Source organism: Draconibacterium orientale, assembly GCF_900111425.1.
GTDB classification, from domain to species: Bacteria; Bacteroidota; Bacteroidia; order Bacteroidales; family Prolixibacteraceae; genus Draconibacterium; species Draconibacterium orientale.
Window position 1 is genome coordinate 57,672 of sequence record NZ_FOHT01000015.1, and the last position, 56,623, is coordinate 114,294.

45 protein-coding genes (1 of these 45 running past the window's edge) are annotated in these 56,623 nt (G+C 41.0%); 25 read left to right on the plus strand and 20 right to left on the minus strand.

Annotated elements, in window-relative coordinates; translation table 11 throughout:
* Positions 1 to 149, minus strand: the start of a protein-coding gene (gene corA / locus BMW53_RS09840) for a magnesium/cobalt transporter CorA (RefSeq protein ID WP_074780600.1). Its footprint begins 913 nt before the window's first position; only the first 149 of its 1,062 coding nucleotides appear in the window; the start codon lies at positions 147 to 149; its stop codon lies beyond the left edge, outside the window.
* Between the two features lie 218 nt (positions 150 to 367).
* Complete coding sequence (locus BMW53_RS09845; RefSeq protein WP_038555642.1) at positions 368 to 1,237, minus strand: mechanosensitive ion channel family protein; 870 nt, start codon at positions 1,235 to 1,237, stop codon at positions 368 to 370.
* A 1,225-nt stretch (positions 1,238 to 2,462) separates the two neighbouring features.
* On the opposite strand from BMW53_RS09845, the gene BMW53_RS09860 reads away from it, so the two are divergent.
* The 7 genes from BMW53_RS09860 to BMW53_RS09895 all read left to right on the plus strand — a co-directional run bounded on the left by BMW53_RS09860 (position 2,463) and on the right by BMW53_RS09895 (position 15,369).
* The gene (locus tag BMW53_RS09860; RefSeq protein WP_256999150.1) at positions 2,463 to 3,026 is read left to right on the plus strand and encodes an RNA polymerase sigma-70 factor; all 564 of its coding nucleotides are present in this window, start codon (positions 2,463 to 2,465) and stop codon (positions 3,024 to 3,026) included.
* A gap of 307 nt (positions 3,027 to 3,333) precedes the next feature.
* Positions 3,334 to 4,239 (plus strand): FecR family protein, encoded by a 906-nt coding sequence (locus tag BMW53_RS09865; RefSeq protein WP_168136386.1) that lies wholly within the window; start codon positions 3,334 to 3,336, stop codon positions 4,237 to 4,239.
* Between the two features lie 132 nt (positions 4,240 to 4,371).
* Positions 4,372 to 7,824 (plus strand): TonB-dependent receptor, encoded by a 3,453-nt coding sequence (locus tag BMW53_RS09875; protein WP_051567578.1) that lies wholly within the window; start codon positions 4,372 to 4,374, stop codon positions 7,822 to 7,824.
* Between the two features lie 115 nt (positions 7,825 to 7,939).
* Entirely contained in the window at positions 7,940 to 9,592 is a 1,653-nt protein-coding gene (locus BMW53_RS09880; RefSeq protein ID WP_038555656.1) for a RagB/SusD family nutrient uptake outer membrane protein, read from the plus strand.
* A gap of 83 nt (positions 9,593 to 9,675) precedes the next feature.
* Positions 9,676 to 12,189 carry a glycoside hydrolase family 9 protein gene (locus BMW53_RS09885; protein WP_217642927.1) on the plus strand — a complete coding sequence of 838 codons (2,514 nt, stop codon included), beginning with the start codon at positions 9,676 to 9,678 and terminating at the stop codon, positions 12,187 to 12,189.
* A gap of 9 nt (positions 12,190 to 12,198) precedes the next feature.
* Entirely contained in the window at positions 12,199 to 13,455 is a 1,257-nt protein-coding gene (locus BMW53_RS09890) for an AGE family epimerase/isomerase (RefSeq protein ID WP_051567579.1), read from the plus strand.
* 39 nt (positions 13,456 to 13,494) lie between these two features.
* Positions 13,495 to 15,369, plus strand: a complete 1,875-nt coding sequence (locus tag BMW53_RS09895) for a putative glycosyl hydrolase (RefSeq protein ID WP_051567580.1) — start codon at positions 13,495 to 13,497, stop codon at positions 15,367 to 15,369.
* Positions 15,370 to 15,535: 166 nt separating this feature from the next.
* Here the strand turns inward: BMW53_RS09895 and BMW53_RS09900 are convergent, their stop codons facing one another.
* The 6 genes from BMW53_RS09900 to BMW53_RS09925 form a co-directional block, all read right to left on the minus strand.
* Entirely contained in the window at positions 15,536 to 16,438 is a 903-nt protein-coding gene (locus BMW53_RS09900) for a relaxase/mobilization nuclease domain-containing protein (protein WP_038555661.1), read from the minus strand.
* Positions 16,439 to 16,447: 9 nt separating this feature from the next.
* On the minus strand, positions 16,448 to 16,816 hold the full coding sequence (locus BMW53_RS09905) for a plasmid mobilization protein (RefSeq protein ID WP_038555664.1): 369 nt from the start codon (positions 16,814 to 16,816) through the stop codon (positions 16,448 to 16,450).
* Positions 16,817 to 17,032: 216 nt separating this feature from the next.
* Positions 17,033 to 17,758: an ATP-binding protein gene (locus BMW53_RS09910; RefSeq protein WP_139178083.1), complete on the minus strand. Its 726-nt coding sequence runs from the start codon at positions 17,756 to 17,758 to the stop codon at positions 17,033 to 17,035.
* A complete protein-coding gene (locus tag BMW53_RS09915) occupies positions 17,712 to 18,116 on the minus strand; it encodes a hypothetical protein (RefSeq protein ID WP_051567581.1) in 405 nt (134 codons plus the stop codon). The genes BMW53_RS09910 and BMW53_RS09915 overlap by 47 nt, the downstream gene beginning before the upstream one ends.
* Entirely contained in the window at positions 18,113 to 18,466 is a 354-nt protein-coding gene (locus BMW53_RS09920) for a helix-turn-helix domain-containing protein (protein ID WP_038555669.1), read from the minus strand. The genes BMW53_RS09915 and BMW53_RS09920 overlap by 4 nt, the downstream gene beginning before the upstream one ends.
* Positions 18,467 to 18,577: 111 nt before the next feature.
* Complete coding sequence (locus BMW53_RS09925) at positions 18,578 to 19,255, minus strand: hypothetical protein (RefSeq protein WP_038555672.1); 678 nt, start codon at positions 19,253 to 19,255, stop codon at positions 18,578 to 18,580.
* Positions 19,256 to 20,000: 745 nt separating this feature from the next.
* On the opposite strand from BMW53_RS09925, the gene BMW53_RS09930 reads away from it, so the two are divergent.
* Entirely contained in the window at positions 20,001 to 20,273 is a 273-nt protein-coding gene (locus tag BMW53_RS09930; RefSeq protein ID WP_081804754.1) for a type II toxin-antitoxin system RelB family anti-toxin, read from the plus strand.
* A gap of 11 nt (positions 20,274 to 20,284) precedes the next feature.
* A complete protein-coding gene (locus tag BMW53_RS09935) occupies positions 20,285 to 21,514 on the plus strand; it encodes a type II toxin-antitoxin system HipA family toxin (RefSeq protein WP_038555678.1) in 1,230 nt (409 codons plus the stop codon).
* Between the two features lie 369 nt (positions 21,515 to 21,883).
* On the opposite strand, the gene BMW53_RS09940 is transcribed toward BMW53_RS09935, so the two are convergent.
* From BMW53_RS09940 to dnaK, 3 genes are all read right to left on the minus strand, one after another.
* Positions 21,884 to 23,143 (minus strand): site-specific integrase, encoded by a 1,260-nt coding sequence (locus BMW53_RS09940; protein ID WP_038555681.1) that lies wholly within the window; start codon positions 23,141 to 23,143, stop codon positions 21,884 to 21,886.
* Positions 23,144 to 23,154: 11 nt separating this feature from the next.
* Positions 23,155 to 23,706, minus strand: a complete 552-nt coding sequence (locus tag BMW53_RS09945) for a helix-turn-helix domain-containing protein (protein ID WP_038555684.1) — start codon at positions 23,704 to 23,706, stop codon at positions 23,155 to 23,157.
* A gap of 213 nt (positions 23,707 to 23,919) precedes the next feature.
* Positions 23,920 to 25,833 (minus strand): molecular chaperone DnaK, encoded by a 1,914-nt coding sequence (gene dnaK, locus BMW53_RS09950; RefSeq protein ID WP_038555687.1) that lies wholly within the window; start codon positions 25,831 to 25,833, stop codon positions 23,920 to 23,922.
* Positions 25,834 to 26,152: 319 nt separating this feature from the next.
* Between dnaK and BMW53_RS09955 the strand changes: the two genes are divergently transcribed.
* Both BMW53_RS09955 and mntA read left to right on the plus strand, forming a co-directional pair.
* On the plus strand, positions 26,153 to 27,262 hold the full coding sequence (locus tag BMW53_RS09955) for an acyltransferase family protein (protein WP_168136387.1): 1,110 nt from the start codon (positions 26,153 to 26,155) through the stop codon (positions 27,260 to 27,262).
* 36 nt (positions 27,263 to 27,298) lie between these two features.
* Positions 27,299 to 27,709 carry a type VII toxin-antitoxin system MntA family adenylyltransferase antitoxin gene (gene mntA, locus BMW53_RS09960; protein ID WP_038555692.1) on the plus strand — a complete coding sequence of 137 codons (411 nt, stop codon included), beginning with the start codon at positions 27,299 to 27,301 and terminating at the stop codon, positions 27,707 to 27,709.
* An 81-nt stretch (positions 27,710 to 27,790) separates the two neighbouring features.
* Here mntA and BMW53_RS09965 read toward each other — a convergent pair whose 3' ends face one another.
* On the minus strand, positions 27,791 to 29,137 hold the full coding sequence (locus tag BMW53_RS09965) for a hypothetical protein (RefSeq protein WP_139178085.1): 1,347 nt from the start codon (positions 29,135 to 29,137) through the stop codon (positions 27,791 to 27,793).
* 169 nt (positions 29,138 to 29,306) lie between these two features.
* Between BMW53_RS09965 and panB the strand changes: the two genes are divergently transcribed.
* Both panB and BMW53_RS09975 read left to right on the plus strand, forming a co-directional pair.
* Positions 29,307 to 30,122 carry a 3-methyl-2-oxobutanoate hydroxymethyltransferase gene (gene panB / locus BMW53_RS09970; protein ID WP_038555709.1) on the plus strand — a complete coding sequence of 272 codons (816 nt, stop codon included), beginning with the start codon at positions 29,307 to 29,309 and terminating at the stop codon, positions 30,120 to 30,122.
* A 174-nt stretch (positions 30,123 to 30,296) separates the two neighbouring features.
* Entirely contained in the window at positions 30,297 to 31,004 is a 708-nt protein-coding gene (locus BMW53_RS09975) for an RluA family pseudouridine synthase (protein ID WP_038555712.1), read from the plus strand.
* A gap of 417 nt (positions 31,005 to 31,421) precedes the next feature.
* Here the strand turns inward: BMW53_RS09975 and BMW53_RS09980 are convergent, their stop codons facing one another.
* The gene (locus tag BMW53_RS09980; protein ID WP_038555716.1) at positions 31,422 to 31,904 is read right to left on the minus strand and encodes a cytidine deaminase; all 483 of its coding nucleotides are present in this window, start codon (positions 31,902 to 31,904) and stop codon (positions 31,422 to 31,424) included.
* 449 nt (positions 31,905 to 32,353) lie between these two features.
* Between BMW53_RS09980 and BMW53_RS09985 the strand changes: the two genes are divergently transcribed.
* Positions 32,354 to 33,916: a carboxylesterase/lipase family protein gene (locus BMW53_RS09985; protein ID WP_038563773.1), complete on the plus strand. Its 1,563-nt coding sequence runs from the start codon at positions 32,354 to 32,356 to the stop codon at positions 33,914 to 33,916.
* Between the two features lie 414 nt (positions 33,917 to 34,330).
* Positions 34,331 to 35,269: a glucosaminidase domain-containing protein gene (locus BMW53_RS09990; RefSeq protein WP_038555719.1), complete on the plus strand. Its 939-nt coding sequence runs from the start codon at positions 34,331 to 34,333 to the stop codon at positions 35,267 to 35,269.
* Positions 35,270 to 35,954: 685 nt separating this feature from the next.
* Here the strand turns inward: BMW53_RS09990 and BMW53_RS09995 are convergent.
* Complete coding sequence (locus tag BMW53_RS09995; RefSeq protein WP_038555722.1) at positions 35,955 to 36,320, minus strand: hypothetical protein; 366 nt, start codon at positions 36,318 to 36,320, stop codon at positions 35,955 to 35,957.
* The gene (locus BMW53_RS10000; protein ID WP_074780591.1) at positions 36,313 to 36,894 is read right to left on the minus strand and encodes an RNA polymerase sigma factor; all 582 of its coding nucleotides are present in this window, start codon (positions 36,892 to 36,894) and stop codon (positions 36,313 to 36,315) included. The genes BMW53_RS09995 and BMW53_RS10000 overlap by 8 nt, the downstream gene beginning before the upstream one ends.
* A 236-nt stretch (positions 36,895 to 37,130) precedes the next feature.
* Here BMW53_RS10000 and tyrS point away from each other — a divergent pair, with 236 nt between their 5' ends.
* From tyrS to BMW53_RS10015, 3 genes are all read left to right on the plus strand, one after another.
* Positions 37,131 to 38,423, plus strand: coding sequence for a tyrosine--tRNA ligase (tyrS, locus tag BMW53_RS10005; protein ID WP_038555728.1), 1,293 nt, complete (start codon positions 37,131 to 37,133; stop codon positions 38,421 to 38,423).
* Between the two features lie 69 nt (positions 38,424 to 38,492).
* Entirely contained in the window at positions 38,493 to 39,440 is a 948-nt protein-coding gene (locus tag BMW53_RS10010; RefSeq protein WP_038555731.1) for a Wzz/FepE/Etk N-terminal domain-containing protein, read from the plus strand.
* Between the two features lies 1 nt (position 39,441).
* The gene (locus tag BMW53_RS10015) at positions 39,442 to 40,929 is read left to right on the plus strand and encodes an O-antigen ligase family protein (RefSeq protein ID WP_038555734.1); all 1,488 of its coding nucleotides are present in this window, start codon (positions 39,442 to 39,444) and stop codon (positions 40,927 to 40,929) included.
* 109 nt (positions 40,930 to 41,038) lie between these two features.
* Here BMW53_RS10015 and BMW53_RS10020 read toward each other — a convergent pair whose 3' ends face one another.
* Positions 41,039 to 41,434 carry a hypothetical protein gene (locus tag BMW53_RS10020; protein WP_038555737.1) on the minus strand — a complete coding sequence of 132 codons (396 nt, stop codon included), beginning with the start codon at positions 41,432 to 41,434 and terminating at the stop codon, positions 41,039 to 41,041.
* A 66-nt stretch (positions 41,435 to 41,500) separates the two neighbouring features.
* On the opposite strand from BMW53_RS10020, the gene BMW53_RS10025 reads away from it, so the two are divergent.
* Together BMW53_RS10025 and fmt are read left to right on the plus strand one after the other, a co-directional pair.
* The gene (locus BMW53_RS10025; RefSeq protein ID WP_038555740.1) at positions 41,501 to 41,701 is read left to right on the plus strand and encodes a C1orf53 family protein; all 201 of its coding nucleotides are present in this window, start codon (positions 41,501 to 41,503) and stop codon (positions 41,699 to 41,701) included.
* Between the two features lie 2 nt (positions 41,702 to 41,703).
* Positions 41,704 to 42,678 carry a methionyl-tRNA formyltransferase gene (gene fmt / locus BMW53_RS10030; protein ID WP_038555743.1) on the plus strand — a complete coding sequence of 325 codons (975 nt, stop codon included), beginning with the start codon at positions 41,704 to 41,706 and terminating at the stop codon, positions 42,676 to 42,678.
* 51 nt (positions 42,679 to 42,729) lie between these two features.
* On the opposite strand, the gene BMW53_RS10035 is transcribed toward fmt, so the two are convergent.
* The 3 genes from BMW53_RS10035 to BMW53_RS10045 form a co-directional block, all read right to left on the minus strand.
* Positions 42,730 to 43,092 carry a DUF6249 domain-containing protein gene (locus BMW53_RS10035; RefSeq protein WP_051567584.1) on the minus strand — a complete coding sequence of 121 codons (363 nt, stop codon included), beginning with the start codon at positions 43,090 to 43,092 and terminating at the stop codon, positions 42,730 to 42,732.
* 79 nt (positions 43,093 to 43,171) lie between these two features.
* On the minus strand, positions 43,172 to 44,257 hold the full coding sequence (locus BMW53_RS10040; protein ID WP_038555746.1) for a DUF3667 domain-containing protein: 1,086 nt from the start codon (positions 44,255 to 44,257) through the stop codon (positions 43,172 to 43,174).
* Positions 44,247 to 44,771, minus strand: coding sequence for a CvpA family protein (locus BMW53_RS10045; RefSeq protein WP_038555749.1), 525 nt, complete (start codon positions 44,769 to 44,771; stop codon positions 44,247 to 44,249). The genes BMW53_RS10040 and BMW53_RS10045 overlap by 11 nt, the downstream gene beginning before the upstream one ends.
* 237 nt (positions 44,772 to 45,008) lie before the next feature.
* On the opposite strand from BMW53_RS10045, the gene BMW53_RS10050 reads away from it, so the two are divergent.
* Positions 45,009 to 46,529 carry a GH3 auxin-responsive promoter family protein gene (locus tag BMW53_RS10050; protein WP_038555752.1) on the plus strand — a complete coding sequence of 507 codons (1,521 nt, stop codon included), beginning with the start codon at positions 45,009 to 45,011 and terminating at the stop codon, positions 46,527 to 46,529.
* Between the two features lie 40 nt (positions 46,530 to 46,569).
* Positions 46,570 to 47,184 carry a deoxynucleoside kinase gene (locus BMW53_RS10055; protein ID WP_038555755.1) on the plus strand — a complete coding sequence of 205 codons (615 nt, stop codon included), beginning with the start codon at positions 46,570 to 46,572 and terminating at the stop codon, positions 47,182 to 47,184.
* A 1,725-nt stretch (positions 47,185 to 48,909) separates the two neighbouring features.
* Here BMW53_RS10055 and BMW53_RS10060 read toward each other — a convergent pair.
* Positions 48,910 to 49,905: an adenosine kinase gene (locus BMW53_RS10060; protein ID WP_038555764.1), complete on the minus strand. Its 996-nt coding sequence runs from the start codon at positions 49,903 to 49,905 to the stop codon at positions 48,910 to 48,912.
* A 240-nt stretch (positions 49,906 to 50,145) separates the two neighbouring features.
* Here BMW53_RS10060 and BMW53_RS10065 point away from each other — a divergent pair, with 240 nt between their 5' ends.
* From BMW53_RS10065 to BMW53_RS10075, 3 genes are all read left to right on the plus strand, one after another.
* Positions 50,146 to 52,428 carry a glycoside hydrolase family 3 C-terminal domain-containing protein gene (locus BMW53_RS10065; protein ID WP_038555767.1) on the plus strand — a complete coding sequence of 761 codons (2,283 nt, stop codon included), beginning with the start codon at positions 50,146 to 50,148 and terminating at the stop codon, positions 52,426 to 52,428.
* A gap of 1,008 nt (positions 52,429 to 53,436) precedes the next feature.
* Positions 53,437 to 54,558 carry a tyrosine-type recombinase/integrase gene (locus BMW53_RS10070; RefSeq protein ID WP_217642928.1) on the plus strand — a complete coding sequence of 374 codons (1,122 nt, stop codon included), beginning with the start codon at positions 53,437 to 53,439 and terminating at the stop codon, positions 54,556 to 54,558.
* Positions 54,559 to 54,807: 249 nt separating this feature from the next.
* Positions 54,808 to 56,397: an ABC-F family ATP-binding cassette domain-containing protein gene (locus tag BMW53_RS10075; RefSeq protein WP_038555770.1), complete on the plus strand. Its 1,590-nt coding sequence runs from the start codon at positions 54,808 to 54,810 to the stop codon at positions 56,395 to 56,397.
* Positions 56,398 to 56,623 lie beyond the last annotated feature (226 nt).

The window sequence follows — 56,623 nt, forward strand, 5'->3', positions numbered from 1 at the left end:
ATGGTTTCAAATTCTGTTTCAGTAATTGTTTCTTTTGAATACTGAAACAACCTTATTCGGGTATCGTCCATTTTTTGCTTCCCCATAAATATGAGGCTTCCGGGTGCTGCCCCTTTCGCCTTAACTCTACTTTTTAAAAAACGTGCCATAATCATTTAGTTCTATATGGTTTAAAATTCATTGCCGAAGCGATATTCTTAAGAAATACGCAGGAAAAGGTTAATTGTTATCGCAAAATTTAGGCATCCAAAGTTTAAAATGAATACTCTATTTGTACACTTTAAAACCAAATTGGAATATACCATCTCTGTGTTTGGTATTACCAAAAACAAAGACCAATGAAATTACCATTATTAATATAACAATATCAACTTTTACCAGTAGTTCTTCTTTTACAATTTAAACTACTGGCATTATAATTTTTAATCTCAATAATGTCAGCAGGTAAATATATTTCAGCGTTGTTTAATGCATCAATGATCGCAATACTTATTTTTGATTTTAAAACCAGATGAAATCCCTTATTTTTTGATTTAAATGTATCAATCCAGTAAAAAACATGAAGACTAACGGTACTTACATTTAGTTCATCAATAGTTACCAGTGGCTTTTTCTCTCCTCGCAAAACTTCATCCATCGAAAGCATAACTTCTTCCACAGACTTAATAGCTTTTTCAAAATTTGTATTGTAGTCCAAACCAATTACAATTTCATAACGTAAGTAACCATCAATTGTGTAGTTAGTTAATGGTGACTTAATTATCTGCGAGTTAGGAATAAAAACATCTTTACCATCTAAGGTCTTAACTGATGTAACTCTTAAATCAAGGGCATACACATAACCAATCGTTGTATCCAACTCTATTAAATCACCTATTTTAAATGGACTTTTAAAAGCCATCAAAATTCCGGAAAGGAAATTCTCGCCAATGTCTTTAAAAGCAAATCCTATAATAAATGTTGTTATACCTGCACCTGCTACTATGTGGGTAGCAATACGACCTAGTCCAACAATATGGAGAAAAAATATGAAACCAATCAGAGAAAAAATGAAGGCAATTACTTTTCCAAAAAACTCAGCGAGTAATGGATTTTTAGTTCTAGGTTTTATACGTTTAGTGATAATACTTTTAAATAGCCATGAAATTAAAACAAAAACCAACAGGATTAAAAGCCCCAAACCAACCTGAGGGATGAACATTAAAAATGAATCAAGCAACTCATTTAAATCTTTCATTACAATGTATTTAATTCATAAATTTAAAAGTATTTTTTGTATTAAACTAATTTATGAGTGCAGCTTAATTATAGTCATTTGACAATCCATTTTTTTATATTTGGATTTGTTGATTAGCTTCTAAGTATAGAGAATCCGCTAATAAGGAAACTCCCAACAATAATTAATATTAAAGACTCATTCCCCGATCTCTATTCTTCACCTTATATTTCATAGCTGGTTCCTTTTTACGCCGATTAGTTCGCTCAATTAACCGATTTACATCCCTCGCCCATTGAGCTAACTGAAACTCGTCAATCATGGGTGAGGATATTTGCAGTTCTCTTTCAGCACTTTGAGAATGATGAAATCGTGGCCGCTCTTCAAATTCAGAAAGTCTTATCGGATAACGAACCGGACTTCCATTTTCATCTGTTATTAAGACTACGTGTCCTCTGCCTGATCTCCGTACCTCTGCATTAAAAAGCTCCAGCGATTTATCGTAAAGTTGTTTTGTTGAGATGGATTCTATTTGGTTTAGCTGATAAAATAAACTCTCCAGGTTATGTTTGAGATTTCTGCTACCTGCAGAAAATTTCAGATTAGAAACTAATTGAAGTATACACAATTTGAGGTTTCTTTATCTTCAGTACTGGCTTGAAGCTGGAATCCTGATGATCCAGAATATAATCAACTGCTTTTTGAGCTAAACCGGAAGCCATTACGATGAACTTTTTATCACTCTTTAGCTTCTTTAACCAACCTAGAATGTAAGCAGTACTGTTTTCAGCTGTTATGTTTTTTGACTCCTCAATAACCACATAATAAACTACTTACACATACTACAACAAGGTAACAATCCTATAAAGAAAAGATTATTCCCCTAGATATAAAAAGACTCGAAGTTCGAGCATTTCCATTTTTCACCCCACTTATTGTATATAATACAATTTTTTATAATTTTGACTCCATAACGTGTAAGCATGTAAGGATCAAGAACGAAACTATCTGCGAAGCGTTAATAAACCAATACAAATAAACCTAATACGATGAACAAATTATTTCTACTATTTTGCTCGGTTGTACTATTACTGCCTTTTGCTCTCAACGCACAAGAATATAATCTGTCTTCTTCCGGCAATCTCCAAAAATGCCCTTCTTGATAGTAAAGCCAGGGCAACAATATTTGCCATTATGCTAAAACCAAAACTTAACTAAAATCGAAAATAAACGAGTCATATCCGGGATAAGAAACAGGGATCTGGTCATTTTTGAGGAACTGTTTTTTAATTATCATGGTCGACTGGTATTGTTTGCCAACAAGTTTCTTGGTGATATGCAGGTGTCACGCGATTTGGTACAGGATGCCTTTTTTGCTTTATGGGAAAAAGCTGATCAACTGGAAATTAATCAATCACCCAAAGCTTATTTATATCAAGCGGTTAAAAATAGTTGTTTGAATTACAACCGTCATCTATCAATTAAACAATCTGCTGAAGCTGAAATTCAAAACAAAATTTCGAAACTTGAAAAGCAGGTTTACAAAAATTCAGATAGCCCCTATTATAGTTTAATAGAGCTGGAACTTGAGGAAAAAATCAACGAAGTGATCGAAAGTATGCCCGATAAATGTCGTGAAGTTTTCAAGCTCAGCCGTTTCGAAAACCTGAAAAACAAAGAGATAGCAAAAAAGCTTAATATCTCTGTGAAAACAGTTGAAAAACATATTTCAAAGGCTCTCTTTATCCTTCGCTGCAATTTGGCAGATTATTTAGGAGTACTGTTGATGGTCTTAATTACAAAGCTTTGAAAGCGGGTTCAAAGCATAAAGTTCAAGGCTCTATAAAAAGGTACCATAAGCATCCCGTTTTCAATCTTCTTCTTTTGAACTATGAATAAAGAACCTCGCCCGGAACACTGCGCGAAACAAGGCTTTGAAAGAATCTGCTTTGAAGTTTTTAAAAAATATTGAAGAAAAGGTAGGGTTGTCAACAACTTAAGTGTCACAGTAATATACAATAGAAATAATGCAGGAAAAGCAATCTATAAAATCATTAATAATAGCAAAACTTGACGGTGAAATTAGTCTCCAGGAAAAAGAAAGGCTATACAACTGGATGGCAAAATCGAAAAAAAACACCCGCTATTATACCGAAATAAAAGACTTATGGGAAGCCTCTTTGGCCAATGCATCAGAAATTGCCAAAACTTCCCAAGAATGGGAACGCTTTAAAAACCGGATTGCTGCCCACCCAAACAACATAGAGAAAAGGTTACGCATAGTTACATGGACCAGGGTGGCAGCAATTTTGGCTTTAGGCTTACTAATTACCAATTTAGTTAAGCCTTATTTTAAACCAGCAGTGCCCGTTTATATGACTTCTATTGCACCGGCCGGATCAGTAGCACAAACCATTTTACCCGACGGAACAATGATATATTTAAATGCCGGCTCTGAAATAAAATACGATGTAAATGCAGAAAGTAATTTGCGTGAAGTGTTTATTGATGGCGAAGCTTGGTTTGATGTGGAACGGAACGAAGAAAAGCCTTTTATTGTACACACGCCCTATTACGACGTGAAGGTACTTGGAACCCAGTTTAATGTAAAAACCTATAAAGACGAGGAGACAGTTGTCACTACACTAGAAGAAGGTTCTGTTCAGGTGCTTTCAACCGAACAGTTCAAACTACAGCGAAACGTTGTTTTAAAACCCGGCGAACAATTGGCGTACAATAAAACCAATAAAAAACTCTATATCGAAGAAGTAGATACCCGCCTGTTTACCTCCTGGAAGGACAATAAGCTCATATTCCTGAATATGTCTTTTGCCGATCTGATAAAACTGTTGGAAAGAAAATTTGGGGTAAATATTGAAGTCATTGATAAAACGATCCTTGATGAACATTACACCGGAACAATTAAAAATGAAACCATCCTCGAAATCCTGAACATTATTCAACATACGCACCCAATAAAATACGAAATAAAAGGTCAAAAAATAATCATTCAAAAAAAATAGGAGGAAACATATGACATAAACTAAACCAGAACAAAACAAAAGCCGAAAGATGCGCTAACATCCAACGGCTTTGGAAATAAATTAAATGGTGCGCTAACACCAATAGTAATAATTTAATATCAAAGCAAATTTATGAAAAAAAAAGCTAAACCATGTTATCCGGGCACCGGATGGCATAAACTATTTCGAATTATGAAATTATCTGTGATTCTACTTTTTGTTGGCATGATGCAGGTAACGGCATCGGTTTATTCGCAAACAACAAAGTTATCGGTTGATGCCCATAATCAAAAAATTGTAGATGTACTAACAACTATCGAAGAGCAAAGTGAATTCCGGTTTTTTTATAAAAATGAACAAGTTGATGTTAACCGGAAAGTAAACGTAAACATGGAAGACAAGTTAGTGGAAGAGGTTCTTGATAATATTTTTGCGGGGACCGACGTAACTTACAAGTTTTTTGAGGATAAGTTAATCTTATTATCAAAAGAAGGTGAAATTGAAAAAGATGAAGAAATTCTGTCGCAACAACAAAAGACTGTTTCAGGATCTGTTAAAGATGAAACCGGTGAGCCATTGCCAGGAGTAACTGTTATAATAAAAGGTACTACACAAGGAACGGTTACAGACATGGATGGTAGTTATAACCTCCCAAATATCCCTGAGAATGCTACGCTCATATTCTCGTTTGTAGGGATGACAACCCAGGAAATTTTTGTGGGCAATCAATCTACTGTAAACGTTACGTTAAAAGTTGATGCAATCGGCATCGAAGAAGTTGTAGCAATTGGATATGGAACCGTTAAGAAGAGTGATGTAACCGGATCTGTGATTTCAGTTGATTCGGAAGATATGATGAAACGAAATCCGGTTAACATCGGACAAGGATTACAGGGAGTTGCTGCCGGAGTATCAGTAATCCGCAATTCAGGCGATCCTTCAGGCGATGCTACGATTCGTATTCGTGGTGTTGCTACTGTTAATAACTCTGCCGATCCGCTATTTGTGGTTGACGGCATGCAAGTTGGCTCAAGTATCGAGTTTCTTAATCCAAACGATGTAAAATCAATAGAAGTTTTAAAAGATGCCTCTGCAACTGCCATTTATGGTGCCCGGGGTGCAAATGGGGTAATTCTTATTACCACGAAAAAAGGATCGAACGGACCTACCAATATTAAGCTGACAGCAAATTTTGGCGTACAAACACTCGCCAATAAGTTAGATATGATGAATGCAGAACAGTTTGTTAAAGCAGCACGACAGGCAGCCGCAAACGATGGAAATATATTAACAAACGATGCATGGATTAACTATGATAAAGAGCTGAATAGTATTGACTGGCAGGACGAAATGACTCAGGTAGCCCTGCAACAGAATTACAATGTAAATGTTTCCGGGGGAAGTGAAAGCACTCAGGCACTTATGTCGGTGGGCTATTTAAATAACGATGGAATTATTATTAATTCCAACTTCAAACGTATTACAGCCCGTGCCAATATCGATCATAAAATAAAAGATTTTATTCGTACAGGCATTAACCTTTCTTTCATGCGTAATGAGCGTTATGGTGGCGGCAACCTTCAGAACTATGCGGCTATCATTCCAACAATGGACGACGTTGACGAGAACGGAAACTTACTAAATGTTCCGGTTCAATACCCAGATGGGACCTGGGGCCATTTTAAACGCGAAGGTAACGGCGACACCAATAAAGGACAGGACAATCCGGTTGCGCAGGCAGAAACCCGCGACAGTAAGAACTATAGCAACAGATTGGTTACAAATGCTTATCTGGAATTTGATATTGCAGAAGGTCTTGTATTTAAAACAATTGGAGGTTTAAACTATTCTGGTGGTTCCTATCATGGTTATAATATGAAACATGACCGCACCTATTTGTCAATAGACCGACCTGATGAGTTCAATATATCACAGTATCAAAACATTTCATATTCAGTGGAAAGTTACCTGACTTACGATATTAAAATTGACAACAAACATCGCTTAAACCTTATGGCCGGACACTCTGTATCAAAATATGTACCGCAGGACATCAATGCCAGTGCACTGGATTTCCCTGCCGAAACAATACGGAGAATAGAACTGACAAATAACACAAGCTCAATTAACGCTGGTGGAGGATTGGGAAGAGAATCGCGTGGCCAATCGTTTTTTGGGCGGGTAAATTACTCCTTACTGGACCGTTATTTATTCACAGCCACAGTTCGTAAAGACGGATCATCAAATTTTGGAGCCGGTAACCGTTACGGAACTTTTCCTTCAGCTTCGTTAGCCTGGCGTTTAACCGAAGAAAATTTTATGAAGGATAGTGACTTATTCAGTAACATAAAATTACGTTTAGGTTGGGGACAAACCGGTAACGCAGGTAATTCTACAAACCTTTCGGTTGATCAGCTGTCTTCAAACAGAATCGCTTATTATCATTTTGTGGATGGTAGCGAATCTATTGCTCCGGGTCTTGCTCAGGTTCGAGAGATAGACACCAATTTAAAATGGGAAACCAACGAACAAACCAATATCGGTTTGGATTTAGGTTTTCTGGATAATGGCCTCAATTTTTCATTTGATTATTTTATCAGAGATGCGAAGGATCTGTTATTAAACCGTCCGTTACGTCCTTCAACCGGATATATTGATATATACACAAATGCCGGACACATAAGAAACTCAGGATTTGAGTTTATGGCATCCTATCAAAAACAGATGGGAGACTGGGATATAAATATCCGGCTAAACGGTGCAACACTTAAAAATGAGGCAATTGATGTTGGTAACGATATCTACTTTAACGAAGATGTTGCAGATGGCGATTATTGGGATCGCTACTCGTTAACCAGAAACGGCTATCCTGTGGGATCATTTTATGGCTGGCGTGTTGACGGAATTTTCCAAAACCAAAGCGAAATTGACGCCTTGAATGCAAACGTTGATCCTGAAAACAATAGTGGCTATTATCAATCAGCAAGCACGCAACCAGGCGATTATAAATACAAAGACCTTAACGATGACGGATGGATTGACGATCAGGACAGGGAAATCATTGGTGATGGTTACCCTACACTTAATTTTGGATTGAACCTTATTTTAGCTTATAAAAACTGGGATCTTAATTTATCGGCTTATGGAGTTTTAGGACAGGAAATTTTGTCTTATGCCTATAAAAACCAAACAAGTATGTACATAGCCGCAGGAGGTTATCGAAATGTTCTTGTTGACTATGCACAAAACGCATGGTCCGAAAACAATAAGAATAATGAATATCCGCGACTTACAAAACAGGATGCCAACCACAACGGACAGGTTTCAGATGCTTTTATTAAAAACGGAGACTTTTTAAAAGTTCAAAACCTTCAGGTAGGTTATACATTCCCGAAAAGCAATATTCAAGGCCTGAAAATGGAAAATCTGCGCTTATTTGCCAGTATTGAAAACCTGTTTACCATAACCGGTTATGATGCCGGAGATCCGGAAATTGGTACAAGCAAAGTATTACAAACAGGTTTTGACGGCGGTCGTTATCCATTTCCTCGTACATACGTATTCGGACTTAGTTTAGGTTTCTGATAACATTCTTAAAAAATAAATTATGAAACGAGCATATAAAATAATTACATCTAAGAGCGTAATTAAAACAAGCGAGTTCCATACTATACCTTTTAAAATAAACAATTTTAATAGTATGAAAAAAATATATAAATATATAATTAGCTTATCACTACTGGCTGGGTTATTTTCTTGTAGTAATGATTTTCTGGAAATCGATCATTACGATATTCTCGAACCCTCTGCAATGTTTAGTAGTGAAGAAACGATACTTCAGGGATTAAACGGTGTTTACGATATGTTTTATCCTGAATGGCGCGATGCAACTGATGTTCAAAAAAGCTGGAACATTAAACCACAGCTTGCCTTCTCAAATTATCCGGCACTCGACTGTCAGGCATCCGGTTGGGATAATGAATTTACGCGCCACGAATGGCGGGCCGATAAAGATATGTTCTACGAAGGTTGGAAACAAGCCTACAAAGCTATTGACCGTGCAAACCGTTTTCTTTCAAATTTAGAAACTACAGACCCTTCTGTTTTTGAGGATGGGCAAAACACTAAAAGTATAATAGAGGCTGAATGTAAAGCAATCAGGGCTTTCTTTTACTCGTGGTTGGCGCAAAATTTTGGCCGTATCCCAATGTTAGTGCCGGGCGAAACGTATTCAACTTCTCCGAGCAAACCTCGTGCAGAAAGTACAGAAGGAACCTGGGCATTAATTATTGAAGATTTCGATTTTGCGGCGAAAACATTAGACTGGCAACCTTGGAATGATCAATACGGAAGAATTACCAGAGGAATGGCAAAAGCCTATCTCGCACAAGCGTATATGTATGTTGATCGTTTTGATGACGCCAAAACCGAGTTAAAAGATATTATCGACAGCGACGTATATGCACTAAATCCTAGTTTCGGACAAATTCATATGGAAGATAATTTTTGGGATTCTGAAAGTGTTTGGGAGGTTTCTTATCCTCATTTCGGGAACCTGAACTGGGGGGCAGATGGCCAAACTGACGCCTTATGGTGGCCAACCTATTTAACAGCAAGTCCTGAATATGGTGGCTGGGGATCACTTTATGTTTCTCACGAGTTTTGTAAATCTTTTGAAGACGGAGATAAAAGATTAAAATATTCAGTTGTTCAGAAGGGGGAAATCCACCCATTTACCGGACAAACAATTGGAGCCAGTGCAGGATTTGAAGGTGATTTTGTCTCTTCAGAGCGAATGCCAAATAATTTTAGTATTAAACTTTGGAAAAGGAAACCGGGTAGCGATGGTATTGTTATGAATCCGATTTCAGCAAAATGGATGCGCTATTCGGCTGTGCTGTTAAATTATGCTGAATGTTGTTTTGAAACAGGTGAAGCCTCAACAGGATGGTCTTACATTAACCAGATTCGTAACCGCGCATGGGGAAATCTCGAAGTTGAGCTAAGCCAGGGAGATTACCCGATTGAATATAATACTGATGTAGTTGATGTACCCGAAGCAGAAAGTTATTATCAATCATACAAAACTCAAAAAGGATATACCTCGGATGTTTGGAAAGTAGCAATAACAATCGAGCGCCGACATGAATTCTTAGCTGAATATTCGTTCTGGTACGACTTGTGCCGGACAAACATGGCCGAAGAATTTTTGAATAATGAATATCCGAAAAATGAAGGTTATACTCAACGGAGTTTCGATTTTAATCCAAACCGTATGCTCTACCCTATTCCTACCGATGAAATCATTAAAAATGACGAAATCAGCCAGGAAGATCAAAATCCTGGTTACTAAATGAATAATGCGATGAAATAATAAAACTATCTTAAAGAGAAAATTCTCTTTAAGATAGTTTTAAATAATTATAAAAAATGAATATGAACAAACTATTCTTTATATTATACCTGTTTAGTTTACTATGTGTAAATAATCTTAGAGCACAGGAATTTAAATTAACGTCATCCGGTTATTTTCAAAATAACGGAGTTGATGTAATGGCTTTCGATGACATCTATCCTGAAGGACACCAGGGAGGTGTCTCTTTAATTATGCACGGAAACCGTGTGGCAACAAACGGTGATATTCGATTGGAGCCCACCCCTGGACAGTGGCAACCTGTTCCGAAACAAAGAGACCGGAAGCTTGACCCGACGACGAATACAATTACCGCGTCGTTAAGTTACCCTGATTCTTCACGGCACGTTACGGGCTTCAATCCGATCATCTATCCTGACCTGGTATTTAATTATAAAGTTAATGTAGTTGGAAAAGGTGGTTCGGTTATCGTAACTGTTGACTTAGACCGGCCAATCCCTCAGGAATATATTGGTAAAGTAGGTTTTAACATGGAGCTTTTCCCCGGAACCTTGTTCGGGAAACCCTGGATTATGGACGATATGACAGGGATTTTTCCGCAACAACCTAACGGGCCAACGCGTTACGAACCGTCTAATCATAAACATCAGGGCAATTTTAATCCTGATGGAGAAGCTTCTGTAGAACAGCTCGCCGGAAACGGATACAGCCCGATAATTGCAGATGATATCGTATCTGAACCTTATGCAGTTGGGCATAACTTTGTAGTTCGTCCTGATGATCCTTACAATAAATTCACCATTGAAAGTAAAGGAACGGAGTTGAAACTCTATGACGGAAGAATGAATCACAACAATGGATGGTTCGTTGTCAGAAGTGAAATTTCTGCAGGTAAAACCAAAGAAGTTGTTAAGTGGGTGATTACACCAAATGTAGTAAACGACTGGCACTATAAACCTGTTGTACAAACTTCTCAAATTGGTTACCAAACCAATCAACAGAAAGTTGCTATTATTGAACTCGACAAAAGAGAAATTAAACGTGAAACCCCTACCCTGGTGCAAATTACGGATTCAGGTGAAAAGGAAATATTGAAAGTTGCCGGAGAAGAATGGGGGCAATTTCTTCGCTACAATTACCTGAAATTTGATTTTTCTAAGATTAAAAAAGCCGGACTTTACCAGGTTCGTTATGGGAATTCTGTTTCTTCGGTTTTTCGAATTGCCGACGACATTTATGACCGGGGTGTTTGGCAACCTGTATTAGAATATTTCTTACCGGTTCAAATGTGTCACATGCGTGTAAACGAGAAATACCGGGTTTGGCATGACGAATGTCATTTGGACGATGCCCGCATGGCTCCGGTTAATTTTAACCACATTGACGGCTATGCACAAGGACCTTCAACTCTTACAGATTATAGTCCGGGAGATGTTGTTCCGGGCTTAAACATCGGAGGCTGGCACGATGCGGGCGACTTTGATCTTCGTGTTGAATCTCAAGCCGGAGAGTCTTACATTTTAGCACTGGCATACGAAGCCTTTAATGTGAATTACGATGTTACATCCATTGATCAAAATAAACACCTTACTGAAATTCATCAACCCGATGGTAAAAACGACCTGTTACAACAAGTTGAAAACGGAGTACTTACTGTTGTTGGCGGATACCGTTCTCTGGGACGACTTTACCGCGGAATTATATGTAACGGCCTGCGCCAATATGTAATGTTGGGAGATGCTTCGGCCATGACCGATAATAAAATTGGAAATGTAGATGACCGTTGGGTATTTACGGAAGACAACCCTCGCAGGGAATTAACAACGGCTGCCCAAATGGCTGCTGCTTCTCGTGTATTAAAAGGATTCAACGATACACTAAGCGCACAGGCTCTTGATTGTGCAAGAGCTTTGTTCGACGTTACCGAGATAAACGGACGTTCTAAGTCGGCCAAAGTTCATGCAGCTGCCGAACTTTACCTGACTACCAGTGATGATAAATACAAAAATTATCTGCTTTCTGAAACTGAATTTATTACTCAGGCGATCAGCTCGGTTGGCTGGTATATTGGCCGTGCTGAAAAAAAGATCAACGATGCAGACTTTACAAAAGCAGTGCGTGAGGCAATGATCACATTACGCGATCAGATTGAGGAACAAGGCACAGAAACGCCTTATGGTATTCCTTATCGTCCTCATATTTGGGGAGCCGGATGGAATATTCAAGCATTCGGTTTTAATCAATATTTCCTACATACCTCTTATCCCGACATCTTCAAATCAGAATACATTTACAACGCACTGAATTTTATTTTAGGCTGTCATCCCGGTTCGAATACCTCTTCCTTTGCTTCAGGAGTTGGAGCCTGTTCTGCTACCGTTGGATATGGATTAAACCGTGCTGACTGGTCTTATATTCCGGGCGGAGTGGTTTCCGGAACGGCACTTATCCGACCCGATTTTCCTGAGTTACTGGAATTTCCATATTTATGGCAACAGGTAGAATATGTACTTGGAGGTGGCTCTTCGCATTATATGTTTTTGGTTTTGGCTGCTCAGCAATTACTTGATGAATAAAAAGCAGCAATGAAAAAAGTATTAATCATATTCATAAGTTTTACTGTGCAGATGTTTTCGTTAGCATCTGCACAGGTTGCTACCAATGAAAAGATATCCGTTTTGGTCAATGAATCGGTACAGGATCTAAAAAACAACACACTACCTTTCTGGGAAAAGAATACACCAGACCCCCAGGGAGGTTTTTATGGTAGGGTTTCAAACGATGGCACAGCCTTGCAAAATGCTCCGAAAGGAGGAGTTCTGAATGCCCGTATATTATGGACATTCTCGAAAGCTTATCAGCTGTTTGGGAATGAAAATTACAAGGAATTAGCAGACAGAGCGCAAAGCTATTTTCTGATGTATTTTATTGATCAGGAATACGGGGGGACTTATTGGACGATAAATGCTGATGGTACCCCACTAAACGCAGAAAAACAAACCTATGCAATTGCCTATGCCATCTATGGACTAGCAGAACACTATCGGGCAATTGGTAACAAGGAAAGCTTAAAACAGGCAATCGAACTATACCGTACTCTGGAGAAAAGGGCTTTTGATCCTCTTAACGGCGGCTATATAGAATCTTTTTCTCGTAATTGGGAAACTCCCGAGCGTTTTGGTTATGATGGCTCTGGCATTGCAGCCAAAACCATGAATACACATTTACATGTTCTGGAAGCGTATACACTACTATACAAAGTATGGCCCGATAAGGAATTGAAAAAGCAATTAACCGGACTTATCAATTTGTTTTATGAAAAGATAATAGACCAAAAAACAGGACATCAAAAGCTTTTCCTTACTATGGAATGGGAAAACCTGGAACACATTGATTCGTACGGTCATGATATGGAACTTTCCTGGTTGCTTTTTGAATCTGCCGAAGCAATTAAAGATAAAACACTCATCCGCCGAACAGAAAAAATGGCTCTTAAGTTGGTAGATATTCAAATGAAAGAAGGCTGGAATCCGGATGGTTCATTACTTTATGAGAGAAATAACGGACAAATTCATGGAGGCTTGGAATGGTGGCCACAAGCCGAATCAGTTGTAGCTTTTTATAACGCCTGGCAAATTAGTGGAGATGAAAAATACCTCGATGCAGCGATAAAAACCTGGAGCTGGATAAAAAACAACTTAGTTGACACCAAATATGGAGGTTGGTACGGAGGTGTAGGCCCAGATGGCAAACCGAATTTAGTCCGACCAAAAGTTAGTTTATGGAAGTGTCCGTATCACAACAGCCGGATGGCCTTTGAACTGTTTCAAAGAACTCAATAATTTTCAATAAACTTATTATAAACCAATAAAAACCTAATTATGAAACAAATTTTCACTCTGATCATTTTGATCGGAATTACGCTTCTCTCGCAAGCGGGGAATTACAAAAGTTATAAAGTATCAGTTTATGTTCGGGCCTACGAGGTGGAAAAAATGAAAGACCTAAACTGGCTCGACTCCACCTGGACTATCATTTCTGATCAGGCAAAAATTGACAAGATTTACCTGGAAACACACCGCGACCTGTTAATCGTTCCGGACGAAACACTGGAACAGGCAAAAAAATATTTTTTGGACAAAGGTCTTGAAGTTGGAGGTGGAATTACTTATACAATTGATGAATCAAACAGTTTTGAAACCTTTTGCTATTCAAATCCTGAACATCGGGATATTGTACAACAAATTGCAGAACATACAGCCCGGCATTTTGATGATTTTATTCTTGACGATTTCTTTTTTACCAGCTGCAAATCGGATATTGAAATTGAAGCCAAAGGCGATATGAGCTGGACAGAATACCGCACAAAGCTAATGACCGAAGCAGGAATGGACCTGGTTATTAAACCTGCAAAAAAAATCAATCCAGATGTAAAAATCATTATCAAATACCCTAACTGGTATGATCATTTCCAGGGATTGGGTTTCGACCTGAGTAACGGACCGACAATGTTTGACGGCGTATGGACAGGCACCGAAACACGTGATCCCTCTTCGGCACAACACTTGCAAAATTATTTAAGTTATAACATCATTCGCTATTTCAACAACCTACGCCCAGGTTTTAACTTTGGAGGCTGGGTAGATTCTGGTGGTTCAGGCATGGGGATGGACCGCTATGCCGAGCAACTCTGGCTAACTATGTTTGCCAAAGCACCCGAAGTTATTTTGTTTGCCTACCACCAATTGCTCGGAACAGAATTACATACAGAAATACACCGAACTCCCTGGCAGGGAATGGGAACCAGCTTCAATTATGATGAAATGATGAAACCTGTTCAAACGCCAAATGGAAAAACCATCACCCCATCAACTATTGCGCGGGTTGCCGGTGTAGCTTTGCAACAAGTTGATGATGTTGTAAGCAAATTAGGAAATCCTGTTGGCATCAAATCATATAAACCGTTCCATTCGCTGGGCGACGATTTCTTGCAAAACTATCTTGGTATGATAGGACTTCCGATGGATATGTACTCAGATTTCCCAACCGACCAGCAGGTTGTTTTACTTACCGAACAAGCCAAATACGATCCGGACATTGTAAATAAAATGAAAAAACAACTCCATAAAGGAGGTGATGTAGTTATTACAAGTGCTTTGTTAAAAGCTATTCAGGAAGATATTGCTGACATTGCTGAATTACGTGCTTCGGATTTAAAAGCCCTTGTGAATGATTTTGGATATGCAGGAGAAATTTATAAAGATATTCTTATCACCCAAGTTAAGTATCAGACTAACGATGCCTGGGAAATAGTAAGTGCCGGCAGACCGTTAAAAGGAGGAGTAAGTGGTTACCCAATGTTACTCAGGGCGAAGTATTCCAAAGGTAACCTTTATGTACTAACAATTCCCGACGACTTTGGCAACCTGTATGATCTTCCTGCAGGCGTGCTAAATACCTTCAGACAAGTTTTAAGCAAAGATTTAGGTATGTATATTGAAGGACCATCGAAAGTTGGATTGTTTTTGTACGATAACAGTACTTTTATTGTAGAGTCATTTCGCGATGAACCGGTAACAATACAATTAGTGAGCTATGAAGATCTTTCTGAGATTAAAGATTTGGTCAGCGGGATTAAACTTGAAAAAATACAGGAGGACAATTCCGTACAAAACCGATGGAGAAATCCCCGGGAGACCTATAAATTTCGTATTACACTGATGCCCCATTCGTACAAAGTATTTAGAAAATATTAAATGCTGAGATTTGATGTTTGGCAGAAAAGTTCGCTGTCAAACATCACCTTGGTTTTTATTCCATATGATGAACAGCTTTTATCGTGTATGATGATTACTCATGAACTTGTAGATTTAGCATCCCTCACAGAGAAGGTGCTGATCGCCTTTTTTGGTATCTCAATTATTAACGACTCATTCCCCTACCTCTGTTTTTCACTTTATATTTCATAGTTGGTTCCTTTTTTCGTCTGTTACTTCGCTCAATTAATCGATTTACATCCCTCGCCCATTGCGCCAAATGAAACTCGTTGATCATGGGAGAAGCAACTTGCTGCTCCTGTTCAGCACTTTGAGAATGATGAAATCGAGGTCTTTCTTCAAATTCCGAAAGCCTGATCGGGTAACGAATTGGATTTCCAATTTCATCAGTAACAAATACAACATGCCCCCTTTCCGATCTTCGCACCTCCACATTAAAAAGCTCCAGCGATTTATCGTAAAGCAGTTTTGATGATATGGATTCAATATGATTTAGCTGATAAAATAAACTCTCCAAGTTCTGTGTAAGGTTTCTGCTACTTGCAGAAAATTTCAGATTAGATTCTACCTGGTTCTGTTCTCTAGTTAAATCATACTTTTGTTCCAGGGATTTGATAAAGCGTTGTGTTTTCTCCTTCTCATAATTGTCTTTAATCTTTTTTCCAGTCTGGCAATCAATCCGGGTAGAAACAATGTGAAAGTGCGTCCGGTCAATGTCTGAATGTTTGTAAACAAAATAAGGCTGATTTCCATAACCCATATGTTCCATCAGGTTTACAATTTCGGTGCGGATTCCCTTATCTCCCATTTTTACCAAATCCGTTACGGTTGGATTCACAGAAATATGCAAACCTTTCTTTTTCACCCGAGTGTTTCGCTCCTCAATCTCTTTCAGAATATTCAGCCGGTCGTGTTTTGTTCCGGCAAAAGGATTTATGGTTGTCGTATTGCCGCTTTTATAAAAGTGTGCCTTTTTCTGCTCTACTTTCTTTTCGTTGTAAAACAAAGCATTTTGAGTATTGCCCGATTGATGGATTACGATGACCATGGTAAATCGTTAGCGCAGGTGTTTTTGTAAAAAAGCCAGGCATTGCATCATCATTTGAAAAGCCTGTTTTAGTAGATGCCGGTCATTATCTCCAACATTGTATGTAGAAAATGAATTCATCTTTTTAGAAAGCTGGTTCAGGTTTACACCAATCCTATTCAATTCATAGTCCAGATTGTTCAACCGTTCTTTTGTCTCCGGATCAAAGTGTACTACTTTCATCGCTGATCTCCTAAACATGGCATAGCGTATATAATCACTCCGGCAGCCAAACTTCCCGGTACGCACCAAACTATCCAGTCGCTGCTTTTCCTCTTTGGTGAGAAGCAGCCGGATGATCTCGGTTCGTTTTTCGTTTTCCGGTAATTTTGGTCGCATAGTTTACTCTCGTTTTGCTTTTTTGGGGAGGGGACTGCATGCTAGTTTGGTCAAAACCAGGGGCTCCTGCCAGACAAGATACCGAAGGTTTTTATGGTAATAAAAACACATCTTGCAGTCCCCTCCCCCCGTAGTTATTTCTTAGTGACTTTTCGAGGTCTTCTCTGGTCGGAGTATTCCCAAATAGTATCCCTGAAAAAGTCAATTCTTGCTGAATTATTTTCTTCTGCTTTCGCCTTGCAGAGTGATAAAATTGAACATGGTTTTTAGTCGGTCACCAATCATCCCTCCGTAAAATTCATCGGATGAAAGGGTCTTGAATGTAAAATTTGATGTGGCATGAGTTATGGTTCCGACATCACTTCTGAGACTTAATAATTCAGAAATTGGACGACTGATATTTCCGTAATCCATCACCGTTTTTGATTCCCTTCCGAATTCATCGATGATTAAAGGTCTTTTGACAAACATTTCCATTGACTGCTCTTTGATCTGTTTCTGCAGCTGAACAGATTTAATAAACCGAAGTACCGGATAATTCAGATTCAGTTTTCTGACGATATGATTGTGAAGCATGGAATAGGTTTCGAGCAAAACGGTTTTGCCACATCCGTATTTTCCTTGTAACAATAATCCCTTTGTGAGATCGCCGGTGAAAGAAGAATTGCCGGTAACGTACCAGTAAAGTTGTTTTATCACTGGCTTGTTGTATTTGTCGATAACAAAATTCCGGTCCTGATTTCGTTGAGCCAGGCACATGCTCCCAAATGCTTTTATCATGTTTTGAAATTCAGGATATTCAAAAGGAAAAATTAATCGTCGCCGGCGCATTTTTTCTTTTTCACCGGCAATTATCTTTTGGGCATCGTTGAGCAATACATCACAGAATTTTTGCTTAGTCGAAATCACTTCCTGTGTGGACAAATCCTTTCCCTTTTCCATTCGTTTTTGTATTTATGTTTTTGTCTTTAGTATTTATATTATAGGGTGTGAGTCTAGGGTCAGACCTAAGTGCATACCTAGGTGTCAGAATCTGATACTTAGTTTTAACCCTAAATCCACCCCCGGGAACATAGTTTAACAATCCTGCTTCCTTCAACTGTCCACGGGCCGATTTCAGTACCTGCAACGAAATATTGGCATTGGCCGCCAGTCGTTTGTCGGCATATTCGATCCATTCCGGCCATCGTGATCGGTTGGCCACATGAAGCAGAAAGAAATACAACCGGGTCTCGTTTCCGGTAAAATTCAGCTGTTCATCCAATCGCCAGAAGTTGTTAATCAACTCAAACAGATTCATTGCCTCACACGATTGGGCCGCTTACTGAATGTTGCTTTTGCTTCGTTTTCGATCTCCTGCAGTGTTTTCTTTTTTCCACTGGTGATCCATTCCAGTAATTCGTCTTCGAAAAAGTAGAGTTGTTTTCCGTTTTTGTAACAGGGAATCATACGCTTGCGCACAAGGGTGTAAACGGTTGGTTTGGCTTTTTTGATAATCTTACAGGCTTGGTCGATTCCGATCGGAACACGTTTTTGATTTTCAACCGGTGTTTGGCCCTTTTCAACCAAAACTTTTAATTCTGCAACTTCGGTAACCAGGTGGGCTACGGCCTTGGGTAGGTTTTCAAAAGAAATTTCATTGACATCCATAACTCTATTTTTTAATCGTTATGAAGCAAATAAAGCCAGTGTTTTTTCTGTGTCGTAAAAACACAGAAGAAACACTTCAAAAACACGGGGAATGATGATTTTTATTTGTGCTTATTCTTCGGAAAGATTTTTCCTGATTTGAATAATACCTCTCTGCTCGTCATCTTTTAAATGCCGTTTAATGGTTTCGGTTTCCACATTACCAAGAATTGAGGGAAAGACTCTTTTGAGAAAGGCTGCCATTTGCAGCTGATTACCGGTCCTGAAATGGTTCCAGATATTCCAACCGAAATGATAAAGATCGATGCTGTTTAATTCTGTGACTTCTACCGATTGAATTTCGCTGATCCGCTTCTTCTCGGCATAAGATGTTATGTTCCGGGAAAGCAGGACTAAATCTTTATCGGAGGTATAGGGTGCAAAAACGGTTTGTGTGTATTGAATTGCGATCGCTTTGTTATTATTTTCCTGATCTGCGATCAGCTGTTTTTGCTTGGTCCTGATTTTATCGATCCTGGCCGAATCATTTGATTTTTTGATGGGCTCTGTTACTTGTTTCTCCTTTGGGAAAAACCGTTGCTTAATAAGAGTGAACAGGTCTTTAATGAAAATTGAAAGCAAACCATAAACCAAGACTCCAAACAAAGTAACAGCAACAAAAACAATGTTCGCAGTGAATTCATCTGCTCCAACACTTATGGCAAACATTCTTGCAAGAATGCCCAATATGATACACCCCAGTAAAACGGATAAATAAATTACGATATTTTCAAAATATTTGGAGTGCATCTCTTTTTATCAGTTGATTATAATTGGAACTATTGACTTCTGTAATACCGTGATTTTTATTGAATCTAACTAATGATATGTGTTTCTAACTATTGCAAGGTAACAAATGTAAATTGAATGTAATAAAAAGTGTTTGCTTTTTGAGTGTTGTTACTCAAGCCAGTAATTAATACCTGGGAAGTAAATAATCTGAATTGATTCTATTTGAACAAATAAAACATTCCTCAAAAGAAACGAAAAAAGGAAAAAAAAGAAAAGAAAGCCGGGGTGTTGACGGCCGTGGACAAAATGCAGGATTGCCACGGATACCTGTAAACAAACTAGGCCTACCTGCAATATTGCTAATCCGGGGCATTCATCTTGATCTTGCATTTTCCCAAGCGTGGGCTTTGTGGGGAGGCCGGCTATCTTAGGTTTCTTTTTTGTTTTTCCACCTGTAAAAGTTTTAAAACCTGTAAAATCGTTATTTGTGGGCGGGCTAAGGAAAAGTGCAGGACTGTAGTGAAGCGGAAGGATGGCTCTTTTACGTGCGGTACCTGAAGGCGTTTTTCTCTGTAACGGCGGAAAAAGCGACTGTTCTCCGTGAGTGAGCGAACGGGATCAGGGAGCGTTGGAGCCGGTCAGGGGAAATGGCCGCGGCACGGGAATATGCTGCAAAAACAATAATATCAGAATTCTTTTACAGACAATATATTATCTATTTTCGTTTATTTTTTGTATTTTTAGCTAATATTTTATCCATAATATGTATTCATTAGAACAAACACCTACCGAGGTTAGTAAAAAGTTAGCACAAAGATTTCGTACCCTGCGAAAGCAATCAAAACTATCTCAAAAAGAGATGGCAGAACGATCAGGTGTTTCATTGGGTAGTTTAAAGCGGTTTGAAAGAACCGGGAGAATTTCTCTTGAATCACTATTAAAATTAATGCATCTTCTGGGACGATTAAACGAAATCGATACTATTCTTTCAATAAATGAAAACCGGGAAGATATTGAAAAACTTTTTTCAAAATAATCTGAAAGTCAATGCCAGCAATAAAGAAAATAACAGTATCGCTGTTGCTCGAAGGAGATATAGCAGAAGTGGGAGAACTAGTATTATCTGATAGCAAAATCTATTTTAGATATAATGCAGATTTCCTAAAAAATGGCCTCAACCTCTCGCCTATCAAATTGCCATTTACCAATGATATTTTAAGTGCAGACAAAGAACCTTTTGACGGATTATTTGGATTATTTAACGACTCGTTACCAGATGGATGGGGACGTTTACTTCTTGATCGCTCACTAGCTTCAAAAGGAATCGACATAGCAAGAATTACACCTTTAGACCGGTTGGCATTTGTGGGCTCTACCGGTATGGGGGCTCTTACCTACAAGCCAGAAATGGAACCTGCTGAAGATACCGGTCTCATTCCTGAACTTGACATACTTGCTTACGAAATGAATCAAATCCTACAGGGAACAAGTTCTGATATTATTGAGGAATTATTTATTCTTGGAGGATCATCAGGTGGTGCCCGCCCAAAGGTTTTTGTTGGTTACAATCCTCATTCCAATGAACTGACTCATGGTTTCGACCATCTGCCAGACGGTTTTGAGGACTGGATTATTAAATTTCCATCATCGTCAGACAATCCGGAAATTGCCAAAATCGAATTCGCCTATCACAAAATGGCCTTGCAGGCAGGAATAAGAATGAGCAAATGCAGGCTGTTTGAGGGAAAATCAGGAAAGGTATATTTCGGAACAAAACGTTTTGATCGGGATTCAGGGAAACGTCTGCATACACATACGGCATCCGGAATTATGCATGACAATTTCAGAATGAGTACTATGGATTATGGCCATTTAATGGACTGTGCATTCCGCCTTGAAAAGCATGTAAATGCCTATAAAAAAGTTCTCAGGTTAGCCGCATTCAATGTTTATTCTCACAATCGCGACGATCATAGCAAAAATTTCTCTTTCCTGATGAACGCAAAAGGAGAATGGCAATTTGCCCCGGCTTACGACCTGACATTTTCGAATTCGGCCTACGGATTTCACAGCACCATGATAGCTGGAGAAAGTCGGAATCCAGGACGAAAGGAACTTTTGAAGTTGGCCGATCATTTTGGATTAAAAAAAGGCAATGTAATTATCGAAGAAGTTCAAGATGCAATTAACCATTGGCCGTCCATTGCCAAAGAATGCGGAATTTCAAAAACCAACATCCAAAATATCCAGAATGTACTGAATAAAATAATGGACTAACTTATATATTCAATGGTAAAGCATCTACAAATTAATCACTATAATTCTTCCGGTATCAGTACATGTACCACTAGCAGTACCAGATCTGATACAGGTAACATATCAGACTTTGTTCAAGATGGAGCAGAAGCAACTTTATGAGCTCTAAAGAATGTATTAAACTCTTTAAATTTGTCATTTATTGAGTAGTCTTACTACTCGTTTTTGTATTTAAAAAAAGCAATAGTGTGGTTATTCCTTTTCGCTTTTTTTTAGACTTTTCAAAATACAATCTCAAAAAAAAAACATGAATTAAAAATTGAATATCTGAAAAGCGTTCTAAAACTTTAATTAAATGAATCTGCTGAGCTAAAATGAAATATTGAAAGACTATTTCTTTAAGTTTTTGATGTCATCTAATTTTATGGCTTGTGCTGCTTTGTTTTTCTTCTCGTCCACCACTTTTGCATAAATCTGAGTGGTTTTTACATTCGTATGTCCAAGCATTTTACTAACCGTATAGATATCCGTTCCGCTTGATAATTGCAGGGTTGCAAATGTATGTCTGAAATTATGAAATGTGATCTTCTTTTTGATACCTGCAGCTTCAATCCAATTTTTTAACGGCCGCGAAATCCATGCCGGTCCCGGCAAATCGTCAAAGACTAATTGCTCTGGCGTTCCTACTTCCCCACAAAGCTGCAAGGCTTGTTCTGAGATCGGAGTGTACTCAAATCCTTTGGTTTTCTGTTGTGTAAATTGTAATCGCGCCTGATCTCCATCAACAATTATTTCATTCCATTTTAATTGCTGAATATCGATAAGCCTCAATCCTGTTAGAGCAGAGAAAAGCGCAGCTCTTTTAAGAATATCACGTTCACAGGGCGTGGCTACAAGTTTATTTAGTTCCTCTACGGTTAGGTATTCCCTACGAGATTCCTGCCATTGAATTCCTTTTATCTTAGCAGATAAATCACTAGCCAGATATCCATCAACAAAGGCCTGTTTAAGCGCTGCCTTAAAAACAGAAAAGTAGGTAGATGCGGAATTATGGGATAGCTTACCACCTTTGTTACCTCCCCGCGGTGCTGACAAGAGAAAAAGTCTGAAATTTTCAGCCAGACTTAAATTTAATTCTGAAAATAAAAGTGTATCTCCTGCATATAGTTTTAGGAACTCAATGGAACGTTCCCAATTTATTAAAATAGATTTCGAGCTATTTGAATGACGTTTATAAGTTACTTTGGTAAAGTAATCGATAAAATTCTGCTGCAATCGTTCCTTTTGCTCAGCCTGAGCGCTTTCGGTATCATTGTATAGATCCGCATGATCATATTCGCGTTGTCGGAGCTTACGAACGCCATCAGCATATAACATGCTTTCTCTATCAACTTCACTCTTACAAATAATTATTCCATTATCATCGCGTTTGGGTTTGTAGGTTTTTATTCCCTTGGCGTTGATCCGAGCATTCCCCTTTTTATTCCATACCACTGTAGTTACACTTCTATTAAGGTATTCCCGAATACGCTGAGGCGTTTTCTTACCTGGGACAAACACAGGATAACTCTCTAAATAAATGTACCACTCATTTCTATTTTCAGCCTTGCGAAGCCTAACGGTTACTTTAGTTTTTGATAATTGTTTCATGGGGTATTAGTTTATTTCGATTCGTAGATACTATCAATTTCTGTTTTGGGAGCATATACGTATTTCCCAATCTGCCGAATAGGAATGGAGAATTTACGAATATGTTTATAAACAGAACTAGCCGATATACCGAATTTTTGAGTAATCTCCCCAATCGTGTAACAATCTTCAGGCTCCAAGCGATATAGCTTTACCTTCGAATTCTTTTTAGTTGTAGATCTTTCTTTTTTAATCGGGAACATTTGCTCAACTGCCTTTCTTTCTATTCGTACTAGACGAGTTCCAAGATTGATTGCAGGTATTCGACCTTGACGCACAAGTCTATACAATGTACTTTTCGCCACACCAAAAAGGATTATTGCTTCTGGTACCGATAAATACATTCGGTCCTTTGGAATTCTTTCTGCCAATGCCTTTCGTTGTTCCTCTTTTTTCTTTTCTGCTTTTCTTTTTCGATAGGCAGTATCACTACAAGTTTTGGAACAGTAGACCGAGTTCACTGTTTTCGGAATAAAAGGCTCTTTACAAACCTCACAATTCTTCTGAATTTTGCTTATCACCATCTTTACCTGCAATTAAGTACTCATAAGTAGTCATAAGAACTCATAAGTTCCACTTCAACGCTAATTAAGTTCCGGTACAAATATGGCACTAATATAAGCTAAAAATACATGAAAAACAATTTAACAAAATCAAGCAACCACAAACAAAAAAACGCAGTAAGTCAGAAACTTACTGCGTTTTACTAATTATTGATTATCCTTAATAATCGTACCCTATTTGACTTCTTCAAAGTCAACATCAGTTACTTCGCCGTCGTCTTTCGGTTGGTCTTGAGCACCACCTTGTTGGCCGGCATCAGGACCTGGCTGTGCACCACCCTGCGCTTGCGAAGCATTGTACATTTCCTGCGAAGCGGCCTGGAAAACAGTGTTCAGCTCGTTCATTGCAGCATCAATTGCAGCCAAATCTTTTGAAGCATGAGCTTCTTTCAGCTTTTTCAATGCATCTTCAATCGGACCTTTTTTGTCGGCAGGCAATTTGTCACCGTATTCTTTCAACTGCTTCTCAGTCTGGAAGATCAAACTGTCAGCCTGGTTGATTTTGTCAGCAGTTTCTTTTGCTTTTTTATCGGCTTCAGCATTTGCTTCAGCTTCCGACTTCATGCGGTTGATCTCCTCATCCGAAAGACCTGAAGAAGCCTCGATACGGATTGACTGTGATTTACCTGTTGCTTTATCTTTAGCGTGTACGTGCAAAATACCGTTTGCATCGATATCGAAAGTTACCTCAACTTGTGGTACGCCACGTGGTGCCGGCGGAATTCCGTCTAAGTGGAAACGACCGATAGTTTTGTTACCCGATGCAATTGGACGCTCGCCTTGCAGAACATGAATTTCTACTGATGGCTGGTTGTCGGCAGCGGTAGTAAATGTTTCCGATTTTTTAGTTGGGATTGTTGTATTCGACTCAATCAACTTGGTCATTACACCACCCATGGTTTCAATACCTAATGAAAGTGGAGTTACGTCAAGCAGAAGAACGTCTTTTACTTCGCCGGTTAAAACACCACCCTGAATAGCTGCACCAATTGCCACCACCTCATCAGGGTTCACACCTTTTGAAGCTTCTTTTCCAAAGAATTCTTTTACTTTATTCTGAATAGCAGGAATACGTGTTGATCCACCTACAAGGATTACTTCGTCGATATCGCCTGCTGTCATACCTGCATTTTTCAATGCCTTACGACATGGCTCAATTGTGGCGTTGATCAATGTATCGGCCAACTGCTCGAATTTTGCACGCGACAATGTTTTCACCAGGTGTTTTGGAATACCATTAACCGGCATAATGTATGGCAGGTTGATCTCGGTTTGAGAAGAGCTCGACAATTCAATTTTTGCCTTCTCAGCAGCTTCTTTCAAACGTTGCAATGCCATTGGATCTTTGCGCAGGTCGATGCCTTCTTCGCTGTTAAACTCATCGGCCAACCAGTCGATAATTACCTGGTCGAAATCGTCACCACCAAGGTGTGTATCACCGTCGGTTGATTTTACTTCGAAAACGCCATCACCCAACTCCAAAATTGAAATATCGAAAGTACCACCACCAAGGTCGAATACCGCGATTTTCATGTCTCTGTCCATCTTATCCAAACCGTAAGCCAACGATGCAGCAGTAGGTTCGTTAATGATACGACGCACTTTTAAACCGGCAATTTCACCGGCCTCTTTTGTTGCCTGACGTTGCGAATCGCTAAAGTAAGCAGGAACAGTTACAACTGCTTCTGTTACTTCTTGTCCAAGATAATCTTCAGCTGTTTTCTTCATTTTCTGAAGTGTCATTGCCGAAATTTCCTGTGGCGAATATTTACGGTCGTCGATTTCAACACGTGGCGTGTTGTTGTCGCCTTTTACTACTTTATAAGGTACACGGGCAACTTCTTTTGATACCTGATCAAAAGTTTCTCCCATGAATCGTTTAATCGAGAAGATAGTTTTTGTAGGGTTAGTGATTGCCTGACGTTTTGCAGGATCGCCAACTTTGCGTTCTCCGTTTTCTACGAAAGCAACGATAGAAGGTGTTGTACGTTTTCCCTCGCTGTTAGGGATAACTACAGGCTCGTTACCTTCCATTACAGAAACGCACGAGTTTGTGGTTCCTAAGTCAATTCCGATAATTTTTCCCATTGTTATATTTTTTAAGTTTTTATTGTTCTAAAAATTTACGTCAGGAAATAATCAATGACTGTGCCACGCAAAAATCGGCGGAATGAATGTAAAATCTGACACACTATTGCCCCGCCGCAATAAAAATCCTGTCATATGTGGTGACAAAACGACAGAAATGAAGGATGAAGGATGAAGGATGAAGGATTAATGATGAAAGAGTAGTGATGAAGGATTATTCGTTCAGCAGGTGGCTTTAAAACAAAACAGAAAATTACCTGCTGAATTGATTTTTAGCTTAACATAAGAATTAATATTCGACAACTAAACCATGCCTGATATGACAACTAAATCATTACGAACTGAACCACAAAAAAGACTTCAATCGTTAGACGTACTGCGCGGATTTGATATGTTTTGGATAACCGGCGGCGGTGCTTTGGCAACTGCTATTTCGCAAATAACCGGTACCGACTGGCTGGGCGAACAAATGCACCATGCCGATTGGGCCGGCTTTCATTTCGAAGATCTGATTTTCCCGCTTTTTATGTTTATCGCCGGTGTTGCAATTCCATTTTCGATAAAAGCTAAAATTGAAAAAAACGTACCTAAGAAACGCCTGGCATTAAAAGCTTTGAAACGAATGGTCATTCTAATCCTCCTTGGAATTCTTTACAATGGTGTTTTCCAAAACGGATTTGCCAACGGCCGCATTGCCAGTGTGCTGGGGCAAATTGGTATCGGTTACTTTTTTGCATCACTTATTGTTATTTATTTCCATTCGTTTAAAAGCCGTATTTACTGGCTGGCCGGCATACTGGCAGGTTTCGGAATTATCCAGTTGCTTATTCCGGTGCCGGGAGTTGGCGCCGGAGTTCTTACACCCGAAGGATGCATAAACGGCTACATCGACCAGCTGTTTTTACCCGGACGGTTATACGGCGGAACCTTCGACCCCGAAGGTATAATGTGCAGCCTTTCTGCAACCGGAATTACCTTGATGGGCACCATTGCCGGCAACATTCTGCGAAACCGCAAAACTACCGACTGGCAAAAGATTGGCTACATGACTGCCACCGGAGTTGGGTTGATCGTTCTGGCGCTTGTCTTTTCTACCTTCTACCCCATCATAAAAAAATGCTGGACTTCAACTTTTAATATGCTTGCCGGTGGAATTAGTTTTCTGCTGATGGCCTTGTTTTTCCTTATTATCGACCACTGGAAAATACGCAGCTGGGCATTCTATTTCCGGGTAATTGGTATGAACTCCATATTCGTTTACCTTTTTGTGCGCATCATTGATATGCAATACATAACCGAATTCTTTTTCGGTTGGATTACCAAACCAATGGGCAATGCAGGTTCATTCCTAATGCTAATACTCGGCCTCGCACTAATTTGGGGATTACTTTATTATATGTACAAAAAGAAGATTTTCCTGCGGGTTTAAAAACTTCTATTTACATTTGTTACAAACAAACAAAGTTTGAGCACCTTACCGGAAAATATTATTATTGATTTTCTTCAGAAACATATAGCTGGAGTATACGCAGTGTATTTGTACGGAAGCTTTGCGAATGGAGTAACAACAGCTGAAAGCGACGTTGATTTGGCATTTCTTTCGGAAGCGCACATTACGAATGTAGCCAAATGGAAAATTCAGGAAAAGTTAGCTGCTGCCCTGAACAAAGATGTTGATCTGGTTAACCTGAAAGATGCAAGTGTTGTATTACGCAAAGAAATTGTAGAGAAAGGCCAACTCCTGTACTCTTCCGATCGATACAAAACCGAATCTTTCGAAATGACAACATTGTCGATGTATCTCGATCTGAATGAAACGCGGAAAGATATCTTAAACGATTACAAAGAAAAATATGGACGAGATCCTTCTAAATAAAAGCATCACCATCGACCAAACTACAGGAATTCGCCAAACTAATCCTTAATCATTTACATTAATCCTTTAAATTAATCCTTCCTAATATTTACTCCGGTAAATCGACAGTGAAAACTCCGGCCCGGGAACAACAAACTGTTCGCCATCGGCAATACGCCAGGCAGCGTTCAGTTTTACCCTCGACTTGCTATTCAGCTGCGTGAAATAAGCCACATAAGGAATAAAGTTATTGCTTAACGAACCCACCTCGTCAAAATTGTTTAGCTGAATACCGGGCACATAACGTATTCCAAAATCGAACTGCGTTTTCAGGTTGGGAAAATAGCTCCATCCCAGGTTAATATCTGCCGTTGCCCAGTCGCGGCTCACATTCGAGTTAACAAGGTGCTCATCAATATACTCCATGTCGGTTTTGGTGTAACGGTTATACACCAGTGCAGCCGAAAGATTACGGTTCCATTTTACATTTACATATTTTGCATTGTCGTACTGCATGTACCCGCCAAACAGAAAATCGGGCTCCTGGTTGTAATATTTAAAATGCGGACCAATTTCAAAGCGGTTTCCCTGATAACGCGGATCAAATTCGCTAAACTGCCACTCGGCACCCATCGATTCGGGCGAAGCCAGCACAAAAGTACTGCGGATAAAATCTACCACTTCCTCCATTTCTTTTTCAGGAACATGACCTCCCTTAAAATCGCGGTTGTGTTTTATATTGGCAATCACCTGTGCAAACTGTGCAATTTCGTAATCGGAAAACAAACGCCCCGGGTAATATTTTTCCAACAGGTAATGTGCGGTCATTAAATGGTTCATCGGGCTTAAACGCCCCGATCCCCAACCAACTTTAGCATTTAAACCGTAGCGCAGGCGATCTTTCGTATCGCTTTCGTCAACCGGCGTGGTTACACCCAGCGAGTCGGTGCTGGTTCCATCCAGATTTTGCTTAAACACCTCGTAACGCCCCCAGCCGCTAACATCAATTACGGTATAACTTTTTGCATCGTAATAGTAGCGGTAACTGTAATCGATATTCGCCGAAGTTCGTACACCGTAAAAATCCTGATCGGCAGTAATGTATTCTACTTTCGAGCTATCGATCCAATCGCCATAACCGCCATACGGACCAACTTCGAATCGCATATTCAAACGTTCCTGCTTGTAATCCAGCAAATTCCAATAGGTATTTTCAATCCTGAATTTGCCATTCAGTAAAGTCCGATCTTCATCAAAACGGCTTTCGTCGCTTAACAATTCTTCCGATTCTTTACTCACGCCCAAAATCAATCCCCAATTCAGTTCTCGCTTTTTAAACGATACCACATCGTTATTGATCTCAGGCTCTTGTGCATGAACCATAAAAACCGTAAATACTAAAATTAGAGGTAAATAAACTTTGGGGAATACGCTATTTAGTTTTCTCATTTTCCGACTTTGAAATTAGCCACAAAGAAAATAAACCTTCTGAAAACTACCCGCATAAACCGGTTAATAAAAGTTAAGCACCTGTTGTTAGCGAGCGAAAAAATAGCTGCTTTTGGGTAAAAATGAAAGGATTGGTTAATTTTGCTGTCTAAATTGAATACAAACAGACATGTCAGTACATAGTGAAGTGAGAAAAGTTACCACGCACCGTTTATCGGAAATGAAATTGCGTGGAGAAAAAATATCGATGTTAACCGCCTACGATTACAGTATGGCACAGCTGGTTGACGAAGCCGGAGTAGATGTAATTCTGGTAGGCGATTCGGCCTCTAACGTAATGGCGGGCCATGAAACAACGCTGCCCATTACCCTTAACGAAATGATCTTTCTGGGATCGTCGGTGGTACGTGCCGTAAACCGTGCGCTTGTGGTGGTCGATCTTCCTTTCGGAACTTACCAGGGGAACTCGCGCGAAGCCTTGCATTCAGCCATTCGCATTATGAAAGAAACTGCTGCCGACGCGGTAAAACTGGAAGGTGGTGAAGAAATAATTGAATCGGTAAAACGTATTCTTTCGGCCGGAATCCCGGTGATGGGACACCTGGGGCTAATGCCACAATCCATCCATAAATTTGGTACCTACACCGTACGTGCCAAACAAGATGCCGAAGCCGAAAAGTTGATTAGCGATGCCAAATTACTGGAAGAAGCGGGTTGTTTTGCCTTGGTATTGGAAAAAATTCCTGCCGCTCTGGGCGAAAAAGTTGCCAAAGAACTAAAAATTCCGGTAATTGGAATTGGCGCCGGTGGAGGTGTTGATGGCCAGGTATTGGTAATTCACGATATGCTGGGAATTACCCAACAGTTCTCGCCGCGCTTTTTACGCCGTTACCACAACCTGGCAGCCGAGATAAAAGGTGCGGTTGGCAATTATATTAACGATGTGAAATCGCAGGATTTCCCGAGCGAAAAGGAACAGTATTAGAATTTAAGTTGAACGCAGTGAAATCCCGACCGTAGCGTCGGGAGCAAAAGTAAAAAAGCAAACTCACAGAAGCATCATCCCCCTTAATCCCCCTTCGAAGGGGGAAGGGACGAAGGACCAGGGGGATGACAAAACTGAGATAAACTTTGAATAGGAAAAGCCAGTAGCTAACTGATGGAAGTAATATACGAAGACAACCACATTATTGCAATTAACAAGGCGTGCGGCGATGTTGTGCAGGGCGATAAAACCGGCGACGAAACCGTTTTGGACAAGGTGAAACATTACCTGAAAGTGAAATACAACAAACCGGGCAATGTTTACCTTGGCTTGCCGCACCGCCTCGACCGCCCAACAAGCGGAATTCTCATTCTGGCAAAAACCAGTAAAGTACTGCCACGCTTAAACAAGCTTTTCCAAACCAAAGACGGCATGCGAAAAGTGTATTGGGCAGTGGTGGATAAACGTCCGCCAAAATACACCGATACGCTGGAGCACTACCTGCGCAAAGACCAGGAGAAAAACAGAAGTTACGCCTACACCGAACCGCGTTCTGATTGTAAACTTGCCAGCCTCACCTACCGACATGTAGCCAGTATCGATAACTACCATTTGCTGGAGGTAGAGATTCACACCGGCCGCCATCACCAGATAAGAGTGCAGTTACGCCAGTTAAATATGCACATTAAAGGCGATTTAAAATACGGCGCTCCACGGTCGAACAAAAACAAAGGCATCCATCTGCATGCCCGCCAGGTTGAGTTAATACATCCCGTGAGGAAAGAACCGCTTACCATTGTTGCCGATCCGCCAAAAGATCCGGTATGGGACGAGTTTATGAAACTTTTTAAAGCCGGCAAATTTAGCCCGGTGGAGGTGTGAGTTGAAGGAATGAGGGAGTGAAGGATTGAGGGATTGAAGGATTGAAGGATTGATTTATTAATGAGTAAATGAGCCAATGCTTTATTGCAGAAATGATTCAATGCTTAAATATTTCCAAATGATTTTTTGATAAAATCGAAACATGTAAAGGAGAACTGAAACAGATCTCTTGATGGTTGTTTTTAACTTTTGCCTTTCTTCTCTGGGAAACTCCGTGTATCCTTTGTGTAACTCTGTGGTAAAGAATACGAAAATGCATCAATATGGTCGCATTGATTTTTCGTTAAAACCGAAATGTAAAAAGAACGACTGTAACAGCTCCCTCGCGTTGCCTCGGGATGACAGCTATTCTCAACTTTTTGCTTTTGCCTTTCCTCCTTTTTCCTTTCTACTTTCAACTTTTGCCTTGAAACTTTTCTACTCCAAATCTCTCGGTTTAAACGCAAAGGGCAGTAAATTATCGGCGCCATCCAACACCTGTATGTAATTGCGCCCATCAAGAATTATGCGAATGGGCTGACTGTAGCGAAACTCGGTTTCTACCAGCACCTGGCGGCACGAGCCACAGGGTTGCGCCGGAAGTTCCAAAAATCCGTGCGAGTTTTGTGCCGTAACAGCGATGGCTTTTACAGCCTGGTTGGGGTAAGCAGAGTTGGCATAAAACAGAGCCACCCGCTCGGCACACAAGCCATCGGTAAAGTCGGCATTCTCCTGGTTACTACCGGTAATCACCTCGCCGTTTTCGAGCAAAAGCGCAGCACCCACACAAAATTTCGAATAAGGTGCATAAGCATTTTTACTGGCCTCGCGGGCTGCCAGCAACAATTTCTGATCCATCTCGGGTAATTCCCCTACCGTATCGTATTCACAAACTTTTATTGTGAGTTCCTTCCTTCGCATAAACCGATATTTTGCTCAAATGTACAATTTTATATTAAATGGCAGTGTGTTTTTCACGATCGTACCTTTTTATACCTACAGGAAGAATGAGTGGCACCTGGTACTACCTGAAACAAAAGGATTACTGACATGTACAGCCTTTTGTTTTTCTGCTTTTTCTGAATTAAAATCCACAATGCAATGAAAAATTGCTTACCCTACCTCCCTCAGAATAATCCATTTGGTTTTTGAAAGTTAAATCAGTGATTAAACCATTTCATAATTCGGAGTCAAAGCACATTACAATACCAGACCAGAACGAACCACTACCTAATTAACAAAAGATTGAATGAAATTTCTAGTATTGTTTTAAATTTGATTTAAACCTAAATATTTTTTTTGAAACGAACATGAATTTTAATTCTTCGAGAGTTACATCGAATACAAATGAAATAAACAATTTTAATGAGATGAAACGAGTAGTAAAGGTTATCTTCTTTTTTACAATTACAGCCGGATTCTGCTTTGCGGCTTGCAAACCAAAAACCAACAACAACCAGCAACCCGTTATAAAAACCACCTATGGCGAAATATCGGGCAGTATTAACAACAGTGTTTACGCCTTTAAGGGCATTCCCTACGCCAAGGCCGAACGGTTTATGCCTCCGCAGGAACCTGATGCCTGGGACGGAGTTCGGGAATGTACCGAGTTTGGGCCGGTAGCCCGACAAGTAGTACCCTGGTATCCCGATTCTGTTCAGAACGAAAAAGAACTGTTTAGTGCCAATGTTTGGACACAGGGAATCGGGGACGGCAAAAAGCGCCCGGTGATGCTTTGGTTACATGGCGGAGGATTTCATACCGGTGCCAGCAACGACCCGATGACTTATGGCGAAGCACTGGCGAAAAAAGGCGATGTGGTGTTTGTATCCATCAATCACCGGTTGAATATTCTTGGGTTTCTCGACCTGTCGGCATGTGGCGAAAAGTATGCAAAATCGGCCAACGTGGGTGTGCTCGACATCGTAAAAGCCCTGGAGTGGATTCAGAAAAATATTGAGCAGTTTGGTGGCAATCCGGCCGATGTAACCATTCTTGGCGAATCGGGAGGCGGCGGAAAAGTGGGAACCATAATGTGTATGCCGGCTGCAAAAGGATTATTTCACAAGGCCATTATCCAAAGTGGAACCTTGATAAACACAATGACCAAAGAGAAATCGCAGGCTTTGGGATTAGCCGTTCTCGAAAACCTGGGGCTTACACCCGACGAGGTTGAAAAACTGGAAACAATTCCTTACAAAGAGCTGGTAAAAGCAGGAAACGAGGCTATTGCCAAAACATCGGGACCAAGAAAACCGGGGTCGCCAACGATGTTTGGCTTTGCACCTTCGGCCGATGGCGATGTTTTACTTCAGCAACCTTTCAGCCCGGGATTTGCAACCATTTCAAAGAATATTCCGTTAATGATTGGCTCTACTCTGAACGAGCTGATGCCAACCGCTTATAGCGAAAAAGACCTGACTTTGGAAGCGGCAAAAGAACGTCTGGCAAAGGAATATGGCGACAAAACCGACGAATACATTTCGCTGTTTGCAGAGGCTTATCCCGATTTTACTCCGCAGGATCTGCTTTCTGTTGACAAGACTTTCAGGCCATTTACCATTCGAACTGCCGATGCACGGGCACAAGAAACTGATGCACCGCTGTATGTTTACTTTTTAGCCTGGAAAAGTGGTGTTGACAATGCTTCGAAAGGTTCGTTTCATGGACTGGACATTCCGTTGGCATTCAATACGGTTGACCTGAGAGCTGACTGGACCGGCAACACGGAAGAAGCCTGGAAGCTTGCCGACAAAATGAGCTCGGCATGGATAAACTTTGTAAAAACAGGCAACCCAAATGTTGAAGGTGTGCTGCCAATGTGGGAACAATACACTCCGGAAAATGGCGCTACCATGTATTTCGATAATGAATGCAGAATTGTAAATAACCACGACAGAGATTTGATGCATTTCATAAAACCACTCGACTAAATGCTTGTGTGATTTCATAACAGAATCGGCTTATCGCTTTTGCCGAGTAAAAAGCTGCATAAGGAAAAACCAGTGTTGCAAATTAACTGAAAGCAACACAAATGTGGTCATACAACATTTAAAGCCTGAAGGCATTATTCGGTTATCGGTTCTTCATCAAGGTGTAACGACCTTGATGAAGGACCGGCTCCGAAATCCCATACATTTTTTACAACGGCCTTTAGGGCAAGTTGCAAAACCGCCGCAACAAACACTTAACTGCATAATATTCCTCTTATTTAACCAATTTCTTTTCAGCAAAAGCCAATAAACACATCTTACTCACGTTCCATTGTTTATAAAATGCTTCGATTTATATGTTATAATGCTTTGAGGTATTTTATTTTTGGCATCAGCAAACGTTGTAACAGAAACATGAGACATATAATTTCCTTTACCTTTTTTATTTTACTGGCCACAAGCGCATTTTCGCAAAACATAACACGCGACGAGTACATCAGGCAGTGGCAACTGCTGGCTATTGAAGAGATGAACCGCAGTGGAATTCCGGCCAGTATTACCATGGCACAGGGTTGTCTGGAATCGGGAAACGGCAACAGCGAACTGTCGCGAAAGTCAAACAACCACTTTGGCATTAAGTGCAAAAGTAGCTGGAAAGGGAAAAAAGTGTATTACGACGACGACCGCCGCAACGAGTGTTTCAGAAGTTACCGCTCGGTGGAAGATTCGTACATCGACCACAGCAATTTTTTGATGGAGAATCCGCGTTACGCCTCCTTATTTCTGCTCGATCCTACCGACTACAAGGGCTGGGCAAAAGGATTGAAAAAAGCGGGTTATGCCACGGCTCACGATTACGACAAACGCCTGATTCGAATAATTGAAGAGAACAAACTGCACCGCCTCGATAAGAAAATGACGTTTAGCCCCATGGGGGGACAAACGGCCCATAATGTACTGGATACCGATAAAACCGGAGCACTTACAATTAAGGCATTCAACAGCCACAAGGTAAGCAAAATTAACCGTGTAAAAGCCGTGGTTGCACAAAAAGGCGACACCTACGAAATACTGGCCCAGGAGCTTGGATTAAAAGACTGGGAGCTTTATAAATTTAACGATCAGCCACCCGGTCACCGCCCAATTCCCAACGAAGTGGTTTATATTCAGTACAAGAAGAACAAAACAAGTAAAAACCAACTTACACACCGTGCACAGGAGGGCGAAACAATGCATTACATTTCGCAACTGTATGGCGTAAAACTAAACCCGCTGTACCGCCGCAATAACATGAAAAAAGGTGAACAGCCCCGGTTGGGCCAGGTGATTTATCTGCGGAAGAAAAAGAAGTGATTCTCCAATGCATAAATGCTTTAATGATTAAATGCTTCAATACAACCTCCACTCTCTGCGAGACTCGGTAGATTCTCGGTGAAACTCTGTGGTAAAATGCGGAAATGCTTTAATGATTAAATGCTTTAATACAACCTCCACTCTCGGTGAAACTCTGTGGATTCTTTGTGGAACTCTGCAGTAAAATGCGGAAATGCTTTAATACAACCTCCACTCTCGGTAAAACTCAGTGGATTCTCGGTGGAACTCTGCGATAAAATGCGGAAATGCGTTAATGATTAGATGCTTCAATACAACCTCCACTCTCTGTGAAACTCTGTGGAACTTTGTGGAACTCTGCGGTAAAATGCGGAAATGCGTTAATGATTAAATGCTTCAATACAACCTCCACTCTCTGTGAAACTCTGTGGATTCTTTGTGGAACTCTGCGGTAAAATGCAGAAATGCTTTAATGATTAAATGCTTCAATACAACCTCCACTCTCTGCGAAACTCTGTGGATTCTTTGTGGAACTCTGCGGTAAAATGCGGAAATGCTTTAATGATTAAATGCTTCAATACAACCTCCACTCTCTGCGAAACTCTGTGGATTCTTTGTGAAACTCTGTGGTAAAATACTAAAATGATTAAATGCTAAAATATTGCATTAAAAAGAATAGTCGCAATTTTTAATCCCGAATCGTTTATTAAGCTGCATTCGATGCTGCCCGGTACATGAAATACCTTAACAGTACCCGGTCGGCAAACAAAACAAACACCCCCAAAAGGTTTATTCCAACTACCAGCGATGCATTTTGTGTAAAGAATGCCATCCAGCCCGAAACAGTAACATCGAACCAAACAAAAGCCAGTACCGCTGTAACAAGCATAATCCCGAGTATAACGGCCAGGTAAATGGCAAATTCCCTGAGGTATTGTTGCCAGGCAAAATGCTGCTCCACCTTTTTAACAAGGTCATCGGTAAAATTCTCCGACAGCTTGAATTCCGGCTCCGAAGTAAATGCCTCTTTCAGTAGTTTGTCTGTATCAAAATTCCGGTTTTCGTTATACATAGTCAACAAATATATTAGTTTGTTCCAAACGGGCAACTTTTTCAATTTTGCCTTTTAATACTATTCGTGCCCGGCTCAGGTAACTTTTTATGGTTCCCTCGGGCATTCCCGTTATTGCTTCTATCTCTTTGTACGAGAACTCCTCAAGATGAAACAGTGTAATCACCGTTCGGTAGTTCACCGGCAACGACTCAATAAGTTGCAGTAGATATTTTTTCGCTTCCTCCTTTTCTATAATTTTTTGGTTCAGTCCGCTGTCTTGTTCATTAAGAAGCAGGTTCGGCTCCTCGTTATACGACAGCTCCCCTCTTCGTTTCTGCTTTCGGTAATGCGTAATTGCCGTGTTGCAGGCAATGCTTGCAATCCATGTCGATAATTTCGAATCGCCCCGAAAACGTTTCAGCTTCTTAAACACTTTAATAAACACCTCCTGGCAAATGTCTTCCCGCTCATCTTCCTGCTGAATAATACGCCCAACCACATGCATGACAAGCCGTTGGTACTTTCCCGCCAAAAACCTGAATGCATGGTTGTTTCCGTTTAAAACCTGTTGAACCAATTGCGCATCATTCATAACTATCCCATCAGACTAAGCAAGTTAGGCAAATGTTACAATTATTTTTTAAAAGTTTGAAGACCGAAGCCCGGAGTCGAAAAAGGAAGAAGATCGTGGTTTACAAATCGTCAATTTTCCCTGTTGCTTTTCATTTTGAATACAAAGCCACTAAATAACACTCAGCATTTTATATATTTGCGCAGATTTTTTATAAACGATTGAATCGATCACGATCACAAATAAATTTTACACCGATGAGTTTTGTACAAGAGCTGAAATGGAGAGGCATGTTGCACGATATAATGCCGGGAACTGAAGAACAACTGGAAAAAGAATTAACTGCGGCTTATGTGGGTATCGACCCAACTGCCGACTCGCTGCACATTGGTCACCTGGTTAGTGTAATGATGTTAAAACATCTTCAGATTGCAGGTCACCAGCCTATAGCTTTGGTTGGTGGAGCCACCGGAATGATCGGCGATCCATCAGGAAAATCGCAGGAGCGTAACCTGTTGGACGAACCAACACTGCGCCACAACCAGGAATGTATTAAAGCTCAGCTGGCAAAATTCCTCGATTTTGAAAGTAAAGAAGAGAACGTAGCACTTTTGGTAAACAACTACGACTGGATGAAGGAATTTTCGTTCCTCGATTTTATTCGCGATGTAGGTAAACGAATTACCGTAAACTACATGATGGCCAAAGATTCAGTAAAAAAACGGTTGGGCGAAGAGTCAAAGTCGGGCATGTCGTTTACTGAATTTACATACCAGCTGGTGCAGGGCTACGATTTTTACCACTTGTACAAAAACAACAACTGCCGCCTGCAAATGGGCGGATCCGATCAGTGGGGAAACATTACCACTGGTACCGAATTAATCCGCAGAATGGACGGTGGCGAAGCTTTCGCGTTAACTTGCCCGCTGATTACAAAAGCCGATGGTACTAAATTCGGAAAAACCGAATCGGGCAACGTTTGGCTCGACCCGGAACGTACTTCGCCTTATGCATTCTTCCAGTTCTGGCTGAACACTTCGGATGAAGATGCCGAGCGTTACATAAAAATATTCACCCTTTTGTCGAAAGAAGAAATCGACACGCTGGTTGCCGAGCACAAAGAAGCACCTCATGCCCGTGCACTGCAGAAAAAGCTGGCTGAGGAAGTAACCACTATGGTTCACTCGCGCGAAGAGTACGACATGGCTGTTGAAGCCTCGCAAATCCTGTTTGGCAAAGGTACGGCCGAGCAGTTGCGCAAACTCAACGAAAGCACTTTCCTTGCCGTTTTTGAAGGCGTTCCGCAGTTCAACATCTCAAAAAACGAGTTGGCTGCCGGTATTAACGTAATCGATTTACTGGCCGAAAAAACAGAAGTATTTCCATCGAAAGGCGAATTGCGACGTACGATAAAAGGTAACGGACTGAGCATTAACAAAGAGAAGATCAGCGATCCTGACCTGGTTGTAAACAACGACTTTTTAATTGGCGGAAAATACATTCTGGCACAAAAAGGAAAGAAAAACTACTTCCTTATTATTGCTGAATAATCAGGTGTTTAAATACTAAAAACAGCTCGGGTGCGTTGAAATTACACGATCAAATTGAAACCACACCTTATGGATAACTTTTTCGACAACCAACGTATCCTGCAACTCATCTGGAAACGAAAATTTCATTTTGTACTGGTTGGTGTAATCGCCGTTGTTTTATCGGCCATTTTTTCAGGCCCGACGTTTATTACGCCCAAATTTAAATCAACGGCACGCCTTTACCCAACCAACATCTGGACAATGAGTGATGAATCGGAAACCGAACAGATGCTGGAGATTCTGAATTCGAACGACATTAAGTTCAGGATGTTCGATTCGTTTGACTTGGCGAAGGTTTATAAGGTAAACAAAGACGATCCGCAGTACATTACGTATATGCTTGCCGAGTACAACACCAATGTTAGTACCGGCAAGACTGAATTTGAAACCGCCGAAATAAAAGTGCTCGATGAAGATCCGCAACGTGCTTCAGCGATGTGCGATTCAATTATTTCGTTTTTCAACCAGAAGGTGCAGGAGTTGCACAAAGCCAAGGAAAAGGAAATGCTTGACATAACCGGCAGGCAGCTTGACAGAAAATATAACGAGCTGGAAGTTTATGAGCACAAACTAGACAGTTTACGTGAAAAATACGGCATCATCAGTTATGGCCAGGTAGATGAAGTTACCCGTGGTTATATGAATGCACTTGCTTCCGGACGTGGCTCGGCAGGCGACACAAAAAAGATTGAACAGCTTTACGACAATTTTTCGAAAGAAGGTTCGCGGGCATTTAAACTGGAAAATAAATACAACAAAACCATTGAGGTTATTGATTCACTGTCGATCGTTTACGACAGCTACCTGACTGAATACGAAAAAGAAATTACCTACAGCCACGTGGTGGAACACCCGTTTCCGGCTGATAAAAAAGCTTACCCAGTCCGATGGCTGATTGTTGCTTTTACAACACTGTCGGCTCTATTTTTTGCACTGCTAGTATTCTTGGTTCTCGACTACGAAAAAAAAGACTAAAGTGCCACAAAAAACGATCATACGGATAGCACTTTTCTATCTCATTTCCATTGGATTTATTGCATTAAACCTGTGGGTTGTGGTAGAAAAACATATGCTGTATGCCAATGTGCTTCCGCTTGTATTTGTGGTAATTCTACTGGCCGTTTTTTCGTTCGACAAGCTGGTTTTCCTGATTGCCTTTCTGGCGCCCTTGTCCATTCCGCTAAGGGAATATTTGCCCGGAATTGGTTTTGACATGTACATTCCCACCGAACCGCTGCTGTTTGGCCTGCTGCTACTATTTATCCTGAAAGTTATACAGGAACGCCAGTTTGATCGGAAAATATTACTTCACCCGGTATCGCTGGCCGTTTATCTCAACCTGTTTTGGATTTTGATTACCAGTGTAACCAGCACCATGCCGCTGGTTTCGTTTAAGTTTTTACTGATGCGCATTTGGTTTGTCGTGGGACTTTACTTGCTTACTGCCAAAATTTTTAAAGACGGCAAAAACATGGAAAAATACGTGTGGCTTTACGTTATTCCGCTGATGCTGGTAATTTTCTATTCAACCTACCGGCACCTCGGTTATGGTTTATGGGACAAGCAAGCGGCACATTTTGTGGTTTCGCCGTTTTACCGCGACCACACGTCGTATGGCGCGGCCACCGCCATTTACATTCCGTTTTTGGTCATGTTCATTTTAAGCAAGTCTTATTCAAAAAATATCAGACTGCTCGCTGCCGGAGCGCTTGCCGCTGTTACGCTGGGTTTTTTGTTGTCGTACAGTCGCGCCGCATGGTTGAGTATAATTGTTGCATTTGGTGTTTGGAGCATCATTAAACTGCGCATCCGTTTTAAGCCTCTTTTTATTACACTGATAACGATAATTGGTTTGTTCCTTGCCTTCCAGTCGCAGATATTAATGAAACTGGAACAAAACTCCGAAGAGTCGTCGGCCAATATGATGACACACATTTCGTCGATGTCGAACATCAGCTCCGATGCCTCGAACCTGGAGCGCATAAACCGCTGGAGTTGCGCCGTGCGCATGTTTGCCGATAAGCCTGTTGTTGGTTACGGCCCCGGAACCTACATGTTTAAATATGCCCGATACCAGTTGAGCAAAGACCGCACAATAATCAGCACCAACTCTGCCGACGGAGGAAATGCACACAGCGAATACCTTGGCCCAATGGCCGAATCGGGCGTGCTTGGCCTGGCAACTTATTTACTGATTATTATTTTGGTGATTTATACCGCGGTTAACACCTATACGCGCCTAACGGATTATCGTCTTCGGTCGATTGTTTTGGCAGCGCTGGTTGGGCTGGTTACCTACTACATCCACGGTTTTCTGAATAATTTTTTGGATACCGACAAAATTTCGGTGCCCTTTTGGGGATTTACTGCCATGATTGTTGCCATTGATATTCTTTCCAGAAAGCAGGAGAAGGATACTGAACCAAAACAATTAACGGAATCTGATATCAGCGATCAATCATAAGCAATACGTCAATGCTAAATTACCTGGTGCGATAGATGCTGAAACAAGTTCAGCATGACGTACCAATTTAAAAGCTGTTAGAAAGCTGATATAGAAAACTGAATAAATTCTAATTCAGATAAGCGCTCAGTTCTGCAATTTTCATTTGGCGGTCAATTGAAAAGGAAATGCTTTCGCGTTCCACCTTTTGTAAAATGAAATACGATTTCCGGAAAAAGTCGAGTCGTTTATCATCCGAGTCGGCCAGTTCGCCTTGCTCCTTTAGCACAAAAGCCACCATTTCCAACTGTTCGTTTACCAGGTTTTTATCTTTCTCCAACAAATCGATTAAAGCTTCCACCGAAAGCTTCTCCACATCTTCATCAATTTTCAGGTACTCGTAAAAAAACTGAATTTGCTTTTCAGCCTCTTCGTCTTCACCTTTTCTGCGGTGGCGCAAAATCTTCTGGATCACTTCAAACAGCATCATCAGCTGACGCATTAAATAATCTTTCTCAACTCCCATGGCAAAAACTGCGATTCGTGTTCTGAAAGATAAGTCAATTTGGCTACTTTTGAAAAAAATTTGAGAATGGGATATTTCGATGACCTTTTTCCTGACCGATACGAGGATGAATTGCAGGAGGGGAAAGATTTTTACATGGAAAATGGCTACAGGGTAATGACCGAGTCATACCTGATAAACCGTGGTTACTGTTGTGCCAACGGATGCCGCCACTGCCCTTATTGGCCAAAAGCACAAAAAGGAAATACCAACCTCAGAAAAAAATAGTTATGCAAGGAAAAGACCTGAGAATCGTTTTTATGGGAACACCCGATTTTGCCGTGGCCAGTTTACAGGCTCTGGTTGAAGGCGGATACAATGTAGTTGGTGTAATTACAGCGCCCGACAAACCGGCAGGACGCGGAAAAAAACTCCACCAATCGGCGGTGAAAATCTATGCAAGCGAAAAAGGGCTAAATGTTCTGCAACCCGAAAAACTTAAAAATCCGGAATTTCTGGATGAACTAAGAGCACTGGAAACCGACTTGCAGGTGGTTGTGGCTTTCAGAATGTTACCCGAAGTTGTTTGGGACATGCCACGTTTGGGCACTTTTAATTTGCACGGATCGTTGTTGCCACAATACCGTGGTGCTGCCCCGCTAAACTGGGCGGTTATAAACGGCGAAACAAAAACCGGGGTAACCACATTTTTGCTGGCTCATGAAATTGATACCGGCAAAATATTGTTCCGCAAAGAAATTGACATTTGGGAAAACGACACCGTTGGCACCATTCACGATGCACTGATGGAAATTGGTGCCAAACTGGTTGTTCAAACTGTTGATGCACTGGCAACGGGAAATTACAAAGCCATTCCGCAGGAAGAGCTGGTTGCCGAAGGAGAAGAGATAAAACATGCTCCGAAAATTTTCAAGGAAAACTGTAAAATCGATTGGTCGGCCGATGCTGATGCGGTTCGTAACCTTATTCGCGGACTATCGCCCTACCCTGCTGCATGGAGTACGCTAAAGCACAAAGAAACGGGGAAGGAAACTGCCACCAAAATTTTTATGGCCATGCGTGTTGAGGATAACAAAAACACGCCTGCGGGAACACTGGAAAGCGACGGCAAGAACTTTATAAAAGTGGCCTGCACCAATGGCTGGCTACAAATTACCGACTTGCAAATTGCCGGAAAAAAAAGAATGAAAGTTCAGGATTTTCTTCGGGGATTTCAGCAAATAGGAGATTATACATTTTTATAAAAAAGAATAGTGATAGCCTCACTTTGAGTGAGACTATCACTAACGAATAAGTTATTTCTTAACGGCTTTTCCGTTCATGATAAAGAAATAAATCAGGAACCCGAGCGAGATACAAACCATCAAAATTCCAAGTGGTAAAACGGCATCACGACCTCTAACCATTTCCCGGTTAAATAAGCCCATCACTTCAATAATAATAAAACCCAAACCGGTCATTAAGGCAACCAAGCCCCATTTCAACGAAGGATAACGATTCGATTCATCATTTTCAACTTTTGGTTCTTCCAAAATACCAACACGTTCGTACTGTTCGGCCTTAATCAGTTTCCGTTTTAATAGGTGGTTTGAAATAAGTCTAATAATGTGATAGGTCGCAAAAAATACAACCGCTGTGACAATAACTTCTGGCATCATAATTTCTCTTTTTTAATTTATTTTCTGACCGTTTGACTACCGGGAAGAATGAAATGTTGCAACTTTTTTAAACTAATTTTCAGAGCAAATTAATGGCATCCAGAGAAGCGAGCAGTATTACGGTAAAGAATACGATGTTATAAATAAACGATAGGGCGAAGAATTTTAGCACGACCTTACCCAGCGACTGTCCGTAAAACTTTTTGATGGCAATTATAATGTAAATCGGAATCGAAAGTATAAGTACAGCACTGATTGCCCCGGGAATATTCTTAAATAAAAGGTTTAATCCAATTATAAATGTCATTACCATAAAAATAAACGAATGGATGTGAATGGAAAAAACCAGGTGGCGCATGAAATTATGGCGCCGGCGAATATAAATGAGCTTTAAAATGAGGGCAAAAAGTGGCAACAACAGGAAAAATGCGTACGAAATGTATTTAAGAATTTTAGCCATGGTAGCTTCAGGAGAGCGCAACAGCCGGATATTTTCCTGCAATTCGGCGCGTTTCCCCGGATCTTTTTCCTCTTCCAGCTCCTTTTGCATTTTGTCGGCATAATCATTCAGCGCCAATCTTATATTTTGTGCGCCGCCCCAACTTCCCCAATCTATTTCACTGGCTGATTTAGCTACATCGATACTATCAATGTGAATATTTCCCTTACTCAAAACTTTATCCAATGCCTGCTTTTCTTCCGGCGAAATTTGATCGTTTACCTGGTTAAAAACAGAATCGGCGGTCGCTACCGAACTGGAATCGAGGCCTAACTTTGCATCGTTTAAATCCGAGTCGAGTACGGTTGACAAACCCCGGTTGGTAACAATTTGCAACAACAGAAAAAGCACAAAACTCACAAAAACGAAAATACGAAACGGCGGAGTGTAGCGAACTCTGCGACCGGCAAAATACTCTTTGGTAAGAAAACCGGGCCGCGCAATTAAGCCAAATAATGTTTTAAAGAAACGGGGATCGAAAGCAAAAAAGTCGCCCAGAAAATTGTAAAAAATAAAACCAAAAGGTTTGTCGTACTCTTTAACCGCCTGGCCACAATTCGGACAGTAATGCCCCGAAAAATTTGTTCCACAGTTTAAACAATCAACATCGATGTGCCAGGTGGAATTGTCCTTCCCCTTAAAACGCTCTGTTAATTTAGACCACATCTTCATATTCGCGATTCTCTTTCATATCAATTTCCCAACCTTCAATAAACGGGAAAATCGATGGTGCAAACGATCGGATCGGTTCATACATCCGTGAATTTTCTTTGGCTTCGCGCGAAAGAATATGCACGTCCTCATCGACCTTGTCGAAGATAACCAATATTATACTCAATATCAAGGCCGATTTTAAAACGCCAAAAACCAGACCGGCCAGTTTATTGGCAAATCCCAGCAAAACGGTTTCGACCATTTTACTTACCGCGCTGCCAACAATGTGCACTAAAATAACAATAACCACAAAGGTGATTACAAACGAAATGATATTCATATGTTTCGAATGCATGTTGAAATTCTCGATCAGAAAATCGGTGGTTACGTATGAAAATTTAATGGCTCCCCAAATCCCCAAAATAAGCGCGGCAATTGATGCAACTTCCGAAATAAGGCCTTTACTAAAACCGTTTATTGCTGATAGTAGCAACAAAATGCCCAAAATAATATCAATGTAGTTCATACTGTAGTTTCTAAAGATGTTAGGTTATAAAACACAATTTGAAGCAGTAAATATAAAAATTCGCAGTCAGTTAAAAAACCGGCCAGGCAGCCGGCGAACAAATTTTAGGATTAAACGAACTCTTTCCGTAATTTATTTCCCGGGCGGCGCAATTATTGCCGTTTTGAAGATGACTTTTGATTGCATATTTGATACATTTATTCATAAATTTGGACTTCATAAAAATAAACGTAACAGATGCCTCTTATCAATTCAGTTATCAAGTGGGTGAATATTAAACGGAACTACCAGATACAGTATTACCGTGAGTATCCACATGAAATTCAGAACGAAACCTTATTTGAGCTGCTGCAACGCGCAAAAGATACGCAATGGGGCAAAGCACACAATTTTGATGCTATAACATCGTACCGCGAATTTCAGAAAGCCATGCCTTTGCAAACCTACGAAGATGTAAAACCATACATCGACCGTTTGCAGCAAGGCGAAAAAAACCTGCTTTGGCCGGGCGAGGTAAAGTGGTTTGCCAAATCGAGTGGAACCACCAGCGACAAAAGCAAGTTTATTCCGGTTACCAACGAAGCGCTGGAAGACTGTCATTTGCGTGGCCCAAAAGATATTTTTGCACAATACATAACTTCCAATCCCGAATCGAAAGTTTTGAAAGGTAAAATACTTACGCTGGGAGGCAGCCACCGGGTAAGCAGCTTTAACAACAATTCGTTTCATGGCGATTTGTCGGCCATTATGATTGAGAACGAGCCGTTTTGGTCGGACCTGTTCCGTACACCGGCAGCCGAAATTGCCCTAATCGAAGAATTTGAAGAGAAAGTAGAAAAGATAATCGACACCACCCTCGACCAGAATGTTACTGCTTTTGCAGGCGTTCCGTCGTGGTACCTGGTATTGTTTAAACGTGTGCTGGAGAAAACCGGGAAATCGAACCTGCTGGAAGTGTGGCCTAACCTGGAGGTTTTTGCCCACGGAGGTGTAAATTTTGAGCCCTACCGCGAGCAGTACCGAAAAATTATTCCATCGCCACAAATGCATTATGTGGAAACCTACAACGCATCGGAAGGCTTTTTTGGCATCCAGGACAACGAGCACCAGGACGACATGCTTTTAATGCTCGACTATGGTATTTACTACGAGTTTATTCCCATGTCGGAATTTGGCAACGAAAACCCAACGGTTGTCAATCTTAAAGGTGTGGAACTGGAGCAAAATTATGCCATGGTAGTTTCTACCAACGCCGGGTTATGGCGTTATGTAATTGGCGACACCATAAAATTTACCTGCAAATACCCGTTTAAAATAAAAGTAACGGGGCGCACCAAACATTTTATTAATGCCTTTGGCGAAGAGCTGATTATCGACAATGCCGAACAAGCACTAAAAGTGGCCTGCCACCACACCGGGGCCATTGTAAACGAATACACTGCCGGACCGGTATTTATGAGCGACAACAACAAAGGCGCCCACCAGTGGATTATTGAATTTGCTAAGGAACCAAAAGACATCGATCACTTTAAAACGATACTGGATAATTCGTTAAAAACGCTGAACTCGGATTACGAAGCCAAGCGCCACAAAAACATGACCCTTGAAATGCTGCATCTTACGGTGGCACCAAAAGGCACTTTTTACAACTGGATGAAACAACGCGGTAAGGTTGGCGGACAGAATAAAATTCCGCGCCTGGCCAATAACCGAAAATATCTCGACGAACTTATGAACATTCTGGGGACCGACAGGTAATTTTTTTATACTTTAGAATTTCAAAAAAAAATAATTGAATATGCACATTGCGATAGCGGGTAACATTGGTGCCGGTAAGACAACTCTGAGCGAGCTTCTGGCGAAACACTATAAATGGACCCCACATTACGAAGACGTTGACGAAAATCCTTATCTGAATGACTTTTACAACGACATGCAACGCTGGTCGTTTAACCTGCAGATCTACTTCCTGAATTCGCGTTTTAAACAGATCATCGATATCCGCAAATCGGGGAAAACGATTATACAAGACCGTACCATTTACGAGGATGCCGAAATTTTTGCTCCCAACCTGCACGCCATGGGACTAATGAGCACCCGCGATTTTGGAAACTACAAATCGTTGTTCGACCTGATGGCCAGCCTGATTCAGCCGCCTGATTTGCTGATTTATTTGCGCGCATCGATTCCAACACTGGTAAACCAAATTCAGAAACGGGGACGCGATTACGAAAACTCCATCCGTTTGGACTATTTGAAACAGCTAAACGAGCGTTATGAAAACTGGATAAGTGGTTATAAAATGGGGAAATTACTGGTAATTAATGTTGACGACCTTGATTTTACTGCCAATCCTGAAGACCTGAGTTTTGTAATCGACAGGATTGATGCACAGATTCACGGTTTATTTTAGAAATCTCACAATAGAGCAGATTAAAAATGTCATTTCAAGTTTCATCTGAAATGACATTTTTTTTATGTAATAACCTTTAGCCCTCATCCGTCAGCTGACGGAAGCCCACCTTACAAGGAGAGCGCGTTCAAAATAGATTTTATCTTTTACTTCAAAGTTGCATACTTAGCCTTGCCACTGTTTCCCCTCGCGAGGGGAAATGGCGACAGCCAAAGGGGTAAAGCATTTTTTAATTCTTGACACTTTACCCCTCATCCGTCAGCTGACGGAAGCTCACCTTACAAAACTACGGTGTACACACAACTATTTTAGGGGTCCTGCTTTACAATCGACTTTCTAATATGCGGCGCTAGGTAGGGTTCTATTTCAAAAACCGGAAGCAGTTGCGCCTTTGTCATTTTTCTCTTCTATCCCCGGGGCTGCGCTCCCTGCGGGTGCTTCCCCCGGGCTATTGATTACGCACCCTTGGTGCTTAAAGCCCCGAAGCGGGCGACAGGCAATAGCCCGGTGCGAGTGGCTGAGTTTACGAAGACACAAAGCGCCGGGTAAAAAATCGATAAAAAATCGTTCGGCGTTTAAAATTGATTAGAATTGGTCAGCTTGTTCCGAACGAAAAATCGTTGCAAAATCATTTAAAAATGGGAATATTTAAGTTGTGTGTACACCGTAGTGAAAAAAGGAGCCGTTTACCAGAAGCTTTTCAGTTAAAATTGCGGCATTACAGCAAAACCGTTTCCCTTTTTAAGGGAACCTGCCTGCCCTAGGCAGGAATGTCCACAGTTGAGCTTGCGAATTGAAAATCGGCCACAGCCAAATCCCGTACTTTACGTCGGGGCCAAAGGGGTAAAGCATTTTTTAATTCTTGACACTTTAGCCCTCATCCGTCAGCTGACGGAAGCTCACCTTACAAAACTACGATGTACAAACAACTATTTTAGGGGTCCTGCTTTACAATCGACTTTTAATATGCGGCGCAAGGTAGGGTTCTATTTCAAAAACCGGAAGCAGTTGCGCCTTTGTCATTTTTCTCTTCTATCCCCGGAGCTGCGCTCCCTGCGGGTGCTTCCCCCGGGCTTTTGATTACGCACCCCTTGGTGCTTAAAGCCCCGAAGCGGGCGACAGGCAATAGCCCGGTGCGAGTGGCTGAGTTTACGAAGACACAAAGCGCCGGGTAAAAAATCGATAAAAAATCGTTCGGCGTCTAAATTTGATTAGAATTGGTCAGCTTGTTCCGAACGAAAAATCGTTGCAAAATGATTTGAAAATGGGAATATTTAAGTTGTGTTTACAGCGTAGTTACAAAAGGAGCCGTTTACCAGAAGCTTTTCAGTTAAAATTACGGCATTACAGCAAAACCGTTTCCCTTTTTAAGGGAACCTGCCTGCCCCTGGTAGGAATGTCCACAGTTGAGCTTGCGAATTGAAAATCGGCCACAGCCAGATCCCGTACTTTACGTCGGGGCCAAAGGGGTAAAGCATTTTTTTAATACTCTATACTCTACCCCTCACCCGTCAACTGACGGGAGCTCCCCTCACAAGGGGAGCAAGTTTTAAACCAGGCTAGAGCCAAATAAACAGACCACTATATTCCATTAAAACGGTTTCCCCTTATAAAGGGAAATGGCGACAGTTGAGCTTGCGAATTGAAAATCGGCCACAGCCAAATCCCGTACTTTACGTCGGGGCCAAAGGGGTAAAGAAAGTAAACTTCGTTAAAGTACTTTATTTACCCAACAATCTTTTCAATCGCAGCTTTTACTTCCGGCCATTGTTCGTCGGCGAGATTTGGCCCCATTACTTCCACGACTTTTCCTGAAACAAGCGCAGCAATTTTGCCACATTTCTCCAGATCGTAGCCATTTGTTAGTCCATAAAAGAAACCGGCGGCATACGCATCGCCTGCCCCGGTGGTGTCGATCGCTTTGGCAGGAATTACTCCAACTCGGGCCACAGCATCGCCCTGTTTAATCATCGAACCCTCTTTTCCTACTTTTACAATTACAATTTTGTCGCCTTGTGCAATTGCATGTAAAGCCGCTTCCGGATCGAGCCCAGTGTACGATTTGGCTTCCTCCTCGTTGGCAAAAACAATATCAACATAATCACGGATCAGTTCTTTCAGGAAATCGAGATTGGCTTCCACCACGTTAAAGCTCGACAGATCGACAGCGATTTTTACACCAGCTTTTTTGGCTGCCACTGCACAGGCTTTAATCAAGTCGTGATTAAAAACCAGGTAACCCTCGATGTAAACATATTCGTAGCCGGTAAACAAGTCTTCTGTCACTTCTTCGGGAAGCATATCGGCAGCAGCCCCCAGATAGGTTGCCATGGTACGCTCCGAATCGGGACTCACCAACCCCATCACTCTTCCGGTAGCATTTTCGCTGTGGAACAAATGTGTTTTTACACCACGTTTTTCAAAGTCGTTGCGAAAAAGACCGCCCAGTTCATCGCGGCCAATCTTTCCCATATATCCGGCATTTCCGCCCAGGTTGGCTAAAGCACGAATCGAATTGGCGACCGATCCTCCGGTAGCCACCTCGCTCTTTTCCGAGTAAGTAGCATCGTAAATCGTTTTCGATTGATCGGCATCAACCAAGGTCATACTTCCACGTGGTAATCCAAACTGCTCCAACAAAGCATCGCTCTCCAAAACCGAGATTACATCAACCAAAGCGTTACCCATACCCAATACCGCAGGAATATTCTGTTTTGTCATTTTATCTATTTTTTTGTGCCGCAAATATCAGCATTTTTATCCAATCGGTAAAACCAGCAATCCCGATAGCGAAGCACAATATTTTAACTTCAACAACACAACACGCACATTTATTTCACTTTATTCACATCTTTTTGTTACTTTTACAATATGAAATAAGTTTGATAATCGTTTTCAACGAAAAGGGTGCTCATTTGCGCCCGCAACAACAACTAAAATAATTTTTAACAAATAATCATTATGAACTACAAAACCACAATTATTATGCTCATTGCAGCACTACTCGGGGCGTGCACACCGAAAGCCCCCCAAACAGAAACGTTCAAATCATCATTGTTTCAATACGATGAACAAATCGATGGTATCATTTCGCAAATGACACTGGACGAAAAAGTAAACATGCTGCACGGAAAATACATGTTTGTATCGGCCGGAGTTGAGCGTCTGGGTATTGCCGACATGATTTATGCCGACGGGCCGTTTGGTATCCGCGAGGAAATGGAACCCAAAAGCTGGGCACCGCTTGGCTGGGAAAACGACAAGGCTACCTTCTTCCCCACCGGATCGGCACTGGCAGCCACCTGGAGTCCGGAGCTGGCATATGCCTACGGAACAGGAATGGCCCAAGAAGCCCGTTTGCGCGGAAAAGATGTTATCCTTGGGCCGGCCATCAACATTCAGCGAATTCCTACCGGCGGACGTACTTACGAGTACATGAGCGAAGACCCCTATCTGAGCTCGCAACTGGCAGTTGAATACACAAGAGGTGCGCAGGATAATGGTGTTGCGGCCTGTTTAAAACACTATGCGCTGAACAACCAGGAGAACAACCGCGGAACGGTAAACGTAATTATTGGCGAACGTGCCATGCGCGAGATTTACCTGCCACCATTTAAAGCGGCCGTTCAGGAAGCCGATGCCTACAGTGTAATGGCGGCCTACAACAAAGTAAATGGCTGGTGGTGCGCCGAAAACGACGTGCTGCTGAACCAGATCCTTCGTGAGGAATGGGGATTTGGCGGTTTTGTGGTGTCGGACTGGAATGGCACACACTCTTCTGTTGAATCGGTAAAACACGGGCTGAATGTTGAAATGCCCGACAGCCGGTATTTGGGCGAGGCCTTGCTCGACTCGGTGAAAGCCGGTGCTGTTTCGGAAGAAGTGATCGATCAGCGGGTGCGCGAAATTCTTCGTGTGCGTTTGGCAATCGAGCCCATTCCTGCCGAAGAGGCCAACCAGGTAGTTACCTCGCAACCCGAAAGCCAGAAAACTGCATACGACGTAGCTTCAAAATCCGTGGTATTGCTGAAAAACGAAGGTATCCTTCCGCTCGACCTCAGTAAAAAACCATTAATTGCTGTAATTGGTGAAAACGCTGTTCGCGAAATGGGTAACGGAGGTATTGGTGCAGGTGTAAAAACCTTGTACGAAGTTACGCCACTTGAAGGGCTGAAAAACAAAATTGGCGACAAAGCCGACATTCAGTATGCACAGGGTTATGTTCCGGTGGAGCTGGATTACGCACGTATATTCGGCGCCAAATCGCAGGAAGATATCGACCGCGAGGATAAAGAGAAAGCTGTTCTGAATAAAAAACTAAACAAAGAAGCTGTTGCATTGGCAGCCAAAGCCGATATTGTGTTGTTTATTGGTGGCGACAACCGTGCCGTGGAAACCGAAGCCAACGACCGCGAAAACATCTTCCTGCCATCGGAACAGGATGATTTAATCCAGAAAATAAGTGCGGTAAACGAGAATATTGTTACCGTGCTGGTTAGTGGTGCACCCAACGATTTGAACACGGTAAAACCGCTGTCGAAAGCCTTGTTGCAATCGTGGTTTAACGGCACCGAAGGCGGAAATGCACTGGCCGACATTTTGGTTGGAAACATTTCGCCAAGCGGACGTTTGCCGTTTACCCTGCCCATAAAACTGGAAGATTCGCCGGCTTACGCGCTGGGCAACTATCCGCAGGGAGCCAAAAAAGGCGATATTTTTGTTGACCTTGTTGACGAAAAAGAATCGGAAGCACACGCTGCCGACGGCAAGCAGGAGAACGATCCGAACACGGCTTACTATTCGGAAGAATCGCTGGTGGGTTATCGCTGGTTCGATACGAAAAACAAACCGGTAATGTATCCGTTTGGTTACGGTTTATCGTACACCGAATTTGCTTATGCCGATTTAAATACCACACAGGAAAGTTATGGTGCCAACGAAACCATTTCCTTGTCGTTTAACTTAAGCAATACCGGCGAAATGGCTGCCGAAGAAGTTGTTCAGGTGTATGTTCACCGCATTAACCCGTCGGTTGAATGGCCGTTTAAAGAGTTAAAAGCTTTTACACGCGTGCCACTTGAGCCGGGTACAAGCCAAACGGTAACTTTGGAAATTCCGGTAGAAGAGCTGCAATACTGGAACGAAGAGAAGCAAGCCTGGGACAACGACCTTTGCGCTATTGAATTGCTGGTTGGCGCTTCATCGGCCGACATTCGTTTAAAGAAACAAATTGCGCTTAAATAAATAGCCAAAAGGATCCGGTCGGTTTTTACGAACTCTTATACCGATCGGATCCTTTGTTTACATTCCAGAAATCATCGCCCTGAAGGATGGTGCAAAAAATACACAGTGCCCTACCAATCCAGCTGTTATATCTCGCGATCCGGTTTCGCATTGTTCAATACAGAAATCATCGCCCTTACGGACGATGCTATAATGTGCCGGGGCTTTGCCCCTGGGGTATTAGCACACAGATAACGGTGATCTTGCACCGTACTTTACATGTTCAATTGATCTTTCCATTTCAGCCCTCGCTTAAACAAGCGGCAAAAAGGGAATTGCTTCGCTACGCTGCCAATTACAGATACTACATTAACAAAGCGCCGCGGACGGGAGTGAATCGTGCCGGTATGAAATAGTTCATAGTCCGCGGCTGGTCTTTTTTAACAACCAAGTCATTGCTAAGGAGTGAAACGACTGAAGCAATCTCTCTTTCACTCTTCAGTAAGGCTCAGGTTTTCAGCCCCTCAAATAAGCGGAAAAAGGGAAGTTGCTTGCGGCCGCAAATCCATTCAATCGTACCAATGTAGATTAATTACAATAAATGCTGATACAAATTGCTGCGAACAGGCGGTATGTTGTTCGTGAAAGACCGTAAGTAATTCGGCATGCATGGCCAACCGTTCAAACGTGTTTGAAAGTGGTTCGGAACACTTAACAGATCATTCAGCGTAAAATAAAGGCGGTGCATTTAACTCACCACCTGCTAGATTGGCAGTCGCAACTCGTTCAGAGAAGTCAACAATTAATTCATAAAAGTCCACAATTGGTTCAGAGCACTACGAAGCTCGTTCAGAGGTATCGGCAAGAAGTTCAGAGCACTCACAAACGAATGCAAAAAACACCTCGTCAGCAAGTTACAAACTTCAGAAAAATACAACTAACAAGATACTGCTATCAACAAAAAATAAACAAAAACCACCAACATAATAAAATAATGACTACATTTAATGCACTAAATATTAACACCTTTTGAATACCTACACGCAAATAAAGCTTGAATCGAGGGAACACCGTCAACAGGAAGTTATTCTGGCGAAGTTTACATACAACCCGGAAATCACCCACCGCCTGAAAGAATTATTCCCCATACGCTGGAGTCCTACACTACGGGGCTGGACAATCGCAAAGCAAGATTTTAACCTTAACCGTTTTTTTGAAGCCCTCAAAGATTTGGCTTATATCAATTATTCGGCATTGAAAATAAAAACCAGGCCTGAAGTTTCGGAGAAAACTAAGCGCGACTACTCTCACCGGTCGGGCATAAGGCTCCCCAAAGGCTATCTTGAACTTTTAAAACAGAAGCGATACAGCAAGAGCACAAGCAAGACTTACTCGGCCTATTTCAAAGATTTTATTCACTATTTCGACGAGAGGGATTTAGCGGAACTCCAGGTGGAAGAAATAAATGCCTACTTGCTGGAACTAATTAACAAATGGAATATAACCACTAGCGAGCAAAACCAACGAATAAATGCCATTAAGTTTTTTTACGAAAAAGTGCTTGGAAAAGGAAGACATGTTTACGAAATAGAACGCCCCAGAAAAGAAACACTTTTACCCGATGTACTGAGCAAAGAAGAGGTAGGCAACATTTTAAAATCGACAAAAAACCTGAAACATAAAGCCATGCTTTCGGCTATCTACTCGTGTGGCTTACGAAGAAGCGAGGTTGTTAATTTGCAAATTACCAATATCGACTCGAAACGAATGATGATAAAAATAAAGGGGGCGAAGGGGAAGAAAGACCGTTATGTTCAACTTTCGCCCAGGCTTTTAGAACTGTTACGCCAGTATTATACCCAATACAAACCAAAAGTTTGGCTTTTTGAAGGACAAACAGGAGGCAGGTACGGAGCCGAAAGTATTTCGAAATTATTGAAAGCAGCAGCCTACCGGGCCGGCATTAAAAGACGCGTACACCTGCACATGCTGCGGCATAGTTTTGCCACACATCAGCTTGAACAAGGAGTTGACATCCGGTATATACAAGCCTGGTTAGGCCACGAAAGTGTTAAAACCACACAACGCTACACACATGTTACGGAACATAATTTTAAGAACTTTAAAAATCCATTAGATGAACTACTTTAGCAAAAAGGTTGGGTTACACACCCTAATCGGCAGTATAACCCAACCCAACAATATAGATATAACCCAACTTGTCGGGTTCCATGTACGTTAGCTGCAATATTAGGAAGCTGCCACATAATTTTATATATTTGCAAAATCTAAAACTAAACAGTCAGTAGGGATGAAAAAATAATTTCTTTCACATATAGATAAAAAAGTACAGTAGAATATTTTGCTGTGAGTGTTTCATTTTTTATAAAGAAAGAAATTATGTTGACTTTACATAGTGTATCATATACACACCCTAATAAAGATTTGCTGTTTACTGACATCAACCTAACGATAAACAACCACGACAAAATAGCTTTGATTGGTAGCAACGGAGTTGGAAAATCAACGTTGTTGAAAATTATTGCTAAAGAATTAGAACCGTCAGGCGGTAAAATAAATGTTGATGCGGAACCGTATTATATCCCACAAATTTGCGGACAGTTTAACCATTTGAGCATTGCTCAGGCATTAAGGATTGAAAATAAGTTAAATGCCTTAAATGAAATTTTGAACGGAAACATAAGTGAAGAAAATTTCAACCTGCTTAATGATGACTGGACATTAGAAGACCGTTGTAAAGATGCTCTGAACTATTGGCATTTATCCAATTTAGACTTGTCTCAAAAAATGGACACCCTTAGTGGAGGACAGAAGACAAAAGTTTTTCTCGCAGGCATTTCTATCCATCAATATGAGTTGGTTTTGCTGGACGAACCAAGCAATCATTTGGATATTTTTGGCAGGCAACTGTTGTATGATTATATTCAATCTACAGAAAGTACTTTGGTTATCGTAAGCCACGACAGAAAATTACTGAACCTCTTAGATACCGTTTGCGAATTAAACTCAAATGGAATTAAAGTCTATGGTGGTGATTACGACTTTTATAAGGAACAAAAACAAATTGAAATAAATGCGCTTAACCAAGATATTCAAAGCAAGGAAAAGGACTTGAAAAAAGCCAAAGAGAAACAACGTGAAACTTTGGAACGTCAAAGAAAACTGGACACACGAGCAAAAAAAAGTAGTGGTAAAGCGGGGCTTCCTAAAATAGTTTCCAATGCTATGAAAAACAGTGCAGAGTTAAGTACTGCTAAAATAGCGGGTGTTCACACAGAAAAAATAGGAATTGTCAGAACTGAATTACAAAAGTTGCGTTCTTCCCTTTCTGAAATTAACCAAATGAAGTTTGGATTTGACAATTCAAAACTTCATAGAGGCAAAAATCTTTTTATTGCAAATAGTATTAATTTCGGGTACACAACCGAAAACTATTTATGGAGAGAAAATTTGAATTTTCAAATTGTTAGTGGGGAACGAATATCTGTAAAAGGAGCAAACGGTTCTGGTAAAACGACTTTAATAAAAATGATTTTGGGATATCTTGTACCGCAAATCGGCACAGTCTTTATTGCAGAAAACAAATCGGTTTATATTGACCAAGATTATTCGTTAATAGATAACAACCGAAAAGTTTATGAGCAGTCACAGCAATTTAATACTTTTGCATTGCAGGAACACGAAATAAAAATAAGACTAAATAGGTTTTTGTTCCCAAAAGAAGATTGGGACAAGCCTTGCAATGCTTTAAGTGGTGGGGAAAGAATGCGTTTGATGTTATGTTGTTTAAGCATTTACAATCAATCGCCAGACATCATAATCTTGGACGAACCGACCAATAATTTGGATATTTATAACATAGAAATACTAACAAATGCCATCAATGATTATCAGGGTACATTGATTGTCATTTCGCACGATGAAACTTTTTTAGAGCAAATAAACATAGAAAGAACAATTAATTTATAAAAATACAGCAGCTAACACTTTGTATAAGTAATGGCAGGCGATGTGGTAAATATCAAGGTTTGTAGCCCGCTCAAACTGCGTAGCGGTTTGACAGGAAAGTGCCACGCAATCTGCCACTACTCATACAATTTACCGTTATGGTGCAGCGTTTGGGGGTTATCGTTAGTATGCGAACTTGTTCTTTAAAATATTGGTATGGTGGGTTTTCACGCCCCACACTTTTTAA

Bases quoted from the DNA above. Each gene is read 5' to 3' on its own strand.
- BMW53_RS09845 (WP_038555642.1), bottom strand. From the start codon at position 1,237: ATGAAAGATTTAAATGAGTTGCTTGATTCATTTTTAATGTTCATCCCT.
- BMW53_RS09865 (WP_168136386.1), top strand. From the start codon at position 3,334: ATGGCAAAATCGAAAAAAAACACCCGCTATTATACCGAAATAAAAGAC.
- BMW53_RS09875 (WP_051567578.1), top strand. From the start codon at position 4,372: ATGAAAAAAAAAGCTAAACCATGTTATCCGGGCACCGGATGGCATAAA.
- BMW53_RS09880 (WP_038555656.1), top strand. From the start codon at position 7,940: ATGAAAAAAATATATAAATATATAATTAGCTTATCACTACTGGCTGGG.
- BMW53_RS09885 (WP_217642927.1), top strand. From the start codon at position 9,676: ATGAACAAACTATTCTTTATATTATACCTGTTTAGTTTACTATGTGTA.
- BMW53_RS09890 (WP_051567579.1), top strand. From the start codon at position 12,199: ATGAAAAAAGTATTAATCATATTCATAAGTTTTACTGTGCAGATGTTT.
- BMW53_RS09895 (WP_051567580.1), top strand. From the start codon at position 13,495: ATGAAACAAATTTTCACTCTGATCATTTTGATCGGAATTACGCTTCTC.
- BMW53_RS09900 (WP_038555661.1), bottom strand. From the start codon at position 16,438: ATGGTCATCGTAATCCATCAATCGGGCAATACTCAAAATGCTTTGTTT.
- BMW53_RS09905 (WP_038555664.1), bottom strand. From the start codon at position 16,816: ATGCGACCAAAATTACCGGAAAACGAAAAACGAACCGAGATCATCCGG.
- BMW53_RS09910 (WP_139178083.1), bottom strand. From the start codon at position 17,758: ATGGAAAAGGGAAAGGATTTGTCCACACAGGAAGTGATTTCGACTAAG.
- BMW53_RS09915 (WP_051567581.1), bottom strand. From the start codon at position 18,116: ATGAATCTGTTTGAGTTGATTAACAACTTCTGGCGATTGGATGAACAG.
- BMW53_RS09920 (WP_038555669.1), bottom strand. From the start codon at position 18,466: ATGGATGTCAATGAAATTTCTTTTGAAAACCTACCCAAGGCCGTAGCC.
- BMW53_RS09925 (WP_038555672.1), bottom strand. From the start codon at position 19,255: ATGCACTCCAAATATTTTGAAAATATCGTAATTTATTTATCCGTTTTA.
- BMW53_RS09930 (WP_081804754.1), top strand. From the start codon at position 20,001: ATGTATTCATTAGAACAAACACCTACCGAGGTTAGTAAAAAGTTAGCA.
- BMW53_RS09935 (WP_038555678.1), top strand. From the start codon at position 20,285: ATGCCAGCAATAAAGAAAATAACAGTATCGCTGTTGCTCGAAGGAGAT.
- BMW53_RS09940 (WP_038555681.1), bottom strand. From the start codon at position 23,143: ATGAAACAATTATCAAAAACTAAAGTAACCGTTAGGCTTCGCAAGGCT.
- BMW53_RS09945 (WP_038555684.1), bottom strand. From the start codon at position 23,706: ATGGTGATAAGCAAAATTCAGAAGAATTGTGAGGTTTGTAAAGAGCCT.
- dnaK (WP_038555687.1), bottom strand. From the start codon at position 25,833: ATGGGAAAAATTATCGGAATTGACTTAGGAACCACAAACTCGTGCGTT.
- BMW53_RS09955 (WP_168136387.1), top strand. From the start codon at position 26,153: ATGACAACTAAATCATTACGAACTGAACCACAAAAAAGACTTCAATCG.
- BMW53_RS09965 (WP_139178085.1), bottom strand. From the start codon at position 29,137: ATGAGAAAACTAAATAGCGTATTCCCCAAAGTTTATTTACCTCTAATT.
- panB (WP_038555709.1), top strand. From the start codon at position 29,307: ATGTCAGTACATAGTGAAGTGAGAAAAGTTACCACGCACCGTTTATCG.
- BMW53_RS09975 (WP_038555712.1), top strand. From the start codon at position 30,297: ATGGAAGTAATATACGAAGACAACCACATTATTGCAATTAACAAGGCG.
- BMW53_RS09980 (WP_038555716.1), bottom strand. From the start codon at position 31,904: ATGCGAAGGAAGGAACTCACAATAAAAGTTTGTGAATACGATACGGTA.
- BMW53_RS09985 (WP_038563773.1), top strand. From the start codon at position 32,354: ATGAAACGAGTAGTAAAGGTTATCTTCTTTTTTACAATTACAGCCGGA.
- BMW53_RS09990 (WP_038555719.1), top strand. From the start codon at position 34,331: ATGAGACATATAATTTCCTTTACCTTTTTTATTTTACTGGCCACAAGC.
- BMW53_RS09995 (WP_038555722.1), bottom strand. From the start codon at position 36,320: ATGTATAACGAAAACCGGAATTTTGATACAGACAAACTACTGAAAGAG.
- BMW53_RS10000 (WP_074780591.1), bottom strand. From the start codon at position 36,894: ATGAATGATGCGCAATTGGTTCAACAGGTTTTAAACGGAAACAACCAT.
- tyrS (WP_038555728.1), top strand. From the start codon at position 37,131: ATGAGTTTTGTACAAGAGCTGAAATGGAGAGGCATGTTGCACGATATA.
- BMW53_RS10010 (WP_038555731.1), top strand. From the start codon at position 38,493: ATGGATAACTTTTTCGACAACCAACGTATCCTGCAACTCATCTGGAAA.
- BMW53_RS10020 (WP_038555737.1), bottom strand. From the start codon at position 41,434: ATGGGAGTTGAGAAAGATTATTTAATGCGTCAGCTGATGATGCTGTTT.
- BMW53_RS10025 (WP_038555740.1), top strand. From the start codon at position 41,501: ATGGGATATTTCGATGACCTTTTTCCTGACCGATACGAGGATGAATTG.
- fmt (WP_038555743.1), top strand. From the start codon at position 41,704: ATGCAAGGAAAAGACCTGAGAATCGTTTTTATGGGAACACCCGATTTT.
- BMW53_RS10035 (WP_051567584.1), bottom strand. From the start codon at position 43,092: ATGATGCCAGAAGTTATTGTCACAGCGGTTGTATTTTTTGCGACCTAT.
- BMW53_RS10040 (WP_038555746.1), bottom strand. From the start codon at position 44,257: ATGTGGTCTAAATTAACAGAGCGTTTTAAGGGGAAGGACAATTCCACC.
- BMW53_RS10045 (WP_038555749.1), bottom strand. From the start codon at position 44,771: ATGAACTACATTGATATTATTTTGGGCATTTTGTTGCTACTATCAGCA.
- BMW53_RS10050 (WP_038555752.1), top strand. From the start codon at position 45,009: ATGCCTCTTATCAATTCAGTTATCAAGTGGGTGAATATTAAACGGAAC.
- BMW53_RS10055 (WP_038555755.1), top strand. From the start codon at position 46,570: ATGCACATTGCGATAGCGGGTAACATTGGTGCCGGTAAGACAACTCTG.
- BMW53_RS10060 (WP_038555764.1), bottom strand. From the start codon at position 49,905: ATGACAAAACAGAATATTCCTGCGGTATTGGGTATGGGTAACGCTTTG.
- BMW53_RS10065 (WP_038555767.1), top strand. From the start codon at position 50,146: ATGAACTACAAAACCACAATTATTATGCTCATTGCAGCACTACTCGGG.
- BMW53_RS10075 (WP_038555770.1), top strand. From the start codon at position 54,808: ATGTTGACTTTACATAGTGTATCATATACACACCCTAATAAAGATTTG.